Here is a 56,334-nt window from a genome sequence, read left to right on the forward strand (position 1 = left end):
GCCGTAGTTGCTGTAGGCCGGCGCGGGGGTCGTAAGCGTCACCGCGATGTCGGGCAAGCCGGTGACGTCGAGCGTGCAGGATTGGTCTTGCTCGTTGAGCAAGGCGATGCCGGTCAGGCAGGTGCCGCTGGTGACGAAGGTATTGGCGGCGATGCCGCCCGGCCGCTGGCTGATCGCTGCGCGGTAGTTGCTGCCGGGCAGCACGTAGATCTCGCTCGCGGTCTGCACGGTGCTGAGGTTGGCGGCGGCATTGGCATGCGGGGTGCGCCCGGCGCCGGTGGTTCCGGCGCCGTTGTCGAGCAAGGTCGCGCCCTGGGTCAGGTTGACCAGCCAACCGCTGCCGCCGCGGGTCTGGTTCCAGGCGAAATCGGTGAAGCTCAGGATCGCCGAGTGGCGTGCCTGCAGCAGGGTGCCGCAATACACGTTGATGCCGTCGTAGCCTTCGCCGCCGGCCTGCATGTACAGGCCCGAGACCAGCGTGGTCGAAGTGTTGCTGCAGAACGGCCCGCGCGCGACGTGGGCGGGTTGGCCGGCCATGGTCTCGCGCACGCCGACTTCGACGCTGGTCGAGGCGCCGGTGGTCATGCGGACCCAGGAATTGGCGTCGAGCGTGAGCGGGCGGCAGACCAGGTTCAACGAAGAGGACCACGGCGGATATTGGCCGTTCGACCATTCGCGGTCCCAGCCGCCCAACTGGTGTACCAGCTGATTGGCCGGACAGTAGTTGGTGACCTCGGTGCCGGGCTCGGCATAGGTGCCCGACAGTACGTCCGGGGTGCCGTTCGGATTGCGGTTGACCACGTTGACGGTAACGCCATTAGTGGTGATGCCGCCGCAGTACAGGCCCACGCGATTGGTCATGCCGCGGGTCGAGCTGATTCCGGCGCTCATCGACTTGTCGCGGTGATAGCCGCCGCGGACGATCGTGCCCGCCTGGCACTGCAGGGCGCCCGAGCCGACGTCGCCTTTATTGGTACCGATGGTGCCGGTCGGAGAGGCTCCGGCCTGGACGCCGATGCCGGCCTGGGCATGCGCGGTGCCGACCCCGGCTGTCGAGAGGGCGAACAGGCATAGGGGGGCCAAAAATTTTGCCAACATTCGTAGACGATCCTTGCGAGGCTTCGGGCGCCTGTTCGAGCTGGGGCGCCGCCAATGTGATGCAGGTCGCAAAAAATGTGCCATCCATCACAGTTTTTCAGGAAATCGCTTTCATGTCGGGCCATGGGAGCGGACCGCTGACCGTGCAAGCCCCCTTATTGCGAGCTCGCAAACCTGCCGCTGATGGTCAGTTTCTGACCCTGAGTAAGGTTGAGAGCCCCGAAGGCCCGTGGCGAACCGCACGGGTCTTGCTCGATCGGGGGCTGCCGAAACCCGGCCTGTACGGCGCGAGTACGGCCGACGGCATTCGGTGCCGAGGTCGGCGGCAGCGAACGAAGGGGGCCAGGACAAGGGCGCGATCCTTGCAGCGCGGATGTGCGCGATTTGACACCCGCGCGGTTCGCACACTACGGTGCGCGTCCCCGTATCACCGCTATTCGGCGGGCCCAGAGGGACAACATGTCTGAGAGTGTAGCCACCCGCTAAACCCTTCGCTTCGCGAAGGTGGGTAGACGCGTCGAGTTCGTTCGCCATTCGCGCAAAGCGAATGCGCGCCGCCGCGTCCGTTTCGGCTGCAACCGACATCAGACATGACTATTTCGCAAAGAATGCGGCGCGCGCTGTGCGCGTCCGCTCAAGGTGGAGCCATCCGCCATCGCCGCGCCGTCGGCGCGGACTTCATCGCCATCGCCATCGTTTGCCGCGACGCCTCCTGCGCCCGCCCGCCATGCTGCAGGACTTCGGTCTTGCCTGCGCGGCCGTGCTCGAAACCCTGCAACGGGTTGCCGTCATCGCTCAGCATTCCTTGGCGACGGATAGCGCCCCCGCGACACGAGCGTCGGAGGCCGACATGTTGAGCCTGTTGATGTTCAGTCGGGTCTGTCGCCACGAGCCCGCGTGCGGGCAGGAGAACACCATGCAAATCGAACTGGAAAATGCCGGGCATCATGCCGGTGTAGACGCCGTCACCCGCGCGGCCTTCGCCGGCCACGACGAAGCCGAACTGATCGAACGCCTGCGCGCGGACGGATTGGTCCGGCTGTCCCTGGTCGCCATCGGCGGCGAGCGAGTAGTGGGGCATGTGATGTTCACCACCCTGCATGTCGTCGTCGACGGATGCCTCGTCGATGCGTTGTGCCTCGCCCCGGTATCGGTGCTGCCGCAATACCAGCGGCGTGGAGTGGGCTCGATGCTGATCCGCGAGGGGCTCGCGCGTTCGAAAGCGCTGGGGTGCGAAGCCGTCGTAGTACTCGGCCATGCCGCTTACTACCCGCGCTTCGGTTTCTCCGCGGCCCTGGCGAGCAAACTCGCGGCGCCGTTCGCGGGCGAGTCGTTCATGGCACTCGAATTGGTCGAGGGCGCTCTGAGCGGCGAAGCGGGCGAAGTGGTGTATCCGCCTGCGTTCGGCATCGACGGCGGCCATTGATCGCGTCGCCATAAAGACGAAGCCCACCGCATGCGGTGGGCTTCGTCGTGTCGCGGATCAACGCGGTGTCGATGCGCCGAGCGCATCGACTCAGGGCTCCCAACCGCAGGTGCTCTTGGCATAGGTGAAGTAGCGGGTGCGTTCGCCCCACTGGAAGGGCTCGCCGCAATGGCCGTAGCCCATGCCGCCGACTTCGACCGTGCGGGTCGCGTCGGAGTAGTAGGTGAAGACATAACCTTCGCCGGGGCCGGGATAGGGCAGTGCGGCGGCGGCCAGCGACACGACCATACCGGCCGCGAGCAGGAACAACGACAGCTTCTTCTTCAGCGGTTTGCTGGTTGCGGACATCGGAGTTCTCCTTGAGGCCCGTGCGCGGCGCGCAGCGGATCCAGCCCGCTCGCGGCGGGCTGGATCGGTCTGTGATTCGCGCAGTGAGCGGCCGAGGCGGCCGGTCAGGGCAGCGGGTGGCAGGTGGTCTTGTAGTAGGTCGAGTACGAGGTCATGCGGCCCCACTGGAAGGGCTCGCCGCAGTAACCATAGGAACGACCGCCGACTTCGACCGTGCGCGATGCGTCGGAGTAGAACGTGAAGGTGTAGCTCTCGCCCGGACCGGCGTGCGGCAGGGCCATTGCGGCCAGCGAGACGAGCATGCCGGCGGCGAGCAGGAACAGCGATTTCTTCTTGAGCTGCTTCTTCGACTGGAACATCAGGACTCTCCCTTGTGCCTGTGGGCTCCGGATAAGCCGGAGTCCCCCGGTTCTACACGAAACCGGCGCATCGCCGCGACGCAGGCCACGGCTGCGAAGTCGGAATCGTGACGGGCTTCCTGATGCGGGTCAGGCTTCGGGCACGTAGCCGTCCGGCTTGGCCGCGCCGCCGCCGAACAGGAATTTCTCCATTTCGCCTTCGAGGAAGGCGCGGTGCTTGGGGTCGAGCGGCGACAGCCGGTTCTCGTTGATCAGCATGGTCTGGTGCGCAAGCCATGCGGCCCAGGCCGGCTTGCCGACATGAGCGAACACGCGCTTGCCCAACTCGCCGGGCCAGGGCACGAAATCCAGGCCTTCGGCCTCGCGTTGTTCGTACTCGCAGAAAACGGTGCGGCTCATGGGGAAAGTCCTGGACGGTAGTGGAATGTGGGGGAGCGCCGCTGCGGTCGCCCGCATCGGCGCGGCGTTACAGCGATTCGATCAGTTTGCGGATCGGCGCCGGAATGCCGAGGACGGCGAGTTCGGCGCGTTCGAACCAGCGCAGGTCGTCATTGTCGCGCACGCCGTTGCGCAAGGCGACCGGGCGCCAGCGCCGCGGCTGCAGTTCGAGTTTGTAATGACTGAAGGCGTGCGCGATCGGCGCCAGTTCCTCGCCGTCGGCGAACTCGCCGCTGACGTGCGCGGCGAACCATTGCGCCGCGCCGTCCTCGTCGTCGCTTTGCGGCAAGGTCCACAACGACGCCCAGATGCCCGCCGGCGGACGGCGTTGCAACAGCACCCGGTTTTTGCGGTCGAGCAGCCACAGCACCTGTGCGTGGCGTTGCGGCGCGACCTTGCCGGGCTTCGGCGTCGGCAGTTCGGCGACTCGGCCTTCGATGCGCGCGACGCAATCGTGTTGCAGCGGACACAGGATGCAGGACGGGTCGCTGCGCGTGCACAGGGTCGCGCCCAGGTCCATCTGCGCCTGGGTGTAGTCGGTCATGCGCGCATGCGGCAGATGCGATTCGGCCAGCGCCCACAACTGGCGTTCGATCGCCGGCAGGCCCGGATAACCGGCGATGCCGTGATAACGGCTCAACACGCGTTTGACGTTGCCGTCGAGGATGGCGTGGCGGTCGTCCCAGGCTTGCGAAAGAATCGCCGCGGCGGTGCTGCGGCCGATGCCGGGCAGCGCGGTGAGGGCATCGATATCGCGCGGCAGGTCGCCGCCGTGGCGTTCGACGCAAAGCTTGGCGGTCGCATGCAGATTGCGCGCGCGAGCGTAATAGCCCAGACCCGACCACAGGCCGAGCACGGTATCCAGCGAGGCTGCGGCCAGCGCAGGCAAGGTCGGCAGGGTGTCGACGAAACGCTCGAAGAACGGCGCCGCGGTCTTGACCTGGGTCTGTTGCAGCATGATCTCCGACAGCCACACCCGGTACGGCGTGCGCGGATGCTGCCAAGGCAGGTCGTGGCGGCCGCTGACGTCGAACCAGGCCAACAGGCGGTTGGCGTAGGCGTCGTCGCCGGCGTCGGCGCTGTTGCTGGCTGCGGCCACCGCTGCGGTCTTGCCCGTGCGTGGTTTCGTTGCGCGCTGCTTCATGCAGGTAACTTCATGCAGATGACTTCATACGGGTGACTTCATTCGAGCGGGCGAGTCGCGGCCGGCTTCGGCGCGGGTTGGGATGGCGCTGCCGTCGGCGGAGCGGCGGCTGGCGTCGTCGTCGCGTCGTCGTCTTGTTCGATTTCGATCTCGACCCCTTCGAGCGTGGCGCCGGACACTTCGATCCGCGGTGTGCTCAAGCGGCCGCTCAACGGCGGCAGCAGCGAGCCTTGTGCGCTCGCGTCGACCCAGGCCAATACCGCCGGCAGGCGGAAGCGGCCATCGAAGCGAGTCTGGTCGCGTTGCAGGCGCAGCGCGCTGTCGCCGGAAAAATCGGCCGGGCCGTCGTAGTCGAGCACGAACGGCAACGGCGATTTCGACTGCCCCAACGGTGGCGGCAGCGCAGGCCAGGCTTCGGGCCATTGCGCCAGTACGCCGTCGAGATGCAGTCGCGTGCCATCGCCGAAGGCGAAGCGCCCGCTGGCGTCGAGCTGCGGGATCGCATCTTTGCCGCGCAAGGCGGCGCCGAGCGGCGCCAGGGACAGGGCGGCATCGCGATAGCGCAGCGGCCCGGCCAGGCCGAACACGAACGGCAGATCGGTGTCGCCGGCGCGGTAGCGCGCGTGGGCGCCCAGGCGCAGACGATCGAGGCCGAGGCCGTCGTCGCCCGAATGCAACAGGGCGCCGAGGCGGATCCGCATCGGCAGGGCCCAATCCTTGGCCTGCACGCTGACGCCGCCGGACAAGCCGAGGCCACGCGCCAGCGCGGGACGTTGCAGCGTCGCGGCGAGATCGAACGGAACCTGCACGCCATCGCTGAGCACGCGTCCGCCGATGCGCGCCCGCAGCAGCCGCTGCGGATGCAATTCGGGCGAGGACAGCGAGATCTGCTCGATCGACCAACCCACGCCTACGACGCGGCCGCGCACGATGCGCAGGCCGTCGCTCAGGCTCGGCATACGCAAGGGTTCGGTCGAAGGCGGGCGTGTCGCCAGCCAGCGTTGCAATGCGGCGATATCGAGTTGCGGGGCATCGAGTTCGACCCGTTCCACGTCGAGCACGGCGCCGGCGGCGCGGATCGTGCGCCACGGCAGGGCGAGATAGACGCGTTCGGCGCGCAGCAGCGGCGCGGCCGCACCGGGTTGGCGTACGACCAGGTCGCGCACCACCAGCATCGGCGTGCCGCGCAAGCGGTATTCGCTGGCGCCGCTGGCGCTGAGCTCAAGCCCCAGCGGCTTGCCGACCTGGCTCAGCAAGATGCCGCTGACCTGGCTGGGCTGCGACACCCAGCGTAGGGCGAGCGCGGCGACCAACAGCACGATCGCGACGATCGCGATCCGCTTGCGCGAACGGCGCGCCGGGGCGGCCGTGGTCGTCGCGGGCATGGCGAGGCCGTGCCTCAGCCGCCCAGTGCTTCAGGCAACAGGGCGTCGACGAAGGCCTCGGCATCGAACACGCGCAGATCCTCGGGGCGTTCGCCGATGCCTGCGAAACGGATCGGAATGCCGAACTCGCGGGCGAGCGCGAACACCACGCCGCCCTTGGCGGTGCCGTCGAGCTTGGTCACCACCAGGCCGGTGACACCGACCGCGGCGTGGAACTGGCGCAACTGCGACAGCGCGTTCTGGCCGGTGGTGCCGTCGATGACCATCAGCACTTCGTGCGGCGCGGTGGTGTCGACCTTGGCCAGCACGCGGCGGATCTTGCCGAGTTCGGCCATCAGCCCCTGTTGCGTGTGCAGGCGGCCGGCGGTGTCGGCGATCAGCACCTGGGTACCGCGCGCCTTGGCCGCCTGCAAGGCGTCGAACGCGACCGAGGCGGCATCGGCGTTCTGGCCCTGGGCGACCACCGGCACGCCGTTGCGTTCGCCCCAGGCCTGCAACTGCGCGACCGCGGCGGCGCGGAAGGTGTCGCCGGCGGCGAGCATCAGCGGGCGGTTCTCGTCGCGGAAACGCTTGGCCAACTTGCCGATGGTGGTGGTCTTGCCGACGCCGTTGACGCCGACCGTCAGCACCACGAAAGGCTTGGCCTGGGTATCGATGACCAGCGGCTTGGCGACCGGCTGCAGCATCGCGATCAGGTCCGTGCGCAAAGCCGCGAGCAGGGCGTTGGCGTCGGCGAACTCGCGCGACTTCATGCGCTTGCGCAGGCTTTCGACCAACTGGGTGGTGGCGGTGACGCCGACGTCGGCGGTGATCAGCGCGGTTTCGATCTCGTCGAGCAGGTCGTCGTCCAGGCGCGGGTTGCGCGAGAACAGGCCGCCGAAGCTGCGCGCGAACACGCTGCCGCGCAAACGCTCGCGCCAGCCGGACTTGCCCGCGGCGGCGGCGGGCTTGTCGATGTAGTCGGCCGGGGCGGATTCGCCAGGTACCGAGATGACCGTGGTGGATGCGGTTACCGGTGTTGCCGCGGGCGCCACGGGCAAGGGCGGCTCGACTTCGAGCGCGGCGGCCAGCACTTCGGCCGGCACCGGCGGCTCGACGGCAACTGGTTCGACGGGAGCCGGCTTGACGGAAGCCGGCGCGACGGCAGGCGGTGCGGCGGCAGGCGGCTGCGGCGCAGGCGGCTCGACCGCGGCCGGCGTCGCTGCGGGCGCTTCGGCCGGCGGTGCGGCCGGCTCGGGCCGCGCGTTGGGAAACGCGGCGGCCAGCTCTTCGGTGGTGAAACGGCGCTCGGAAGACGAGCTTCCGCCGGCGGTTTCGGGTTTCTTGCGGCGAAAAAAACTGACCATTCGGGAGGCTGGGGGCGAGAAGGCGCGAGGATGCGCGAGAATGTGCACATGCTAGCACCGGCCTCCAGGCGCCCCCGATGAAGACTCCACAGCGCGGCCCGCGTCCCGTTTCCGCCGCCTCGCGCAGCGCCGCCCCGACCGGCAAGGTCCGCATCATCGGCGGGCGTTGGCGCGGCACCCGCCTGGCCGTGGCCGATGCGCCGGGCCTGCGCCCGACCTCCGACCGCGTGCGCGAGACCTTGTTCAACTGGCTGATGCCGGTGCTGCCGGGCGCGCGCGTACTCGACCTGTTCGCCGGCAGCGGCGCGCTCGGCCTGGAAGCGCTGTCGCGCGGCGCCGCCTCGGCGGTACTGGTCGAACGCGACCCCGCGCTGGCCGCCGAGCTGCGCGCGCTGACCGCCCGCCTGCAAGGCGGCGAGGCGGCCACCGTCGCGCAGGCCGATGCCCTGGCCTGGCTCGCAGCGCAGCCGCGGGTGGGCGAGGGCGCGCCGGGCTTCGACCTGGCCTTCGTCGACCCGCCGTTCGCGGCCGGTTTGTGGAACACGGTCTGGCCGGTCTTGTTGCCGACGCTGGCGCCTTCGGCCTGGCTGTACGTCGAATCGCCGGCCGATGCGGCGATCGACCTGCCCGGCGACTGGCTGCCGCATCGCGAAGGCGCCACCCGCGAGGTCCGTTACGCCGTGTACCGCCGCCTGGCGTCCTGACCGGGCCCGGCGGGCGGCTGCTACACTGCGCCGCATCCGGCGGGGCGGCCTTCCCGCTCCCCGTCATTCCAGCAGCGAACGACCATCGAATGAGCTCGGCCCGCAACCGAATCGCCGTCTATCCCGGCACGTTCGACCCGATCACCAACGGTCACATCGACCTGGTAGACCGCGCCGCCCCATTGTTCGAACGCATGATCATCGGCGTGGCCGAGAGCCCGGGCAAAGGGCCGGCGCTGCCGCTCAAGACCCGGGTCGAGCTGGCCCGCAAGGCGGTCGCCCACCAGCCCAACGTCGAAGTGCGCGGTTTCGACTCGCTGCTGGCGCATTTCGTCGCCCAGGTCGGCGGCGGCGTGCTGCTGCGCGGGCTGCGCGCGGTGTCCGACTTCGAATACGAATTCCAGCTGGCGAGCATGAACCGACACTTGATCCCGGAGGTCGAGACTCTGTTCCTGACCCCGGCCGAGCAGTACGGCTTCATCTCGTCCTCGCTGGTGCGCGAAATCGCCCGCCTCGGCGGCGACGTTTCCGGCTTCGTGCCGCCGGCCGTGGTCGACGCGCTGCAGGCCGAGTGGCAACGCAACAAACACTGACCACCAAACAAACATCCAAGGGGCAAACGATGAAAACTTCCTCCCGCCTGCTGCTGATCGCCTGCCTGGCGCTGCCGTTCGTGGCCGCGTGCCAGAAAGAGGAGAAGAAGGAAGCCGCGGCCGAGACCGCCGCGCTGCCGGCGCCGAAGACCAGCGACGAAAACGCCTGGAACGCCTACCTGACCGACGTCGTCCAGCGCAATCTCGACGGCGTTAGCGGCAGTACCTACGTCTACGTGCTGCCGGCGCCGGAAGCGCCGACCTTCCAGGGCGACTACGAGCGCATGCTCGAAAAGGCGCAGACCGACCTGTCGCGCGGCATCCTCGAAGGCAACCTGGTGGCGTTCGGTTCGCCGAACTCGGCCAAGACCGCCGATCTGGTCGTCGCTTCGTTCGCCAAGGTCGAGCCGACCACGATGAAGGGCGTCAAGTTCATCTTCATCGGCGACGCCGCCGACAACGAACGCGTCAAGACCGCGGTGGCGGCATCGTCGGTCAACTACGTGTTCGTCGAAGCCAAGTGATCCACCCGCCCGGCCGCTGAGTCGGCCGGGGCGTTCCGGACCGCCCAGCGCGGCCGGAGCCATCGATTCGAGCCGCGCAAGCGGCTCGAATCGTTTGTGGGCGGGGAAATCCGGTCTGGCCCGATCGGCCCGGGCAGTCGGGCCGGGTAGGGCGGCAGGCCGCGGCACATTCGCGGCCATGTCCGCGACACGCAGCGTCCCGGCGCTCGGCTATGCCGGCGGACGCTCAAGCCCTACACTGCGAGCTCCATGCCGGCAATGCGACCCCGCGGCTCGCCGGCGACCAGTGCCCATGTCGCTCAAGATCAACGAACTCTGCGTCAACTGCGACGTCTGCGAGCCAGCCTGCCCGAACCAGGCCATCTCCCAGGGCGAAACGATCTATGTGATCGATCCGGCGCGTTGCACCGAATGCGTCGGGCACTATGACGAACCACAATGCGTGGTCGTTTGTCCGGTCGAATGCATCGACCCGGACCCCAACCACGTCGAAACCGAGCCGCAATTGCTGGACAAGCTGCGGCGTCTACAGCAGGAGTGAACACGATGCGCAAGGCGTTGCGGCTGCGGGCCGGTCTGAAGTCTCCCCTCTGCTTGATGGCCACCCTGCTGCTGATCGCCTCGCCCGCGTTGTGCGCCGACGGCGGCGCCCGCGCGCCCGCGCGCGCCGCCGCGACGGCCAGCGCGGCCGCGCATCCGCCCGGCACCGCGATCGCCAGCGCGCATTCGCTGTCGACCCAGGCCGGCCTGGAAATCGTTCGTGCCGGCGGCAATGCCTTCGACGCCGCGATCGCGGTGTCCTCGACCCTGTCGGTGGTCGAGCCGATCAGCTCGGGCATCGGCGGCGGCGGTTTCTTCCTGTTGCACGACGCCAAGCGCAATCGCGACATTTTCGTCGACGCGCGCGAGACCGCGCCGGCCGCGTCCACGCCGGCGGCTTATCTGGACGACAAGGGCGAACTCAACCGCGACCGCGCCACCAACGGCCCCTGGTCGGCCGGCATTCCCGGGCTGCCGGCGGCGCTGGTGCACCTGGCGCAAAACTACGGAAAGCTGCCGCTGAAGACTTCGCTGGCGCCGGCGATCCGCATCGCGCGCGAGGGCTTCGAGGTCTACCCGCGCCTGGAAAAGGGCTACGGCAGCCGCCGTGAAGTTATGGAGCGCTACCGCGGCACGCGCGAGGTGTTCCTCGCCGACGGTTCGCCGCCGAAAGCCGGCGAGACCCTCAAGCAGCCGGATCTGGCCCGCACCCTGGAGCTGCTGGCCGAAAAGGGCTTCGATGGTTTCTATCGCGGCGACGTCGCCGCCAAGCTGTTGGCCTCGGTCAAAGAAGAAGGCGGCCAATGGCGCGCCGAGGAACTGGCCGGTTACAAAGTGCGCGAGCGCGAGCCGCTGCGCTTGAAGTACCGCGGTTGGGACATCGTCACCGCGCCGCCGCCGTCCTCGGGTGGTGTGGCCTTGGCCGAGATTCTGCAGGTGCTGCAGGGCTGGGACCTGTCCAAGCTCGATCCCGCGCACCGCACCCACATCCTCGCCGAAGCCATGCGCCGCGCTTATCGCGACCGCACGATTTATCTGGGCGATCCGGATTTCGTGAAGATGCCGATCAAGCGCCTGACCAGCGCCGATTACGCCGCCGGCCTGCGCGCGACGATCCATCCCGAGAAGGCCACGCCGAGCGATCTGCTGTCGGGCCAGCCGGCGCCGCTGGAAGACGACGAGACCACCCATTTCTCGATCATCGACGGCGACGGCAACCGCGTCTCGGCGACCCAGACGGTGAACCTGCTGTACGGCTCGGGCCTGGTCGCGCCGGGCACCGGCGTGCTGCTCAACAACGAAATGGACGACTTCGCCTTGCGCCCGGCCACGCCGAACGCGTTCGGCGTCATGGGTTTCGAAGCCAACGCACCGGAACCCGGCAAGCGCATGCTCAGTTCGATGACGCCGAGTTTCCTGGAATCGTCCGATCGCGTGGTCGCGGTCGGCGCGCCCGGCGGCAGCCGCATCATCACCCAGGTGTTGCTGGCGATCCTCGCCTACGACGCCGGCCTGCAACCGCAGCAGGTCGCCGCGCAACCGCGCATCCATCACCAGTGGATGCCGGACGCGATCTCGGCCGAAGCCGGCGCGCTCGATGCCGGCACCGTCGCCAAGCTCCAGACCATGGGCCACAAGGTCAACGCCGGCGAATCGACCTGGGGCAACCTGCAGACGGTGATGTGGGACAAGCGCGCCAACACCTTGTCCGGCGGCACCGATCCGCGCAATCCGGTCGGCCAGGCCGAGGTGCAGCCGAACAAGCCCTGAGGCGGCGTCTGCGAAACCGCCGCCGCGATGGCGCGACGGCGGTGCGGTGCAGTAGATTTCGCGGCATGGACGGCGTCAGTACGAAGCGACAGGGGACAGGGCAGTGAGCGACGACAACGACAAGCGTTGGTATACCCGCGTGCCTGCGATCTCGATCGCGCTGGTCGCTTTCCTCGTGGCCCTGACCACCCTGATCAACAACGTGCGCGAGATCGGCGGGCTCAAGGACAAGCCGACGACACCGGCCGCGCCCTCGCAGCCGGTCGCGACCGCTCCGGTCAAGCCGGCCGCGCCGCAAGCGCCGGCCCGCTACACGGTGCTGCTGACCCTGGAGAAGATCGAAGTCGTCAACGACGGCACCAACGGCAGCACGGCCTGGTCGTTCGACGTCAGCGCCGGCGGCCAGGATCTGTTCGCGCTGCCGTCGCGCGATTACCTGGACAGCGAAGCCGAGCGCATCGTCGCGCCGCGTCCGACCGACCCCTCGATGGGGCGGGTGGTGCTGGTGGCCGGGCAGGAAATGCTGGTCAAGATCAACGGACGCTCGTCCGGGCTGATCAGCAAGGCCGCGGCCAGCGGCAGCGCCACCCTGCTGGCCGAGCGGCCCCTGGCGCCGGTGCGCGTGGTCGCAGGCGACGGCCGCGACGGCGAGTTCATTTTCCACTTCGCCACCGTCACCACGCCGCAATGACGGCCGCAGGCGCCGCGGCGGCGCCTGCCCATGATCGGCCGCTGCACAGCGTGAGCGGCGCCTGTCCACGATCCGCGGCTTCGCCGCATTCCGGCCCGATGCCTGCGTTTGCGCAGTAAAATCGAGCCATCCTTCGCCAGTGCCCGTAACGGGCGGTGCAGACATGAAGCTCTGGTCGATCCTCGGCAACTCGCAGAAACTCGATGGCGGCGCGATGTTCGGCAATGCGCCGCGCGCGATGTGGGCCAAGTGGTCGCCGCCCGACGAGCACAACCGCATCGCCCTGGCCTGCCGGGCCTTGCTGGCCAGTCCGCTCAACGGCAAGACCGTGCTGTTCGAGGCCGGCATCGGCGCCTTTTTCGAGCCCAAGCTGCGCGAACGCTACGGCGTGGTCGAGGACCGTCATGTCCTGCTCGAATCGTTGGCGCGCGCCGGTTTCGCGCCCGAGGACATCGACGTCGTGGTGCTGTCGCATCTGCATTTCGACCATGCCGGCGGCCTGCTGGCGCCGTGGGCCGAAGGCGAGGCGCCGCGCCTGCTGTTTCCGAACGCGTCCTATCTGGTCGGGCGCGAGCATTACGAACGCGCGCTTCACCCGCACGCGCGCGACCGCGCGAGTTTCATTCCCGAGTTGCCGGGGTTGCTCGAAGCCACCGGCAAGCTCGAGCTGGTCGAGGGCGCGCATTCCAGGCTGCTCGGCGACAGCGTGCGTTTCCACTACAGCGACGGCCACACGCCGGGGCTGATGCTGGCCGAGATCGTCGGCCCCGACAGTGTCGGCGGCGAACCGCACGGCGGCGTGGTGTTCTGCGCCGACCTGATTCCCGGACGGCCCTGGGTGCACGTGCCGATCACCATGGGCTACGACCGCAACGCCGAGCTGCTGATCGACGAGAAGAAGAGCTTCCTCAGCGACAAGCTCGCGCGCAACGTGCATTTGTTCTTTACCCACGACCCCGAATGCGCCTTGGCCCAGGTCGTGCGCGACGACAAGGGCAAGTTCGGCACCGCGCACGAAGTCGCCGAACTGCAGGCGCGGACGTTGGCCGCATGGGCTGCGTGAGCGGCCGCCGGCGCCGGGCGGCGCTGGCCGCGTACGCCATCGCCTTGCTGGCGATGTGCGTGTTCGCGGGCACGGCAGTCGCCCAAGCCGAAGACCCGGGCGAACCGCTCGGCGAGCCGCGCAGCGGCAAACGCCTGCTGGATCGCGACTTCGGCGTGGAAACGCGCGAGTTCGGCCTGGATCGTCGGGTCGAGATGTACCAGTGGCGTTCGGTCGGCGAGGGCTATGAGCGGGTCTGGAACGCGGCGCCGATCGATTCCTCGAAGTTCTCGGCCGGGCACGTCAATCCCTCGCGCCTGCCCCTGGAGAACAAGCGCTGGTGGGCGGACGCCGCGACCCTCGACGGCAAACCGATCCGCCCCGACGTGCTGCGCGCGGTCGGCGAGTGGCGTTTGTTCCGTCCGAATTTCAGCCGCCTGCCGGCGAACCTCGCCGCGACCTTTCAGCCGGAAGGCGACGGCCTCGGCAGTGCCGAGAACCCGCTCGACCCGCAGATCGGCGATCTGCGCGTGAGCTGGCGCGAGCTGCGGTTGCCGCCCTTGGAAGGCAAGCTGGAATTGCGCGAAGGCAGTTGGCGTTTGCGCCCCGAAGCCGCCGCGGCGGCCTTGAACGCCGCGCCCGCGCGCGAGCCGAATGCGGCGGCCTCGCTCGACCGCGACGACGGCCGCTGGTCGCCGGCCTGGTTCGCCACCGCGGTGGGGTTCGCCCTGATCTTGCTGTACCGGTTGCGCAAGCGGCGCCAGCGCAAGACGTCTTGAGGGCGCAGCGGCCTTCGCTGCAACGGGCGCTTACGCAGTGCGAGCAGTGCATCGACGGCGATACGCGCCGAGTTGCCCCGGCACGCGTGGCGGGGCGCGATCCCGCTTGCGACAACGCTCAAGCGTAATGCTTGGTCCCGAAGATCTTGTCGCCGGCATCGCCGAGGCCGGGCAGGATGTAGCCGACTTCGTTGAGGCGTTCGTCGACCGAAGCGGTGAAGACTTCGACGTCGGGATGGCGCGCTTCCAGCGCCTTCAGGCCTTCCGGTGCGGCGACCAGGAACAGACCCTTGATGCGCTTGCAGCCGGCGGCCTTGAGCAGGTCGACGGTCGCGATCAGGCTGCCGCCGGTGGCGAGCATCGGGTCGAGGATCAGCGCGGTGCGCTCGTCCATGCGGCCGGTGAGTTTTTCGTAGTAGCCGACCGGTTGCAGGGTCTGCTCGTCGCGCTGCAGGCCGACCACGCCGACCTTGGCCGCCGGGATCAGTTCCAGCACGCCCGGCAGCATGCCCAGGCCGGCGCGCAGGATCGGCACCAGGGTGACCTTGGCGCCCTTGATGCGGCGGGTGACGACCGGCCCGGCCCAGCCTTCGACCACGGCCTCCTCGGTTTCCAGGTCGGCGGTGGCTTCGTAGGTCAGGAGGGTCGCGACTTCCGAGGCCAGTTCGCGGAACGACTTGGTGCTGTTGTCGGCGCGGCGCATCAGGCCGAGCTTGTGCTGCACGAGCGGGTGGCGGACTTCGACGATTTTCATGAGCGGCCTTTATGCGGGTGTTTGCCGGGCGGTCTTGGCCGCAAGCATTGATGGTTGAAGGGCGGGGCGCAAGCGTGGCGCAGGCGGATGCAGGCGTTCGCGCTCACCGCGGTGAAGGAAATGGCGGCGACGCGGGCGTCAAGGTGGCGCTGCTTGCGCTGCGAGCGGGGCGAAGCGAGGTTCCGGCCGCTGGCTTCCGGCGGCCAGCGGGGAGAACTCAGTCTGCGACGGCGTAGAGGTTGTCGCCGTCGGCGATCACCTGGGCGACGAACAGCGAAAATCCGCGGATCTCGGCTGGGTCGGTGAACCGGGCCTCGAGCCGCTTCAGTTCGGCATGCAGATCCGCCAGTTCGCAGGACGAGATCTCGGCGTCGGCGAGGTAGTCGTGCAGCCTGCGCAGCAGCGGATACTCGTGGTGCGGCAGCGCCCGGGCCATCAACTGCTGGTGGAAGGGCAGGTCGATGGCGAACGATTTGCGCGAGGCGGGCGCCTCGCGTTCGTGCCGGGCCTGGATCAGGTCGAGCGCCATGACGGGGCGCAAGTCGGGCCGCGGCGTGGCCGCGGCCGACATGCGTTCGGCCTCAGGCCGTGCGTACGTACTGGATCTCGACGCCGTCGCTGTCGCCGATGGCCGCGCGCAGCACGGTGATCAGCGAGCCCGCATTGAGATGATCGATCTCGATCATGTCGACGGTGGCGTGGTCGATGAAGTAGTTCTGGTCCTTGCTGTCTTCTTCTTCCAGCGCCGCGACGAGGATCTGCAATTCCTCTTCGCTGATCTCGCCGATGTCGGCGCCGGTGTCCTTGTTCGACAAACGAATCATTCCGCGACCTCAGTTGGGATGGACCAAGCCTATCAGGCCGCGACAGCCTGGTGCGCGCGCGGGCCTTCGCGCAGGGCGCGGCCGACCATCGACACCAGCAGTTCGATCTCGTCGCTGCCGATGGTGAAGTTCGGGGTGAAGCGCAGCGAGTTGACGCCGCCATGGATCACGCCGATGCCGCGCTCGCGCAGCCATTCTTCGGTCGAACCGGCGCCATAGCACTTGAACTGCGGGGCGAGTTCGCACGAGAACAGCAGGCCGGTGCCCTGGACCTTGGTGATCAGGCCGCCGAGTTCGCTCTTGAGCTTCTCCAGCTTTTCGATCGCCTCGGCGCCGCGGTTGCGGATATTGGCCTGCAGTTCCGGGGTGACGTGTTCCATCACCGCGACGGCGACGTCGAGGGCGCGCGGGTTGCTGGTCATGGTGTTGCCGTACAGACCCTTGCGGTACAGCGAGGCGGCGCGTTCGCCGACCGCGAGCACCGACAGCGGGTACTGACCGGCGTTGAGCGCCTTGGAATAGGTTTCCATGTCCGGCGCTTCCAGGCCTTCGAAGCCCGGGTAGTCGACGATCGACAGCACGCCGTGGGCGCGCAGGCCGGCCTGGATCGAATCGACCAGCAGCAGCGAACCGTGGTTGCGGGTCAGCTCGCGGGCGGCGGCATAGAACGCCGGCGGCACGCCGCGGCCGGGGTCGCCTTCGCCCATGACCGGCTCCAGGAACATCGCCTCGACGAACCAGCCGTTGCTGTCGGCGTCGGCGAACACCTTCTTGAGCGCGTCGACGTCGTAGGGCTCGACGGTGATGACCGAGTCTTCGTTGCGGAAGCTGGCCAAGTGCTGGATGTAGGCCTTGCGTGAGGAATCCGAGTACAGCGCCGGGCGCTCGGTGCGGCCGTGGAAGCTGCCCTTGACCACGACGCGCTTGATCGCGCGGCCGGCGTGGCGCGCGCCCGGGTCGGTCATCAGCTTGCTGTTGACGTCGGCGATGCGCGCGGCCAGCGACACCGATTCGGAACCGGAGTTGAGGCAGAAGAAACGCTCGTACGGGCATTCGCCGCGGGTGGTGCCGATGGCCCCGCGCAGGGCGCGCTCGAAGCGCAGCTGCGACAGCGACGGGGTCATGATGTTGGCCATCACCTGCGGCTTGGCCATCGCCGCGATCACCGCCGAGGGGGTGTGGCCGAAGCCGAGCATGCCGTAGCCGCCGGAGTCGTGCAGCACCGCGCCCTTCAGGGTGATCACCCAGGGGCCGCGCGCGGTCAGGGCGACATAGGGATTGACGCCGTCGTCGGGATAGAAATTGACGTAGCCGGCCTGGACGGCCTGGATCTGCGCATCCTCGTCGAGGTCGAGCAGGTCGGCGTGCAGGTCGCGGATCAGGGCGTACTCGGCCGCGGCCGCGGCGATGGCTTCGCCGAGTTCGGGGTGGGTCACGGCGAAGCGGGCGACGGTGTCGTCGTCCAGGCCGACGGTGCGGCGTTTGCCGGCGTGAGCGCGCAGCGGCGCGAGTTGGCTGAGCAGGTTGTTCATCGTCAATCTCCACAGGCCGGCGATATGCGCGGCCTCTCCGGTTTTCGGCCGAGGCCGAAGGCTTCATCACATGGGAGACCGGTCCGCCTTCATGGCTGGACGCTCGCAGTTGCAGCGGCATTGCCGCCAAGCGCCATCTCTCACACCCATACAACGTAAGGAACAACGAAAGATCGCAGTCGCGGTGCGCGCAAGAATTTTGCGTGGCGCCGCCGCTTCTCGACGATTTTTCGTTTCAATTCAATAATTTATGCGAGTTTATCATGTCCAGGCGTTGCCGATAACCCCCATCGCCCGGCCGGGCCGGCGGGCGGGCGTGACGCTTGTCACCGGCGATGAATGATCTCGCCCACTGCCCCGGCGGGCGCCCGAGGACGACAGTGAGCGCACCTTCCGCAAGCCCGTGGAGCCAGCCGATGAGTGCGATCCATCCCTTCCACGGTGCCGTCGCCGCGACCGTGAAGAGGTCCGCGGGCAGCCCGGTTCCGGCCGCCGTCCAGGCCAGCCTGATGCTGGCCGGCGCGCGGGCCCGGCCTTGGCCGCGTTGCTTGCCCTTGTCGCGATCGCCGGCCGCCCTGGCCGCCGGCGCCGCCGCATCCTCCGATGACCGCGCCGCGGCCATCGCCACCGAATGGAGCAGAACATGAAGATGGAAAAACCGTCCGCGCCTACCCAAGCCGTCGGCCTGTTGCTCGGCGCCTTGCTGGGCTCGGGCGCAGCGGTCGCCGCCGATAGCGCGCACGCGCCGGCCGCGACCGCCACGAAGGCGGCATTGCCGGCTGCCTCGTTCGCGATCCGCCAGGTTCGCGTGTTCGACGGCGAGCGCGTGCTGCCCTCGGCGACGGTGCTGGTGCGCGACGGCCTGATCGCCGAGGTCGGCGCGGGCCTGGCGGTGCCGGCCGGTGTGCCGGTGGTCGACGGCAACGGCGCCACTGTGCTGCCCGGCCTGATCGATTCGCACGTCCACAGTTGGGGCGAAGCGCGCAGCGATGCACTGCGTTTCGGCGTGACCACCGAGTTGGACATGTTCAGCGACCACCGAGGCCTGGCGGCGGCGCGCGCCGAACGCGAAAGCCGCGGCAAGACCGGTAAGGCCGATTTGTGGTCGGCCGGAACCCTGGTCACCGCCAAGGGCGGACACGGCACCCAATACGGCATGCCGATCGCGACGCTGGACGATCCGGCGCAGGCGCAGGCCTTCGTCGATGCGCGCATCGCCGAGGGTTCGGATTACATCAAGCTGGTGCTGGAGCCCTTGCTCGACCCCAGCGGCAAGGCGCGCATGAATACCTTGTCGGAGGCCTCGTTGCGCGCTGCGATCAAGGCCGCGCACGCGCGCAAACGCTTGGCGGTGGTGCACGTGTCGCAGGCCTCCGATGCCGCCTTGGCGATCGATGCCGGCGCCGACGGCCTGGTCCACATCAACGGCGACCTGATCGACGATCCGAAGCTCGTCGCCGCGATCAAGCAACGCAACGCCTTCGTGGTGCCCACTCTGACGGTGATGTCGTCGGTCTACGGTATCGAGGGCTCCGCACGCAAGCGCGTCGCCGGCGATGCGCGCCTGACGCCGTACCTGCGGGCGCAGCAGAAAGACCAACTGGCGGCGAGCTTTCCCAGTGGTTTCTTGACCGAGGCGAAGTTCAAGAACTCCCTGGAGAACGTGCGCCGCCTGCACGAGGCCGGGGTGACTCTGCTCGCCGGCACCGACAGCGGCAATCCCGGCACCACCCACGGCGCCAGCGAACATGGCGAGCTCGAACTGCTGGTGCAGGCCGGCTTGAGCCCGGTGCAGGCCTTGACGGCGGCGACCGCCGCGCCGGCGCGCAGCTTCGGTCTTGACGACCGCGGCCGCATCGCCAGCGGCCTGCGCGCCGACCTGATCCTCGTCGACGGCGACCCGACCACCGACATCACCGCCACCCGTGCGATCCGTTCGATCTGGAAGAACGGCTATCCGGTCGACCGCGCGATCGATACCGCGCTGCCGACGCTCAAGCCGGGCAAGGTCGCCTTGTTCGACGGCGACAAGCCGAGCACGAGCTGGGTCGCCTCCGACGATCGTTATATCGGCGGCAAGTCGAAGTCGCGGCTGGAAGCGGTCGCCGACGGCGGCAAGGCGTCCACGCTCGCGGCCAGGGGCGACGTGGTCGCCAGCATCGCCCAGCCCTGGGGCGGGCTGATGTTCGTGCCGGGTCCGGTGCCGTTGGCGTCGGTCGATGCGCGCGCGGTCCGCGAGCTCAACCTGCGCGTGCGCGGCGACGGCCGCAAACTCACGGTGATGGTGTTCTCCGGCACCGACATGCTCCGTCCGCCGGGCATCCAACAGCTCGCGGTCGGTACGCAGTGGCAGGAGGTGCGGGTACCGCTGACGACGATGGCGGGCGTCGACCTGGCCAACCTGCGCGGCATCGTGCTGGGCGCCGGAGGCGAGCCGGGCCCGTTCGCGTTCGAGATCGAAGCGGTCGAACTCCGTTAAAGTCCGCTACGCCGATGCGGTCCGGACCGGCGCCGGACCGCATCGCCACCGAGGTCTTGCCGACCTGAAGGAGCTCGACCATGCGCTTGCCGCCGCCCACGATGGATGCCCAAGACAACCTGCTCGGTTGGCACCTGGCTTCGTTGCTGTATCTGAGTTTCGTGTTCATCCCGCTGTTCTTCTGGCCGCGGGTGCCGTGGTGGGTGGTGACCGCGGCGGTGACCTCGGTGCTGTTGTTCCTGCCGCTGTATTGGGCCTTCTACCGCAGCGGTTCCAAGCTGCGCCTGTGGTTGCTGCTCGCGGTGGCCTGCATCGGTTATGCGGTGATCCCGTTCGGCGGCGGGGGCGGCACTTACCTGATCTTCGCCTCCGGCATGATCGCCAGCCTGCTGCCGTTGGGGCGCGGCATCGCCTTGGCCGCCGTGCTGTTCGCGCTGCTCGGCGTCGAATTCATGCTGCTGGTGCCGAAGGAAGCGATGCCGCTGTCGACCTTCCTGATCAATCTGCTGGTCGGCGCGATCGTGTTCGCCGGCGTGGTCGCCGCGCGCAACCGCGAACGCCGCCATGCCGAGCTGCGCCTGACCCAGGACGAAGTCAAGCGCCTGGCCAGCCTGGCCGAACGCGAACGCATCGGCCGCGACCTGCACGATTTGCTCGGCCACACTTTGTCGGTGGTGGTGTTGAAATCGCAGCTCGCCGCGCGCCTGCTCGAACACGATACCGCCGCCGCGCACGCCCAGATCAACGAAGTCGAACGGGTCGCGCGCGAAGCCCTGACCCAGGTCCGCGAAGCCGTCGCCGGCATCCGCGCCAACGGCCTGCAGGCCGAACTCGCGGCGGCGCGGCTGGCCCTGCTGAGCGGCGAGATCAGCCTCGACCACAAGCTGGCGACCATCGACATCCCGCTCAACATCGAAGCTGCGCTGGCGCTGGCCTTGCGCGAATCGGTGACCAACGTGATGCGGCATGCGCGGGCGCGCCGGGTCGACGTCGAACTGACCCAGGACCCGCGCGGCGGCATCGTGCTGCGGATCGCCGACGACGGCCGCGGCGGCGTGTCCAGCGAGGGCCACGGCCTGACCGGCATGCGCGAACGCTTGCGCGCGGTCGGCGGCACCGTCGAAATCGAAAGCCCGAACGGCGCCGGCACGCGCCTGAGCCTGCTGGTGCCGCGCGAGGCGTTGGTCGTCGCCCGACGCCTGGCCGCGCCCGCGGCAAACTCCGCGCCGGCGGCGACGCCGGCCCTGCTCGAACGAGGTATCGCATGATCCGTCTGTTGCTCGCCGAAGATCAGGCCCTGGTGCGCGGCGCGCTGGCGGCGCTATTGAACCTGGAACCCGACATCGAGGTGGTCGCCGAAGCCGGCGACGGCGCGGCGGCCTGGGAAGCGGTCAAGCGCGTCCAGCCCGACCTGATCATGACCGACATCGAAATGCCGGGCATGACCGGCATCGACCTGGCCATGCGCGTGCGCGATTCCGGCATGTCGACCCGTGTCGTGATCGTCACCACCTTCGGCCGTGCCGGCTACCTGCGCCGGGCGATGGACGCCGGCGTGCGTGGCTACCTGCTCAAGGACGCCCCGGCCGGGCAACTGGCCGAAGCCCTGCGTCAGGTGCACCGCGGCGGCCGCGCGATCGACCCGCAACTCGCGGTTGCGGCCTGGAGCGACGAAGACCCGCTGACCGAGCGCGAGCGCCAGGTCCTGCGCCTGGCCGGCGAAGGCCTGTCGACCGCCGAGATCGGCGAGCGCCTGCACCTGAGCCAGGGCACCGTGCGCAATTACCTGTCCGAAGCCATCGGCAAGCTCGACAGCAGCAACCGCATCGAGGCCTATCGCCGCGCCCGGCAGAACGGCTGGTTGTAAGGCGCCCGACGCTAACGGGGCATAGATTCCGGCTGTCTGGAATCCGAAACCGGGGCGACTCCCGGCCCCAGGCCTGGCCGGTGCCCCGTTCCAAGTCCATGCGGTTTCTCCGCCCGAAGCCCGGGCCATTCCCCCATTTGGAGAGGGGGCGGGGGGATTTGCTCCCAGCTCGCCAGACCCCGCCAAGCCCGCTTTTGCCGATCCCGCCCCATACCCGGGATAATGGGCGCTCTCCGAAACCTTGCCTGGCCCCCTTGCCGCCAGGTTTCGTCCCGTCCGTCAGCCCAGCCGGTTTTCGCCGGCTTCGGTGGCTACGGCGCTTCGCGCTCAATTACTTCGGTTCCCTTTGAAGAAGAACGACTTCCACTACGAACTGCCGCCCGAGCTGATCGCCCAGGCGCCCTTGGCCGAGCGTTCCGCCAGCCGCCTGCTGGTGGTGCCGCCGGCGCCGGCGCCGCGCGAGGACCGCGTGTTCCGCGAGCTGCCGCAGTTGCTGCAGCCCGGCGACCTGCTGGTGTTCAACGACACCCGGGTGATCCCGGCGCGTCTGTTCGGCCAGAAGAGCACCGGTGGCCGGGTCGAGATCCTGATCGAGCGCCTGCTCGGCGGCATGGAGGCGCGCGCGCAGATCGGCGTCAGCAAGTCGCCGAAAGAAGGCGCGCGCATCGCCCTCGACGCCGGCGGCGAAGCCGAGGTGCTGGGCCGCGAAGGCGAGTTCTATCGCCTGCGCTTCCACGTGCCCGAGTCGCTCGAACAATGGCTGCTGCACGCCGGCCGCCTGCCGTTGCCGCCGTACATCCAGCGCGAGCCCGGCAGCGACGACCAGGAGCGCTACCAGACCGTGTTCGCGCGCGAAGTCGGTGCGGTCGCGGCGCCGACCGCGGGCCTGCATTTCGACGACGCCTTGCTGGCGCAACTGCGCGAGCGTGGCATCGAGTTCGGCCACGTCACCCTGCACGTCGGCGCCGGCACCTTCCAGCCGGTGCGCGCCGACAATCTCGACCAGCACGTCATGCACAGCGAGTGGCTCAACGTCGGCGCCGGCCTGGTCGAACAGATCCGCCGCACCCGCGCCGCCGGCGGCCGCGTGATTGCGGTCGGCACGACCGTGGTGCGCGCGCTGGAAAGCGCGATCCGCCACCACAGCGGCGTCGCAGGCGAGGAAAGCGAGCTGCAGCCGTTCGCCGGCGAAACGCGCTTGTTCATCCTGCCCGGTTACCGCATCCGCTCGGTCGACGGCCTGATCACCAATTTCCATCTGCCGGAGAGCACCTTGCTGATGCTGGTCTCGGCTTTCGCCGGCAAGGACGCGGTGTTCGCCGCTTACGAGCACGCGATCCGCGAGCGCTATCGCTTCTTCTCCTATGGGGACGCCATGCTGCTGTGGCCAACCGCAGCGACGTAGCCCCGCCGCCTCACCCCGAAGCCGAGACCCCACAGCCGTCCTTCCGGTCTCCGCGCACCGCCGAGCAAAGCGAAAGCCCCAGCTCGAATGCCCCAACTCAGCCCCCAACGCATCGCCCCATGCGTCCCACTAGATAAAGGAATACACGCATGAGCCGCATGTCCTTCCAATTGCTCGGTCAAGACGGCGCTGCGCGCCGAGGCCGCCTGACGTTCCCGCGCGGCACGGTGGAAACGCCGGCCTTCATGCCGGTGGGCACCTACGGTTCGGTCAAGGGCATCATGCCCGAGCACGTGCGCGACCTCGGGGCCGAGATCATCCTCGGCAACACCTTCCATCTGTACCTGCGGCCCGGCCTGGACGTGATCGGCGATCATGGCGGCCTGCACGGCTTCGCCCGCTGGAACGGCCCGATCCTGACCGACTCCGGCGGCTTCCAGGTGTTCTCGCTCGCGCACCGGCGCAAGATCACCGAGCAGGGCGTGACCTTCGCCTCGCCGGTCGATGGCAGCAAGGTCTTCCTCGGCCCGGAAGAGAGCATGAACATCCAGCGCGTGCTGGATTCGGACATCGTCATGATCTTCGACGAATGCACGCCGTATCCGGCCACCGTCGAGGTGGCGCGCAAGTCGATGGAGCTGAGCCTGCGCTGGGCCGAGCGCTCGAAGAAAGCCCATGAAGGCAACGATGCGGCCTTGTTCGGCATCGTCCAGGGCGGCGTCCATCACGAGCTGCGCACCCAGTCGGCGGCCGGCCTGAAGGGGCTGGGCTTCGACGGCTATGCGATCGGCGGTCTGGCCGTCGGCGAACCCGAGGCCGAGCGCAACGAAATGCTCGAACACACCTGCCCGCAGCTGCCCGAGGACCGTCCGCGCTATTTGATGGGCGTCGGCCGCCCCGAGGACCTGGTCGAATCGGTTGCGCGCGGCGTCGACATGTTCGATTGCGTGATGCCGACCCGCAACGCCCGCAACGGCCATTACTTCACCCCGAGCGGCACCGTGCGCGTGCGCAACGCCAAGTACGAGCGCGACCTGCGCCCGATCGAAGAGGGCTGCGACTGCTACGCCTGCAGCAACGGTTTCAGCCGCGCCTACCTGCGCCACCTGGACCGCTGCAACGAAATGCTCGGGCCGATGCTGGGCACCTTGCACAACCTGCGCTACTACCAGCGCCTGATGGCGCAGATGCGCGAGGCGATCGAGCAGGGAACCTTTACCGCCTTCCGGGAGTCTTTCTACGCCGCACGCGCCTAGGACGGCTTCGGGCTGCCGGCCGGCTCGGGGCTTGGACCGACCTGGCCTGGGCCATCCAAGCCCGACCTTCCAGGTCTGGACACGCCGCTCCAACCCGGTCGCCCGGCGCGTGAACAGGTGGGACCGGCTGCGAAGCGGACGGGGCAGGGCCCCGGAGGTTCCGTCACCTGCCGATAAAGCGTGCGCTGCGGCTCATTTGGGCCCCGGCCTTGACTCCAACCCAGCCGTGGCATAATCCCCGGCTATTTTTCGTTCCAGGACATTCCGATGAATCTGCTCGACCTCCTGATCGCCCCCGCTTACGCCCAGCCCGCTGGCGCGCCCGCCCCGGGCGGCTTTCTCGGCAGCGCCGGCGGCTTCGTCCTGCCGCTGATCCTGATCGGCGTCATGTACTTCCTGATCTTCCGTCCGCAGATGAAGCGCGCCAAGGAACACCGCGGCATGCTCGAGAAGCTGGCCAAGGGCGACGAAGTGCTGACCAACGGCGGCATCGCCGGCACCGTGACCGACATCGGCGAGAACTTCATCACCGTCGAAATCGCTGCCAACGTGCGCATCCGCGTGCAGAAGGGCGCGATCGCCAACGTGTTGCCCAAGGGCACCTTGAAGTCGGCCTGAGCCGACGCCACGCCTTTATTTACATAGACGCGGCGGCCGGGGAGGCTGCCGCAGGGGTTCTCGATGCTGACCTTCGCGCGCTGGAAATACTTCGCCATCCTGGTCGTACTGATCTTCAGCGTGATTTATGCGCTGCCGAACGCTTATCCGCAGGATCCGTCCGTACAGATCTCCGCGGCCCGGCCGACCGGCACCCAAGTCGATGCGACCTTGGCCAAGCGCGTCGAAGGCATCCTCGCCAAGGCGCAGATTTCCTCGAAGTCGATCCTGGTGGAGAACCAGGGCAACCTGATGGTGCGCCTGACCGACACGGACCTGCAGACCCGCGCCGCGGACCTGCTGCGTCCGCAGCTCGGCAGCGAATATGTGGTTGCCCTGAGCCTGGCCCCGACCGTGCCGGATTGGCTGCAGGCGTTCGGCGCCAAGCCGATGCCGCGCGGCCTGGACTTGCAGGGCGGCGTCCACTTCACCATGCAGGTCGACCAGGACGCCGCGCTCAACAAGCGCCTTGAGGCCTATGTCGAAGACGTGCGTTCGACCCTGCGCGACAGCAGCGTCTCCTACACCTCGGTGGTGCGTCGCGGCAACGAAGCCATCGTCGCCACGCTCGCCGCCGGCGCCAATGCCGACAAGGCGCAGAAGCAGTTGCGCACCGCCTTCCCGACCCTGACCCAGAGCCTCGACGGGCAGACCCTGACCCTGGAGATTCCGCAGTCGGAGCTGCAGCGCATCTCGCTCGACGCGATCGAGCAGAACCTGACCACCCTGCGCAACCGCATCAACGCCTTCGGCGTCGCCGAGCCGGTGATCCAGCGCCAGGGCACCGACCGCATCGTGATCCAGCTGCCGGGCCTGCAGGACACCGCCGAAGCCAAGCGCCGCATCGGCGCCACCGCGACCCTCGAGTTCCGCGCCGTGGTCGGCGACGAAGCCACCGCCGCGGCCGCCGTGCGCGACCGCAACGTGCCGCCGGACGCACGCATCTATTACAACGAAGCCAAGCAACCGCTGCTGCTGTCCAAGCGTCTGCTGGTTTCGGGCGACCAACTGGTCAACGCGATTCCGAGCAACGACCAGCAGGGCCAGCCGAGCGTCAGCATCACGCTCAACGCCATCGGCGGCCAGCGCATGCTCAACCACACCCTGGAAAACGTCGGCAAGCGTCTGGGCATCGTTTACGTCGAACAGATCCCGATCACCCAGATCGTCGACGGCAAGGAAGTGCGCACCACCCGTTCGGAAGAGCGCGTGATCAGCTCCTCGACCATCCAGGGCGTGTTCGGCAAGGACTTCCAGACCACCGGCCTGAGCCGCGAAGAAGCCAACAGCCTGGCCCGCGACCTCAAGTCCGGCGCCCTGGCCGCGCCGATGACCTTCGTCGAAGAGCGCGTGGTCGGCCCGAGCCTCGGCGCCGAGAACGTCAAGCGCGGCACCACCGCGGTGATGTTCTCCTTCATCTTCGCGCTGAGCTTCTTCCTGATCTATTACCGCATGTTCGGCCTGATCACCTGTCTGGCCCTGCTGCTGAATCTGCTGATGGTGGTCGCGGTGATGTCGCTGCCGATCGTCGGCGCGACCATGAGCCTGCCCGGCTTCGCCGGCCTGGCGCTGTCGGTCGGCATGTCGGTCGACGCCAACGTGCTCATCAACGAACGAATCCGAGAAGAGCTGCGGGCGGGTATGCCGCCGCAAACGGCGATCGCCACCGGTTACGACAAGGCCTCGGGCACGATCTTCGACTCCAACATGACCGCGTTGCTGGCGGGCCTGGCGCTGTTGATGTTCGGTACCGGCCCGCTCAAGGGCTTCGCGATCACCATGATCGTCGGCATCCTGACCTCGGTGTTCACTGCCGTGACCGTGTCGCGCGGCATCGCCACGCTGATCTACGGCAAGCGCCGCAAGCTCAAGTCCATCGCGATCTGACGGGAGAACCCAGACATGAAGATTTTCCCGCTGACCCTGCTGCCCAACGACGCCAACATCAACTTCATGAAGTTGCGTTGGGTGTCGATCGCGGTCGCCGCCCTGATCATGTTCGTCGCCATCGGCGCCATGTTCACCCGCAACTTCAACTTCGCCCTGGACTTCACCGGCGGCAACCTGGTCGAGGTGCACCTGGACAAGGCGATACCGCTGGACCAGGTGCGCGAGAAGCTGGCTGTCGACGGTTACGACAGCGCCCAGGTCCAGACCTACGGCTCGGGCACCGAGTTGCTGATCCGCCTGCAGCCGCGCGAAGGCGACGCTTCCGCATCGGCCACCGCGCACGCCGCCGCCGCGGTCATGAAGGCGGTGTCGGGCGAAGGCAACAATGCCAAGATCCTGCGCAACGAGTTCGTCGGCCCGCAGGTCGGCAAGGAACTGGCCCTCAACGGCCTGTACGCGCTGATCTTCGTGATCGTCGGCTTCCTGATCTACATCGCGTTCCGCTTCGAATGGAAGTTCGCGGTCGCCGCGATCATCACCACCCTGCACGACGTAATCGTGGTCGCCGGCTGGTTCGCCATCAGCGGCCACGAGTTCGACCTGACCGTGCTGGCCGGCATCCTGTCGGTGATGGGCTACTCGATCAACGACACCATCGTGGTGTTCGACCGCGTCCGCGAGAACTTCCGCTCGATGCGCGCCGACCCGGAGACGATCCTCAACAAGTCGATCAACCAGACTTTGTCGCGTACCGTCATCACCTCGTTCGTCGCCTTCCTGACCGTGGTCGCCCTGTACATCTACGGCGGCGGTTCGCTGCGCGGCATGGCCGAATCGCAGATGCTCGGCATCATCATCGGCACCCTGTCGTCGATCTTCGTCGCTTGCCCGCTGTTGACCCTAGGCATACTCAAGGTCAGCAAGCAGGACTTGCTGCCGAAGGCCAAGGACGAAGCGGCGCTGGCTCGCCGTCCGTAAGGGTTCGACAATCCGTTTGGAACGAAAAGGCCGCGCATTGCGCGGCCTTTTTGTTTGTATGCGCAACGCGGTACGGATTTTGTGCCGTACCAGTCGAAGCATTGAGAAGAGCAATCCCAAAGGCGTAGCCTGTAGCGCACCGCAAAGCGATCCCGAGCGAACTTTGACCGCCACCAACCAACAACAAATCAACGACTGGAACGGTCCGGTCGGCGCGCGCTGGCTGACTTATAACGATTGGCTCGACGAGCGCACCGCGGCTTATGGCCAGGCGGCTTTCGCCGCGGCGGCGCCGCAAGCCGGCGAGGCGGTGTTGGACATCGGTTGCGGGGCGGGGGCGACCTCGTTCGAGCTCGTGCGTGCGGTCGGGTCGGGCGGGCGAGTGGTCGGTGTCGACGTGTCCGAGCCCTTGGTCGGGCGGGCGCAGGAGCGCGCGCAGGCCTTGGGCCTGCCGGTCGAGTTCCGCCTCGCCGATGCCAGCCGGCCGTTGTTCGCGCCGCATAGTTTCGATCTGCTGTACTCGCGTTTCGGGGTGATGTTCTTCGACGATCCGGTGGCGGCGTTCGCGGAGTTGCGTAAGACGCTGAAGCCGGGTGGGCGGCTCGCGTTCGCCTGCTGGAAGGCGCCAGCGGAGAACGATTGGTATGTGCTGCCCTTGCAGGCGATCCGCGACATCGTCGGGCAGGATGCCGTCGACACCAACGCGCCGGGGCCGTTCGCGTTCAGCGATCCTCAGCGGGTCGCGCGCGTGCTCGGCGAGGCCGGTTTCGAGGCGGTGGAATGGCAGCCGTTCGAGGCGCCGTTCTACTACGGCCGCGGCGACACTCGCGAGGCGATGATCGAGGACGCGCTGTCGCAGGTGTTCCGGGTCGGTCCGGTCGCGCGTCTGTTGGCGGCGCAGAGTGACGAGGTGCGCGAGCGGGCGACGGTGGCGATCCGCGAGGCGCTGTCGGGCATCGCGACCGGGCAGGGCATCGCGGTCAGCGGCGCGACCTGGGTGGTGACGGCGCGCGCGCCTTGATCCGATGTTTGTATCGATGAAGATGCGGGCTCAGGCGTAAGTGAGCCTGTTTTCCGGCGAATGGAGTCTAGCCGAATGCGTTGGCCGATCATGCTGGCCGCGACCGCGGGACGCGCAGAGACTGCGCCGCCGAGGTCGTTGATGAAAGCGGTGATCTGTCGCAGGGTAGGAGCGACGCAAGTCGCGACCGCGCTGCTTCGGTCTCGTGGCGCATCCGGCCGTAGCCCCGCTGTAGGAGCGGCGCAAGCCGCGACCGCAACACCTCCAGATCAGCGCGTCGTTATCGCAAAGTCGCGGTCGCGGCTTGCGCCGCTCCTACCCGAAAGAGGAGTCGTTGCGGTTGCGGTAGCCGTAGAGAGCTTGGCGCAGCTCCGAACTCACGATGCAACCGCAGACCCGGAGGGCGGCGCACAGGACGTGCGCCGTTTTTCGATCGGACAAGGATGTCCTATCGAAAAATCCCGGCGCCAGCTGCGTACTCGCAGGGGAGCTTCGTCAAGGAAGGCCTCTCTTTGGTTAGCTTTGACCGAAGGGAATCCAGACGGACTTTTGGGCCAGCAAAAGAAAGTGACCGAAGGGAATCCAGACGGACTTTTGGGCCAGCAAAAGAAAGTAACCCGGCCGCTTTAGCGGACGGAAGCTTTGTTCTTGATGTTGCTTCGTCGCTCTGCGGCAAGAGTCGCAACAAGCGCGAACTGCGCGGTCGCGACTTGCGTCGCTCCTACCGGGGAGGGAGCATCGCCTTTTGATTCAGGCGGAGCCTTTGTAAGTTTACGGGCTGGCCTTCGACAGGCGCGCGCCCTCCGCGAGCCCACCCGACAACGAAAAACGCCGCGATCTCTCGCGGCGTTTTTCTTGTTGCGATGAGCAGGCGCGTCTCAGTCGAACGCGGCCGCGTAGCCGGTGTTGACGATGCGGTGCTGCAGCGCGTCGGCGATCTTGAGGTTGCCGGCGATGATCTGGCGCGGGGCGAGGCCGCGGTTGTCCATCGGCCCGGTCGAGCGGCCCTTGAAGTCGGAGATCTTGCCGCCGGCTTCGCGCACCATCAGGGCGCCCGCGGCGATGTCCCAGGGCTTCACGCCGGCTTCGAAATAAGCGTCGGCGCGGCCGCAGGCGACGTAGGCCAGGTCGAGCGCGGCCGAACCGGTGCGGCGCACGTCCTCGGCATCGACGAGCAGGTTGTCCAGGCACTTGAGGTGGGCGCTGGTGCGCGCGCGTTCGCGCGGCGGGAAGCCGGTGATCAGCATCGCGCCGTTGAGGTCCTTGCGCTCGGCGATGCGCACGCGCTTTTCGTTGAGCTGGGTGCCGCTGCCGCGGCTGGTGGTGAACAGATCGTTGCGCAGCGGGTCGAAGATCACGCCGTGGATCGGTTCGCCGTTTTCGCACAGGGCGATCGACACGCAGAAATGCGGGATGCCGTGCAGGTAGTTGCTGGTGCCGTCGAGCGGGTCGATGACCCAGGTGAAGCGGGCCTGGCCGATCGGGCCGCTTTCCTCGCCGAGGATGGCGTAGTCGGGGGTGGCGCGGCGGAATTCCTTGATGATTTCCGCTTCGGCGAGGTTGTCGACCTCGCTCGCGTAGTCCATGCGGTCCTTCTCGACGATGTTCAGCGCATCCAGCCGGTGCATGTGGCGGAGCAACACGTTACCGGCGGCGCGGGCGGCCTTGACCATGAGGGTGACGGCGGGTTTCTGCATGGCGTACGGCCTCGAGCGTGTGAGGTGGGGCAGGACTGACGGGGGTAAAGAGCGGACCGGCGCTTTGGCCGGGGCGGGGAGTTTACCATCTGCGCATGAACCCCGATCTCCGCAATGAAGCGGCGCCCCCCGAGGCGCCCGATCCGATCAATTCCCCGGCCGGCTCCCCCGGCCATCCGCAGCCGGACCCGGCCTGCGAGGGCCGCCCCGCAGCCACGGCGCCGGACCCGGCCGCCGCCCATACCCGTATCGTCCTGGTCGGCACCCAGCACCCCGGCAATATCGGCTCGGCGGCCCGGGCGATGAAGACCATGGGCCTGAGCCGGCTGATCCTGGTCGCGCCCGAGAAGGGCCTGGACCGCGACGCCTACGCGATGGCCGCCGGCGCCGACGACCTGCTTGAATCGGCGGTGATCGTGCCCGACCTGGCCACCGCCGTGGCCGACTGCCACCTGGTCCTGGGCTGCACCGCGCGCAGCCGCCGCATCGCCCTGGAAGAACTGGTGCCGCGCGACGCCGCGGCGCGGGTCGACACGCTGGCCCGCAGCGGCGGCGAAGTCGCGGTGGTGTTCGGCCGCGAGCGCACCGGCCTGGACAACGACGAGCTGCAGCTCTGCCACGCCGCCGTGCATATCCCCGCCAACCCGGACTACAGCTCCTTGAACCTCGGCGCCGCGGTGCAGGTGCTGAGCTACGAACTGCGCATGGCCGCCCTGGCCGCGGCCGAAGCCGGCGGCGGCGCGGAACGGCGCGACCCGCCGGCCTCGCACGCGCAACTGGAGGGCTTTTTCAGCCAGCTCGGCGAGGCTCTGGATGCGATCGATTTCCACAAGGGCCGGGCGCCCGAATCGGCCATGCGCAAGCTGCGCCGGCTGTTCCTGCGCGCCGACCTGGACGAGCGCGAAGTGCGCCTGCTGCGCGGCGTGCTGGCCGATGTCGAGCGCATGGCCATGCTGGCCGGGCAGCGCCGCTGAAGCCCGGTCGGGCCTGCCGGTGGCGGCATCCGTGACAGCGATTCGGCAGCACGGGCGAGGGGGCCATCGGCGGCCGGCGCGACGAGGTATCGGTCGGCCCCGGGTTTCGATTACGCTGCGCTGGCAATCCGACCAGGTGAAGGCTGTTGATCGCTAGTACGCGGTTTCTCGGTTTGCTGTTCGGGCTCGTCCTGGCCGGGGCGTTGGCTCCCGTGGCCGTGTCGTCGGCCCACGAGACCGAAAACGGGCACAAGGACGGGGCCGATGCCCACGTCCTGGTCCTGGGCCGCATCAGCGACGATCCCAAGGCCCACTACGAGCAACTCAAGCCCTTGCTGGACTACGTGATCCCGCGCATGGCCGACGTCGGCATCCGCGAGGGCCGCATCCTGATGGCCAAGGACGCCCAGCAGATGGGCAGCTACATGCGCCGCGGCCGGGTCGACTGGGTCACCGAGACCGCCGGCACCGCGGTCCTGCTGCACCAGCGCGCCGATGCGCGCCTGATGCTGTTGACCGAGCGCGACGGCGTCAGCCACTACCACAGCGTGTTCTTCGCCCGCCGCGACAGCGGCCTGCGCTCGCTCGACGACCTCAGCGGGCACAACGTCGCCTTCCAGCGCCCGTCCTCGACCAGCGCCTATTTCGTGCCGGCCGCGGCCCTGCTCGAACGCGGTTTGTCGCTGGAGATCCTGCTGTCGCCGACCGACCGCATCAACCGCGGCGCGGTCGGCTATCTGTTCGCGCGGTCCGAGCTCAACATCTCGACCTGGGTGCACAAGCGCCTGGTCGATGCCGGGGTGATGAGCAACCTGGACTGGGACAACCCGCGCCGCGTGCCCGATGCCTTCCGCCGCGACCTGGTCGTGATCGGCCGCAGCGAGGACTACCCGCGCGCGCTCGAACTGGTGCGCGGCGACTTGAACCCGAAGGTCGCCGCCCGCCTGCGCGAAGTGTTGCTGGAGGCCGCCGGCGATCCCGATGCCGGCGAGGCGTTGCTGCGCTTCTTCAAGACCACCCGCTTCATGCCGATCGACCCGGCCTCGCAGCGCGCGCTCGAACATATTTCCGACGGTGTCGCGCGCGTGCGCGCGGAGGTCGAATGAATCTGCGCGCCGGCTTGCAGGTCAAGTTCTTCGCCATCATGGCGGTGGCCTTCCTGGTCGTGGTGACCCTGATCCTGATGCTGCTCAATCGCCAGGAGCGCATGCAGAGCGAAGTCGTCGGCATCAGCCGCGAGGCGATGCGCGACACCATCGCCGAAAGCCTGAGCCGGCACGGCGAGGGCGAGGTGACCCAACTCGCCGGCTCGCTGACCAATCCGCTGTATTACTTCGACCTGGACGCCATCGGCGAGCTCGGGCGCGCGGCGATGATGAATCCCAGCGTGCGCTACGTCATCGTCTACGACAACGAAGGCAACATCGTCCACGACGGCAACGAAGAGATCCCCAGCTACGGTAAGCGCATGGACGATGCGATGGCGGCCAAGATCATCACCGCCCAGGCCTTGTCCACCCAGTGGAGCGAGACCACGCTCGACGTGTCCGCGCCGATCAAGGTCGGCCAGCAACGCCTCGGCGGGGTGCGCGTGGGCTACGACCTCAAGGCCATGCGCGCCTACCAGGACACCGCCCTGGACAAGGTGCGCCAGCGCCTGGAAGACCTCGGCCGCCGCCAGTTGTTCTGGGTCGGCGTGCTCAGCGTCGGCCTGCTCGCGCTCGGCGGCCTGATGCTGTGGCTGATCCAGCGTTGGCTGGTCAACCCGATCCGAGAACTCGCCGATGCCGCCCACATCATCGAGAACGGCCAGTTCGACAGCGCGCCGCCGGCCGCCCACAGCAACGACGAGGTCGGCGACCTGATGCAGGCCTTCGGCCGCATGAGCCAGAGCCTGGCCCGGCACGACCGCGACATCCGCCGCATGGCCTATACCGACGCCCTGACCGGCCTGGCCAACCGGCTCGCGTTCCGCGAAGTGTTGGACCAGCGCCTGCTGCACCTGCGCGGCGACAGCGGGCAATTGGGCTTGTTGTTCGCCGACATCGACGACTTCAAGCGCGTCAACGACACCCTCGGCCACGACGCCGGCGACGAGGTGCTGCTGCAGTTCGCCAACCGCATCCAGGAAACCGTGCAGCGCATCGGTGGCGAACGCGCCTTGCTGGCTCGCTTCGGCGGCGACGAGTTCGTGATCCTGGTCGAGGGCAGCCGCGAGCGCAACGGCGAGGCGCGCACAGTCGCGACCCATCTGGCCGAGGTGCTGGTCGGCGAACTCGGCCAGCCGATCGTGGTCCACGACCGCCAAGTGTTCCTTGGCACCTCGATCGGCGTGACCCTGTATCCCGAAGACGCGTCCGGCGCGACCGCGCTGATGAAGAACGGCGACATCGCCATGTACCAGGCCAAGGTCGCCGGCAAGAACTGCTACCGCTTCTACAGCCGGGCGATGGACCAGGCGGTCGAGCGCCGCGTGCACCTGGAGCACGAGCTGCGCGGCGCCTGGGATCGCGGCGAGTTGAGTCTGGTCTATCAGCCGGTATTCCGTCTCGCCGACGGCGCCATGGTCGGCGCCGAAGCCTTGCTGCGTTGGAAGCATCCCGAGCAAGGGTTGATCGCGCCATCGGTGTTCATCGATGTGGCCGAGCAGAGCGGGCTGATCGAAACCCTCGGCCCGCAGGTGCTGCGTGCGGCCTGCGAAGATGCGATCGCCTGGCATCGCGCGCGGCCCGGCGCCGAGCCGCTGTTCGTGTCGGTCAATGTCTCGCCGCGCCAGTTGCGCAGCGGCGACCTGCCGAACGTGGTCGCGGCCTGCCTGCAGGAAACCGGTTTGCCGGCCGCGCATCTGCATCTGGAGCTCACCGAGACGGCGGTGATCGGCGACGAGATCCATGCCAGCAGCCTGCTGGCGCGCTTGCGCGCCAGCGGGGTCAAGGTCTGGCTCGACGATTTCGGCACCGGCTTCTCCGGCCTGAGCCATCTGCGCCGGGTGCCGGTCGACGGGGTCAAGATCGACCGCAGTTTCATCGCCGACGTGTTGCGCGACCCGGACGACCTGGCGCTGACCACGGCGATCATCGCCATGGCGCATTCGTTAGGCATCACCGTGGTCGCCGAGGGCGTGGAGAAGGAGGGCCAGTACGCGGTGTTGCGCGAGCGCGGCTGCGATCTCGCCCAGGGCTATTGGCTCGGTCACCCGGTCAATACCGAGGAATTCCTGGCGCTGTTGATGAGCTGAGGCGGCGCGACCGGGGGCGTCGGTCATGACTCCCGTCCTCCAAAGCCAGGCAACCCAGGGCCGGGCGGTGCAAGCCGCGACCCCGGCGGCGCGGCGTTATCGATGAGCCGCGCTATGCCGCCCGACACCCATCGCGGCGCTTCGACGCAAGCTGCGCTTCAGCCGATCTTGTCTTGCGCCAGGGCGATCCACTCGGCCAGGGCCTGGGCCAGGCTGCCGGACAAAATGCCGAACACCGCCACCGCGATCGAGCCGGCGACCCAGGCCACGCCCATGAGCTTGCCGTCGCGTTCGAGCAGCGCGAACGCGAACAACAGCAGCAGGGCGCCGAACAGGAAGTTGGTCAGCGGGATCGGCAGCGACAGCAGGATGCCGAGCAGCACCAGCAGCAAGCCGGTGAAGGCGTTGGCGGCGCGATGATCGAGCATGGCCGGCGCGCGCGGGCTGACGATCCGCTCCAGGCGGCTCAGCCACGGCGCCAGCAGATTGCGGAACTTGCCCATCGCCTTGCGGTGCGGGCCGCGGCGGGCGATGAAGCCCGGCAGCCACGGCTTGCGCAGGCCGATCAGCAACTGCAGCCCGACCAGCACCACCAACGGCCCGCTGATCGCGCCGCCGACGCCCGGGATCGGGATGAAGGCGGGCAGGGTGGACACGAACAGCAGCATGCCGAAGGAACGGTTGCCGAGCCCGGCGATCACGTCGCCGAACTTGACCACTTCCTCCGGATCGCCGGCGACGATGGCATCGAGCAGCGCGCGCGTGCCGGCCTCGTGCGGCTTGTGACCGTGTCGCCGGTCCCGCGACGGCTGGTCGTCTTCGCCGTCGGGGCCGTTGTCAGCCGCTGCTGTCATCGTCGCTGGACTCCGGCGGTTTCGGCAGATGGCGGTGCAACAGCAGTTTGTCGATGCGCGGCCCGTCGAGGTCGATCACCTCGACCCGCCAACCCAGCCAGCTGAAGTGCTCGCCGACGTGCGGGATGCGGCCGAAGTGGGCGATCACCATGCCGGCGGCGGTGTGGAAATCGTGCTCGTCCTCGTCGGGCAGGCGCCCGCCGCCGATCACCTCGCGCAGCTCTTCCACCGGCAGGGCGCCGTCGATCAGGTAGGAGCCGTCCTCGCGTTGCACCACCGGGCCGGGCTGGTCGTCGGACTCGGCGGTCTGGATGCGGCCGATCACCGCGCCCATCAGGTCGTTGACCGTGACCAGGCCGGTGACGTCGCCGTATTCGTCGACCACCAGGGCCAGCGACTGCTGCTCCTCGCGGAAGATCTCCAGCAGCTTGAGAGCGTGGGTCGACTCGGACACGAACAAGGCTTCGGTCAGCTGGCCGAACAGGTCCGGCAGATTGCCGACGCCGAGATTGCGCAGCAGGGTCTTGGCTTCGAGCACGCCGAGCACGTCCTGGTCGCTGCCGCGGTAGACCGGGAAACGCGAGAACGGCGATTCGCGCATGGCCGCCAGGTTGTCCTCGATGCTCGCGCCGGCATCGAGCCAGGCGATGCGGGTGCGCGGCGTCATCAGGCTTTCGGCGGTGCGATCGCCGAGGCTGAGCACGCGATTCATCATCTTGCGCTCGTCGGCGTCGATCACGCCCTGCTCGTGGCTTTCGCTGACCAACAGGCGGATCTCTTCTTCGCTGATCTCGCTGCGGGCATCGTCCTTGATCCCGAGCAGGCGCAGCACCAGGCGGTTGATCGCGCCGAGCGCGCCGACCACCGGTTTGGCGAAACGGGCCAGGCCGGCCAGGACGATCGCCACCGAACTGGCGATCTTTTCCGGATTGGTCAGGGCCAGCCGCTTGGGGATCAGTTCGCCGAAGATCACGCTGGAAGCGGTGATCAGGGTGACCGCGGTGCCGATGCCGATGCTGCGCGCGTACTCGGCCGCGCCCGGCAGCACGCCGCTGAGCCAGCCGGCGATGGCCAGGCCGATCGACTCGCCGCCGAAGGTGCCGGTGAGCACGCCGATCGCGGTGATGCCGACCTGCACGGTCGAGAGCAGGTGGTCGGGGCGTTCGGCCAGCTGCAGGGCGACGCGGGCGCCGCGGCTGGGGTGCGCCGGGTCCTCGGCCATCTGCTTCAGGCGCAGCTTGCGCGAGGTCATCAGCGCCATCTCCGACATCGCGAAGAAGGCGTTGAGGACGATCAGGGCCATGACGATCAGTAGTTCCAGCATCGGCAATGCCTCCTGTGGCCGGTGGGTTCACGGAAGGAGCGCGCTGCGCGATGGGAGGGGGCCGTCGAGGCGCGGCCGGGCGGCGGTTTTGGGTCGTCGTCCATGGAAGAGGTTTGGGGGGAGCGTACTGTAAGGAACCGGGGGCCGATCTTAGCAGGCCTTCACGACCGCCCCTCGTGAAAGGCCGGGCGGGCGGGACGGCAGGGTCGGTGCGCGTTTCCAGGTCTTGGGGGCGCCCCGGGCGGCCGTCAAGGTGGGCGCGGCGGCGTCAAACCGTCATAATCGCGCCCGCAAACCCTTCGGCCCGGCGCGGCCGGCACGTATCGGCCCAGCCCAGAGGCACCCCAGCATGTTTTCCCTGCAGACCATTTTCGGCCAAGGCAACCAGTTCTATACCCTGCTGGAGGAGGCCGCCGTCGCCGCCCACGACAGCACCAAGGCCCTGCACGCCATGCTCAAGGAGTCCGACCGCCAGCCGGCGCTGGACGCGTTCAAGCTGGCCCGCCAGCGCGAGCGCGAGACCTCCGACAAGATCAGCCAGGAGCTGGTCGACAGCTTCATCACCCCGATCGAGCGCGAGGACATCGAATCGCTGAGCTCGGCGCTTTACAAGATCCCCAAGCAGGTCGAGAAGTTCGCCGACCGCTATTCGCTGGCGACCCGCCATCTGGAGCACATCGACTTCGCGCCGCGCGCGGCGATGCTCGAACAGGCCGCCGGGGTGGTGGTGAAGATGGTCCACCAGCTGCGCCAGCTCAAGCTGGAGCCGATGAAGGCCCTCAACGACCAGCTGCGTGCGCTCGAGAACGAGGCCGACCGGCTGATGCTCGAGCTGTACCGCGACATTTATTCCGGCCAGCTCGACAACCTGCAGATGTTCCTGCTCAAGGAGTTCTTCGAGATCCTGGAAAAGGCGATCGACCGCTGCCGCGAGGCCGGCGTGGTCGCCTACCAGATCGTCCTGAAAAACTCCTGAGGCGCGCGCGATGCTGACGCTCGTCCTGGTGGTGATAGTCGCGGCTCTGATCTTCGAGTACGTCAACGGCTTTCACGACACCGCCAATTCCATCGCCACCGTGGTCGCGACCAAGGTGCTGTCGCCGATGCAGGCGGTGATCCTGGCCGCGTCGACCAATCTGATCGGCGCCCTGTGGGGCACCGCGGTCGCCAAGACCATCGCCTCGGGCCTGATCGACGCCGGCGTGGTCGAGGTCGGCTCGCAGCTGATCCTGTGCGCGCTGCTCGGCGGCATCATCTGGAACCTGATCACCTGGTGGCTGGGCCTGCCGTCCTCGTCCTCGCACGCGCTGATCGGCGGGTTGTGCGGCGCGGCCATCGCGGCGGCCTCGAACAACTGGCACGCGGTGGTCTGGTCGCACCCGGCCGAACCGATCTGGAAAAGCGCCGGCGTGCTGTGGAAGGTGATCGTGCCGATGTTCACCTCGCCGGTGCTGGGCTTCACCGCCGGCTTCCTGGTGATGGGCGTGCTGTTCGCGATCATCTCGTTCATGGCGCGCAGCGGCGGCGTGCTGGCGCGGATCGCGCGGCCGCGCTGGGTCAACAGTTTCTTCGGCAAGGCGCAGTTGGTCAGCGCCGCCGGCATGGGCTTCGCCCACGGCATGAACGATGCGCAGAAGACCATGGGCATCATCGCCCTGGCGCTGATGAGCGCGCAGCAGGCCGGTACGCTCGACAATCTGCCGGCATGGCTGGCCTTCCTGCATCCCTCGCCGAATGCGATCGCCCATAACGACATCGACACCTGGATCAAGCTGACCTGCGCGGTGGTGATGGCCGCCGGTACCGCCGCCGGCGGCTGGCGCATCATCAAGACCCTCGGCCACAAGCTGGTCAAGCTGCACCCGATCCACGGCTTCGCCGCCGAGACCAGCGCCGCGTCGGTGATCATGTTCGCGTCCTCGCTGGGCATCCCGGTGTCGACCACCCACAACATCTCCGCCGCGATCATGGGCGTGGGCACGGCCAAGCGTTTCAACTCGATCAAGTGGACCGTGGTCGAGAAGATGATCTGGGCCTGGATCCTGACTATTCCGGCCGCCGGCGGCATCGCCTACGCGCTGTTCGAGGCGATGCGGTTCTTCGGTTGGATTTGAGTCGCGTTGGTCGCGCGATGCGGCAGGTCAGTGCATAACGAAAGGCCCGCAGCGATGCGGGCCTTTTTGTTGCGGGGTTTGTTTATTGCACCTCGGCGACGGCGTTGGCCCGAAGCCTCGAGCGCGATCCCCCGGAGGCCGGAGAGATCGGAAACCTCAAACGACGCCTTACAGCAGATCGCCGTCCGCCGACAGCACGCGCTCCATGCGGTCGCCCACGCCGCCGATCTCCATCACCAGGCGCTGCAGCTCGGCCGCGTCCAGGGTTTCGGCGGGGCGGTTCTCGCACAGTTGCAGATAGGGCACGCCGTCGAGGTCGCCGATGGCGAGGTAGCCGACGTGGCTTTCCCAGTTGAAGGCCAGCGCGCGGCGCGCGTCCAGACCGGTGGTCGGAGCGATCGCGGTGCTCACGCGCACGAACGGACGGCCGTCGTCGTCTTCCAGTTCGGACAGGAAGATCGCTTGGTGGCGCGTGCCCTGTTCGAGCGAGAGCTCGATGCAGATCACGTTTTCGTCGTGGACGGTGAGGTGGAACCCGGCTCGGGTCAGATGGGTACGGATCTGTTCGAAATGCATGGGCGACTCCTGCGCGTTGCAGGGCATATGCTACCGCGATGGACAGCGAAACTGCCGCAAAACGCATCCGGGCTGCGATCCGCGCCATCCCCAAGGGCGAAGTCGCCGGCTACGGCGAGGTCGCGCGCCGCGCCGGGCTGCCCGGACGGGCCCGTCTGGTGGCGCGCCTGCTCAGCGAGAACGACGACGCCAAGCTGCCCTGGCACCGGGTGCTGCGTTCGGACGGGCGTATCGCGCTGCCGGAAGGTTCGGCCGGTTATCGCGAGCAGTGCCAGCGCCTGCGCGCCGAAGGCGTGGCGGTGGTGAACGGGCGCGTGCGCGGCCAGCGTGCGGCGCCGACTCTGGATTCGCAGATCTGGGGCCCGACCGACTGAACGCAGCCTGCGCGCGGGCCGCGCCTCGACGCGATGCTCACGGTGCGACGCCGAGGCAGCGGCTACCATAGCGCCCGATTCGAGGAGCCGCGATGTTTTCCAGTATCCCGCCGGTCGTCAGGAAACTGCTGATCGCCAATGTCGTCGTATTCATCCTGCAAGCGCTGTTGAGCCAAGGCGATGCGACGCGCGGTTGGGTGCTGTGGTGCGAGTTGTGGCCGTGGTTGCCCGCGCATATCCCGGCTGCCGGCAACTTCATGCCGTGGCAGTTGCTGACATCGGGCTTCATGCACGGCGGCATCGGCCACCTCGTGTTCAATATGCTGGCGCTGGTGATGTTCGGCGCTTCGCTCGAATACGAATGGGGCGCCAGACGTTTTGCGATCTATTACTTCACCTGCCTGATCGGTTCGGCGTTGTTGCAGTTGCTGATCGCCTCGATCGCCGCGCGCCAGGGCGACGTCTATGTGACCCTGGGCGCTTCGGGCGCGGTTTACGGCCTGCTGTTGGCCTACGGCATGCTGTTCCCGAACCGGCGAGTGACCTTGTTGCCGTTCCCGATCGTGCTCAAGGCGCGCACCCTGGTCATCATCTACGCGGTCGCCGCGGTGTTCTACGGCGTCTTCGCCCAGGGCACCGGCGTCGCTCATTTCGCCCACCTCGGCGGCATGCTGGTCGGTTGGCTGACCATTCTGTATTGGCGCAAGCGACCGCCGGGCAGCGGTCGCGGTGGCCCCCGCCGCGATCCGCGCGTGGAAGCGCTGCGCCAGCGCAGGCGGACCACCAAGCTGCGCGTGGTCAAGTAACGCCGAACAGCGCCGCTCAGAACCCCGGGCGCAGCTTGACCTGTTCGAGCTCGCGCTTGATCGAGCGCCAGAACAGGCTCGGCGCGATCCAGGTGTAGGCGCAAAACCCCAGCCACAGGTAGGACAGCGGTCCGGCCCAGTGCGACAGGCCATGCTCGGGCAGGGCGATCAGGGCGATGCGGTAGAGCAGGAAGATGCCGAGCAGCAGCACCACCGCGCGGGTACGCGAACCAGCGCTGATATAGCTTTGGAACCGCCACCACAGCCCGAGCAGCCAGCTGCGGCGCGCTTTCACCGCCGCCATCAAGGTCAGGGCCTCGCCGTCCATCGGGTCGATCTGCAGCGCCCAGGCGGCGTGGTCGCGGGCGCTGTCGGTACGACCGGCGGCGAGTTCGCAATGGCCGAGCACGCACAAGGCCTCGACGTGTTCGGGATGCGCGGCCAGCACCTCGCGCGCCAGAGCCTCGGCCTTGCGGCGTTCGCCGCGGCGCAGTTCCAGCGAGGCCAGCAGGGCCTGGTAGTCGACATCGGCCGGCTCCAGCTCGCAGGCGCGGCGCGCTTCTTCCAGGGCCTGCGCATCGCGGCCCCAGGCGTTGTAGAGGCGGGCGAAGGCATCGGCGATCGAGGCCGAGTCCGGGTCGAGTTCGCGCGCCGAGTGCAGATGCGTTTCGGCGTCGCGGAAACGCCGCCCGGCGGTCGCCACGATCGCCGCGGCCAGGTGCGCGAACGGCGAATCGGGTTCGAGTTCGAGCGCGCGCGCGGCTTCCAGCGCGGCCGCATGCAGGCGCTTGCGCTTGACCAGGCACAGGGCCAGGAAGGCGTGCGCGCCGGCCTGCTCGGGGTCTTCGCCGAGCAGACGCAGCAACACGGCGATGGCTTCGTCGATCTGGCCGTGGGCGTAGTAACGCTCGGCCATCTGCAACCAGTAACCGTGGCTGGCGTCGTTCATTGCAGGATCACCGACAGCAAGGCGGGCAGTTGCACGGCGCCGAGCGCGCCGCGCCCGACCACGGCCAGCAGGATCGTCAACGGCAGGCCGTTGCGCGCCTGGCCGCCGTAGTACTCCCAGATCTCGAAGCAGCGTTGCTGCATCAGGTACACGGCATAGGCCATGCCGAGCTTGAGCAACAGGATGCTCAGAAACGCGTAGCGCAACTGCGCGCCCTGCAGCCAACCGTTCTGCTCGCACAGCAGCAGAGCGAACAGCAGCAGCGGGCTGCCGACCGCGCTCAGGCCGATGCACAGCCATTCGCGCCAGCGCGTCGGGCTGCCGATCGCCAGCGAATTGAAGCCGAACCAGAGCAGGCCGAAGCCGCTGCCGGCCAGCATCACGCTGAGCAAGGGCCAGACCGGATCGACCGCGTAACGCGACAGGCCGGACGGCAAGGGCTCGTCGGGCAAACGATAGACCGAGGCCGCCATCAGCCGCCTCCGTGGCGCTTGAGGAACTCCAGCACCTCGTCGTACTGGCCGCCCTGATTGGCGTAACGGGCGTGATTGCGCGCCGTGGTCAGCCACTCCAGAGTGGTCGAACGGGTGTCCTTGAGAGCCGCGCGCAGGTGGCTCATGGTCAGCGGCATTTCCCTGCCCTGGTCGATCGAGGCCTCGATGGCCTCGTCGATCGCGGTCTCGACCAGGTTGCGCAGGTCGGCGCCGGAATAACCCGAGCTCAAGCGCGCGATCTCGGCGCCGTCGATGTCGTCGCCGAGCGGGCGCTCGCGCAGCAACAGCTCGAGGATGGCGCGCCGCGCCGGCTCGTCCGGCGGCGGCACGAACAGCACCCGGTCGAAGCGGCCGGGGCGGCGGAACGCGGCGTCGACCGCCCACGGCACGTTGGTCGCGCCGAGGATCAGCACGCCCTGGTTGTTCTGGCCGAAGCCGTCGAGTTCGGTCAGGAACTGGCTGACCAGCTTGGCCGAGGTGGCCTCGCGCGAGTACTGGCGCTTGCCGCCGATGGCCTCGATCTCGTCGAAGAACACCACCGCCGGGGCGGTGCGCCGCGCGGTCTCGAAGATCGCATGCAGCTTGCGCTCGGACTCGCCGATATACATGTCGAGCACGTCGGTAATGGCCACGTTGTAGAAACGCGCGCCGCACTCGCCGGCGGTGGCGCGGGCGAGCAGGGTCTTGCCGCAGCCGGGCGGCCCGTACAGCAGGATGCCGCCGCCGGAGCGGCGCTTGAAGCGCTCGAACAGCGAGGGCTTGAGGAAGGGGGTGATGATGCGGCGGCGGATCTGGTGCTTGACCTCGTCCAGGCCGCCGACGTCGGCGAAACCGATTCGCGCCTCCGGCGGCTGCAACAGCCGCGATACGTCGTCGGCATCGGTGTCGTCGTTGGCGATGCTGGTCTGCAGGCTGCCCGATTGCATGCGCCGCGCATTGGCCAGCGAGATCACCTTGCCGGCCAGCTCGGTCGCCAGGGCGGCGTCTTCGAGCGCCGGGTTGAGGGCGATGGCCTGCTGGTACAGGCTGCGCGCGTCTTCGCGGCGGCCTTCGCCGAGCAGCAGGCGCGAACGCGCGAACAGCGAGGCCGCCGAATTCTCCGGCGCGATCCGCACCACGCGTTCATCGTGGCGGTGCTCCAGCAGCAAACGCAGAGCGGCGTCGCGCTGGGTCGGGTCGGCCAGCAGGGCGTCGCCGCCGAGTTCGATCGCACGGATCAATGCGTCCGGGTCGGATTCGTTCAGGCAGGCGTTCACGACCAGCATGCCGAGCGCCGGGTTGTGCGGGCTGGCGGCCAGCGCGGCGAGCAGATCGTCGAGGGAGGTATCGGGCATGACGGCATCCTGGCCGGGTGTGGCGGCGTATAGCGTAAAGAAAAACCGCGCAGGATAGGTCCGCGATCGCAACCGTACCGTGGCGCCGGTTGCGGTTCGACGAGCGCTGCGCCTACAGTGCGAACTGTGGCGCAGGTCCGTTTCCGGGCCGCGAACCACGCCCCGTCAGCAAGCCCGCCGCCGCAGGACCGCGCGCCGCCCGCGCGCCGTCCGCCGATGGCGACGCCAAGGATCCAGGCCGTCCGTCGATGACTTTTTCGCCCGAACCTTCCGCCGCAGAGCAGGCCGCGGCCCGCGTCCGCGATGCCGTGCATTCCGCCACCACCGGCCTGGTCGAGCGCGAGCAACTCGCCGAGCTGATCGTGCTCGCCGCGGTCGCCCAGGAACACCTGTTGATCATCGGCCCGCCCGGCACCGCCAAGAGCGCGGTGGTGCGGCGCGTCGCGGCCGCGCTCGGCGGCCGTTACTTCGAGTACCTGCTCGGGCGCTTCACCGAGCCGGCCGAATTGTTCGGCCCGGTCGACCTGCGCCGGCTGCGCGAGGGCGTGGTCGAGACCGACGTCACCGGCATGCTGCCCGAAGCCGAGGTTGCCTTCCTCGACGAGGTCTTCCTCGGTTCGACCGCGATCCTCAACACCTTGCTCGGCGTGCTCAACGAGCGCCGCTTCCGTCGCGGCCACACCCAGATCGATTGCCCGCTGCGGGTCTGCGTGGGCGCGGCCAATGCCTTGCCCGACGACGAATCGCTGGCCGCGTTCGCCGACCGTTTCCTGCTGCACCTGTTCGTCGAGCCGGTGCCGGACCATCAACTCGAAGCCCTGCTCGAAGGCGGTTGGCAGTCCGAGCGCGCCGCGGTCGAGCACCGCACCGAACTGGCCGATATCGATTTGCTGAGCCGACGCGTGCCGCAGGTAAGCATGGGCCCTGCGCGCGGCCTGCTGGCCGATGCGATCCGCAGATTGCGCAGTGCCGGTCTGAGCCTGTCGGACCGGCGCATCGTCAAGGTCCAGCGCCTGATCGCCGCAGCGACCGTGCTCGCCGGCCGCGACACCGCGACCGCCGCCGACCTGTGGCCGCTGTTCTATGTGATGCCGACCCGCGAGGCGCAGGCGGCGGCCCAGGACGCCTTGCGCGATTCGCTGTCGGCGGCGGCCAACCCGACACTGCGCGCCGCGGTCGAACATGCGGTGTTGCAGCCGGTGTCGCGCGCCGCGCGCCTGATCGAAGCCGCGCGCAGTTGCCTGCACGGCGCGGCCGACGCACCGGCCGCGACGACGATAGCGGAAGCCCTGCTGCGCGAGATCGACGCCAACTTCGACCCGCATTCGATTCCGCCCGAACTCGCCGCCGAGCGCGCGCGGCTGGTCGAACGGGTCGCCGCGCCGACATGAAGTGGCGCTGGCGCGCAGAGGCCGACCCGCCCGCGCCGCAAGGCGCGATCGGGATCGGCGCGGCGGCGCAGGGCCTGCTCGATGCGCTCGCGCGCTTCGACGCGCGCACGCGCGAAGCCCTGATGCTGACCGCGAACGCCGATGCCGCCATCGTCACCGGTGCCGGCGAAGCGCTGCCGTGGAGCGACGGCGTGGCCTATATCGCGCCGCGCCAGGAAGCGCCAGCGCTGTGGCTGCCGACCACGCAGCGCCCGGACCTGCCGCTGGACTTGCTGCTGCGCGCGATCGCGCGTCGGCATCGGCAGTCGCCGCTGCTGCTGTGGCCCGAGCCGATGCAGATCGTGCCCTTGCACCGGGCGCTGCCGGCGAGCGACGCGTTGATCGCGCAGATCCGCGCGCACTGGCGGAGCTGAGCCGATGCGGGTACCCGAGGCGCTCAAACCCTGGCGGCCGTGGCTGGACTGGTTCGATGCCGAGATCGTCGACCTGCTCGGCGATCTGCTGCTGCGCCTGCACCCGATGCTCGGTGCGTTCCGGATGCGCGCCCAGCGCGGCGCGGCCGAGCCAGAGGGCATCGACGATCTGCGCCGGCGCGGCCATTACGAGCGCCTGTTGCTCAGCGAGTGGGCGCTGGCCGACGAGGTGCCGGAAGAATTCGACCGCCGCGCCGCCGGCGGCGAGCATCTGTTCCTGTCGCCGAAACTCGTCGCGCGCGAAGCCGATGCGCTGACCGTGGCGGTGTTCGACACCGGCCCGGGCCAGCTCGGCGCGGCGCGCCTGGTGCACGTGGCGATGTGGATCCTGCTGGCCGAACGCGCGCAGGCGGCGAAGGCGCGCTTCGCCTGGGGCGTGCTCGGTGCGCCCGGCGTGCTGCATCCGGCCGACGCGCCCGAACGTCTCAAGCAATTGCTGCAGGCGCGCAGCCTGACACCGGGCGGCCCCGCTTCCGACAGCGCGGGCAACGCACAGGCCGCGCGCGACCATCACGAACGCGAGTGGCGGCGTGCGCTCGACGAAGCCGATCCGAGCCCGGGCGAGCGCTGGTCGATCGGCGCGCATGCGGCCGGCTATGGTCTGGGCCATCGCGTTGACGTTGCGCGTGCCGGCGAGCAACAGCTCGCAGTGACCATCGCCTCGCGCCAGGCGCGGCGCGAACTGCGCCTGGCCTTGCCGTCGCCCGAGCGTTCCAGCGCCTTGCTGCGCGGCGAATTCGAGCGCGTCGAGGTCTTGCGTCTGACCGAAGTCGCTACCGGCGCGCGCGGCCAGGGCAAGTTGTCGCTGAAGCAGCCACCGTTGATCTCCTGGGGCGGCCGCCACATCGCCGTGCCGCTCGCCGGCGAGAGCGCCGCCCATGTCTATCGTTTGCCCTCCAGCGCCGTGGCGCGCTTGGCGCCGCCGAAAACCACGCGCTGGGGCAAAGGCAAATCGCTGCTCGCCGCGACCCTGACCGAGCGCCATTTCGCCGGGCTGATTCCGCTGTCGCAAGGGTTGGAGGGCTGGCAACTCGAGGGCATGGGCCGGCTGCCGTTGCCGCCGCAGGGCGATCTCGATGTCACTACCGGCACGGCGCGCCTGCTACCTTGCGTGTTTTTCAATCGCGGTGCGGGTTATCGGCGCCTGTTGCTGCTTACGAGCCAGCGCAAACTGCTGTCGTGGACGTCGCAGGGATCCGAGCCGAGCGCGTACGAGGTCGTGGGCGAGCAGGTGCTGGCGATCGCGCGTACCAGTGCCACGCAGGCGGTGTACTTGCGCTGCCACGATGGCCGCCTGCATCTGCACTCGAGTCTTCACGCCGAAGCTCTGGATTGCATCGCCTTCCAGGGCCAAGCCCGTAGCGCTTTTCTGAGCGGCCGCTGTTCTCTCGACAGTTGGCAGGGCGGCTGTTGCGTCGAGCAGATCGTCGGCGGTCACGGCGGCGAACGCTCCAGCATCTGGCGGGTGTTCATGCGCACCGCCGAGCGCCCGGCGACCGAGTACGAAATCGTGCTGCCGGCCGACTGGAAAGTGGTCGGGCTAAGCCAACCCGACGGCGACGACATGGGTTTGATCGCCTTGCGTCCGGACCGCAAGGCGCTGCTGCGCATCGGCGCGCAAGAACGTTCGGTGCTGTACGAATCGCCGAGTCCGATCAGTACGGTCAGCGTCGCCGTCGACGCCGACCTGATCGCCTTGGTCGACCTGCAAGGCCGTTTGGTGGTGTTGCGCGACGGCGCGCGAAAGATGCTCGTCTACACAGGGGGAGACGATGGCTGAAACGAACGATAAGGCGGAGGCGCAGGCCGATGCGACGGTCCGCTATCCGGTCTGGCGCGGCTGGCAACCCGTCGCCGGATTGTGGTTCGGCGCCGACTGGCTGGCGCCGGAACGGCGCGCCGAACGCATTCTGCAAGCGTGGACGATGGGCTGTCGCGCCTGGCGTTTCGACGACGGCGACGTGCTCTGCTTCGAGCAGGCGCGGCCGATGCAATGCAGCGAAGCGGCCGGCGTGCCTTTGTGCCGCATCGGTGCGCACGGGCTGTACGCGGGGCCGTTGACCGCCGACGAACTCGCCGCGCTGGCGCCGGCCGACGTGCAACTGGTGGTCGGCGGGCGCTTGCAGCCGCTGCACTTCGCCCAGGCGCAGGCGCTGGACCCTTCGCTGGTCATCGACATCGACGACTACGCCCTGCACGACACCTACGATGGCCGCTTCAGTCTGCGCGCGCCGCGCCACGACCGGCTCGCCGGCAAGCGCGTGCGCGAAGTGCTGGGCGACAGTGTTCCGCCGCCGAGCAAGGAGCAGGCCGAATTCCTGCGCCGTGCACACGGCGGTGTGGGCACCGAGGCGCCGCCGAGCTTGCGCGAACGCGTCACCGGCACCCGCGACGGCATGGCCGATTGGCTGTTGCGGCGTTTTCCGGGCTTGTCGGGCGAGCCGGGGCAGGCGCGCAGCGGCCACGCCACGCAGACGCGCAACGGTGGCGCCGGCACCTTGCGCGCACGCGCCGCGCCGCGCGCGCCGCAGGCCTGGCGTTCGGCCCTGGTGCGTTTCGCAATGGCGAGCCGCGCCTCGAAACTGATCGGCATGCGCCAGGGGGCCTACCTGCGCCGGATGATGGCGCAGTTCGAAAAAGGCGATCTCGGCGAGGCGTTGCGTAATGCCTTGCCGATCGACGGCCGCGGCGATTCGCTGGGCCAGGCTTTCGGTACACCGGGCCGGCGTGGCGACCTCAGTCTCGGCGGCGATCGTCATGCATCGACCGACATCAATCTCGGCGACTACGAGCGCGAGCACCTGCGCAAACTCTATCGCCAGGCTTTCGACAAACTCGACCGCCAGGGCCAGGTCGACGAAGCCGTGTTCGTGCTCGCCGAGTTGCTCAACGCGCGCCAGGAAGCGCTGGATTATCTGGTGCGCCACCAGCGCCATGCGCAGGCGGCCGAGCTTGCGCTGAGCTGGGACATGCCGGCGGAAACCATCATCCGTTTGCTGATGCTGTCCGGCGACAGCGAGCGCGCGATCCTGGTCGCGCGTCGCGACAATGCCTTCGCCGCGGCGATCGCGATGTTGGAAAAAGACCACCCCGAGCACGCAGGCAGGCTGCGCCGCGAATGGGGCCAGGCGCTGGTCGAGCGGGGGCAGTGGTTGGCCGCGGTCGATGCGGTCTGGCCGGAGCCGGAACTGCGCGAGCAGGCCGGACGCTGGCTGCTCGCAGCCGAGGCTGCAGGCGACGAATTGTCGGCGCGCGCTTTGGTGCAGCGCGCGACTCTGTTGCCCGACACGATCGAACACTATGCCGAGCGCATCGCGGTCCTGGCCGATCCGGCGTCGCCTGCGTTGCCGCGCGCGGCCCTGGCCGAAGCGCTGCTCGCCGCCAAGGGCAACGGCAAGGCCTTGCGCATGCTCGCCACCCACGTGTTGCCGGCGCTCGCAGCCGATCGCGCTGCATGCGCGAACGATCTCGACCGCCAGCAATTGGAGCGCCTGCTGAAATTGTCCGGCGACCCCTGGCTGCGCGCCGATCTGCCGGCCTGGGGCGTGCCGGCGGTAGCCGGGCGCAAGCTGTGGGAGAGCCAGGGCGAGCAACGCTGGCAGGCGCCCGCGGCCGGGTTGCATGCCGCGCACGATGTCGTCGCGATCGGCGAGGGCCGCTATCTCGCCGCGCTCGGCGAAGCCGGCGTCGCGGTCATCGACCGTCACGGCCGCAGTGTCCGTCGTTATGCGGTGCCGGCCTACAAGTTGGCGATCGCCGACAGCCTGCAGGTGGCCTTGGCGATCGCGCCGCGCGAGGCGGTGTCGCGCATCGCACGGCTGGATCTGGCCCATCACGAGATCGCCGATCTCGGGGTGATGCCGATCCAGTTCGCCGCCGACCGTTACGACGGCATCGCCTGGTCGCTGGTGTCGAACGACCGCCTGCTGGTGGTCGACGCGGCGCGGCCGTCGCTCGATGTGTTGTGGAGCGTCAGCGAGCCCAACAGCCGGGTGATCGCGGCGGAGTATTTCGCCGCCGACGAGTTGTTCCTGATCCAGGACGCGCGCGGCGCGAGTTGCTGGCATTACCGCTTGCCGCGGCGCGCCCTGCGTTCGCGCGACGCCGTACCCGAGAGCCTGGAACAACGCTTGCGCCTGCACCCCATCACCGGCGCGCAATTGCTCGATGTGTCGGCCGACGACGACGGCATGTTGTTGGCGTACTCGTGGTCGAACTATCGGCGCAGCGTGCAGTTGTCCGCGCATGCACTCGGCAAGCTGCGCGACTGCAGCATCAAGTCGCTCGCCAACGGCTTCCTGGTCGGCCTGTACGGCGAGGAGGCGATGCGCTTCCACTTGGTCCGCTTCAACGACGCGGCCTCGCTGGCGGCGATCGATTGGCCGTACGGCGCGGCGGTGTCGGTGCGCGAGCAGGACGGCCGCCTGCTGATGTACGACGACCAGGGCCGGGTGTTGGACATCGACACCCAGCGCAGCCAGGTGCATGGGCTGTCCTTGCTCTGAGGTTGTGCGGAGACGGCAGACAACGAAAAAGCCCGGCTTGCGCCGGGCTTTTCCTTATCGCTCATCGCGGTTCGCCGCGTGCCGCCTCGATCAGGGGAATACCTTGATCTGTTGCTCGGGCTTGCGCTGCATCGCGGTGCCGGCCTTGCAGCCGAAGGTCTCGCCGAACGCGGCCAGGTTCGACAGCGGCACGTTGGTGCGCCACTGGCCGGGGGCATGGATGCCGGCGGCCGAACGCTGCGCGGCGACTTCCGGGCTCAGTTGCTGCGCCCACAGGCCGGCCCAGGCGCGGAAGAAGGCCTGGTTGGCGTCCTTGCTCGCCGCCGGCGACGCGGCGCGGAACGCCGACCACGCCAGTTCGACGCCGGCCTGGTCGGCGATGGCGACTTCGCGGACCTGGTTGCCGTTGACCTTGACCCCGTTGAGGCCCGGATAGGGCTCGGCGCTGTACTGCGCGGCGACGCGGCTGGCGAGCGCGTCCCAGGCCGAGACTTCGGCCGGGGTCCACCAGTCGCGCACTTCCTGCTTGGCGTTGACGTAGCGGCCGCGGCTGTCGAAGCCGTGGGTCAGTTCGGCGCCGACCAGGGCGCCGTAGGAGCCGTACTGCGCGGCCTCGGGCTTGCTCAGGTCGAGCACCGGCGCCTGCAGCATCGCCGCGGTCACGATCAGGCGGTTCTGGGCGATGTCGTAGGCCAGCGACGGCTCCTGCGGCAGCACGTCCCAGCGACGGTCGGCGTTGCCGCGGCCGATCCGCTTCATTTCCTCGCGGTGGCGCCAGGTCGAGGCGATCAGCATGTTGCTGCCGAAGCTGCCGCGGCCCATCGGTTGAACGGTGTAGTCGAGATCGCGCTTGGGCGTGCCGACTTCGATCTTGAGCTTGCCGAGCTTGGCGCGCGCTTCGTGCTTGACCGCCTCGCTGAAACGGGTGTCGGCGTCGATGGCCTTGCCCACGGCATCGCGCAACTGGCTGGCGATCTGTTCGGCGCGCGCGTCGGTCGCGGCCGGCAGGTAACGCGCGGCGTACTCGTGGCCGACCATCGGGCCGGCGGCGAGGGTGATCGCGTCGAGCACGGCCTGCTGACGGGGCGCCGGCGCGGCGTGGCCGCGCAGCACGCGGCCGCGGAACTCGAACTCGGCGTCGCGGAACGGCTTGGCCAGGTAGGGCGCCATCGAATCGCCCACGCGCCAGCGCAGATAGGTCTTCCACTGGTCCGGCTTGAGGCTGCCGAGCAGCTTGTCGAGTTCGGCGAACAATTGCGGGTTCGCCAGCGAGACGCTGTCGTCGGTGACGCCCTGGGCCTTGAGGAAGGCGCCCAACTGCAGGTTCTTGTACTGCTTGGCCAGGGTCGCGACCGCGACCGGGGCGTAGTTCGCGCGCGGGTCGCGCAGGTCCGGCAGCGACTTGGAGGCGCGGGCGATGCGGGTTTCCAGATCGATCACGAACAGCGACTCGGCCGCCAGCTTGTCCTTCGACGTGCCGGTCAGAGTCAGGATCTTCTGCACGTAGTTGTTGTAGTGGCCGAGCAACTGACGGGTATCGGCGTCGCTGCGGGTGTAATAGGCCGGGTCGGGCAGGCCGAGGCCGCCCTGGCTGAAGTAGCCGATGTGGCGTTCCAAGTCCTGCAGGTCGATGTCGGCGCCGAAGTTGAAGGCGACCGGGATGCCGACCTGGTGCAGCGCGGCGATCGAGGCCGGGATTTCCTTGGCTTTCTTGATCGCGTTGATGCGGCCCAGCAGCGGGGCGATCGGCTGCGAACCGTCGCGCTCGACCGCGGCTTCGTCCAGGCCGCTGGCCCAGAAGTCGCCGAGCAGCTTCTGCACGTTGCCCTGCGGCGCGGTCATGGCGCTGTTGAGCAGTTCCAGTTGCTGCTTGCGGGCATTGGCGGCCAGGGTTTCCAGCGAGGACACCGAACCGGCGCCGGACAAGGGGTTGCTGCGCAGCCAGTCGCCGTTGGCACTGGCATAGAAGTCGCTGCAGGCCGATGCGGCGGCGGGCGCCTTGGGCTTGGCGGCGGCCTTCTTCTTGGCGGCATCGGCGGTCGGCGAGGCCAGGCCGGCAATCAGGCTGAGGGCGAGGGCGCAGGCAAGCGGGCGTAGGGTCGACATCGCGTATTCCATCCTGGGGATGCGGGAGTTTAACAACTGCGCCGGCGACGGCGATGAACGGGTTTGGCGGTTGGGGGATGGAGGGTGCGAGGCCGTCATCCCAACCCGTGCCCCGGCCCGAACGCCTGGCGTTCGCGAACGCGCGAGCCAATGGCTCGCAAGCGGCGTTCGCTCACCCCAAGAAAAAAGGCCCGGGAAGCCCGGGCCTTTCGTTCCACACCTTGGCGGCGGCGCGACCCTCAGGCCGCGCCGCGGTCGATCACCAGATCACCACCTGCTTGTCGCCCTCGCGGACCATCGGCTGGCCCGGCTTGCACGAGAACGCGGCGGCGAAGGCCGGCAGGTTCGACGGCGCGCCGATCGCGCGGAAGTTGGCCAGGGCGTGCTCGTCGGTCTGCAGACGCACCTTCATCTCTTCGGCGGTGAAGTTGCGGCGCCACACCGTCGCCCAGTTGAGGAAGAAGCGCTGGTCGCGGGTGAAGCCGTCGGTCTTCGGGTCCGGGGTGTCGCCGGCGGCCTTCTTCATCGCGTCGTAGGCCGTGGCCAGGCCGCCGAGGTCGGCGATGTTCTCGCCGAGGGTGTGCTTGCCGTTGACGTGCTGGCCCGGGGCGGCTTCATAGGCGTTGAACTGCTGGATCAGCTTGTCGGTCAGGCCCGAGAAGGCCGTGGCGTCGCTCGGCGCCCACCACACTTCCATGTTGCCGGTCGGCCCGAAGCGCGAACCCTGGTCGTCGTAGCCGTGGGTCATTTCGTGGCCGATCACCGCGCCGATGCCGCCGTAGTTGGTGGCGTCGTCGGCCTTCGGATCGAAGAACGGCGGCTGCAGGATCGCGGCCGGGAACACGATCTCGTTCTGCAGCGGGTTGTAGTAGGCGTTGACCATCTGCGGCGGCATGCCCCATTCGGTCTTGTCGACCGGCTTGCCGATCTTGCCCAGGTTCCACTTGTAGTTGAACTCGTTGGCCGCCTTGACGTTGGCGTAGTAGCTGTCGCGGCTGGTCGCCAGGCCGTTCCAGTCGCGCCACTTGTCCGGGTAGCCGATCTTGGGCGTGAAGCTGGCCCACTTCTCGATCGCCTTCTTCTTGGTGTCGGCGCTCATCCAGGCCAGGTTCTCGATGCGCACCTTGAGGGCTTCGCTGAGGTTCTTGACCAGAGTCTGCATGCGCTCCTTGGATTCCGGAGTGAAGGCGACCTTGACGTACATCTGGCCCAGCGCTTCGCCGGCCTGGCCTTCGATGGTATCGAGCACGCGCTTGCCGCGTTCCTTCAGTTCCTTCTGGCCGCGCAGGGTCTTGCTGTAGAAGTTGAAGTTCTCTTCGACGAAAGCGTCCGACAGGTACGGCGAGGCACCGTCGATGGCATGGAAGCGCAGATAGGCCTTCCACTGGTCGGCCGGGACGTCGCCGATCATCTTGCTGACTTCCTGGTGGAAGGCCGGCACGGCGAGCGAGAACATCTTCGGCAGGGCCACGCCCTGCGACTCGAAGAACTTGGTCCAGGAGAAATTCGGCGTCAGCTTGTCGGCGTCGGCCGGGCTGACCGGGTTGTAGTACAGCGAGACGTCGCGCGACAGGGCTTCGCGCGACTTCGAGGCCTTGGCCAGGCGGGTCTCGAACGAGATCACGTCCTTGGCCTGCTTGGCGGCGTCGGCTGCCGGCGTGCCGCCGAGCTCGAGCACCTTGGCGATGTGGGCCTCGTACGCGGCGAGCTTGTCCTTGTGCTTGGCGTCGGAGTAGTACGGCGTGTCCGGCAGGCCCAGGCCGCCTTGCGAGGCATAGGCGATGTTGTTGGCCGAATCCTTGAAGTCGGCTTCGGCGCCGAAACCGAACAGCGGGTTGTCGCCGGTGGCGGCGGTCGTGCGCAGGTAGTCGGCGATCTTCTCCGCGCTGTCGAGCGCGTCGATCTTGGCCAGGTCGCCCTTCAGCGGTTCCAGGCCCTGGGCGTTGATCTTGGCCGCGTCCATGCCGGTCGACCACAGGTCGCCGACGATTTTCTCCACGCCGGTGGCCTTGCTGTCCGCCGCCGCTTGTTCGGCGATCTGGCGCTGCACCGCGGTGGAACGCTCATCGAGCATCTCGAACGCGCCCCACGAGGTGCGGTCGCCCGGGATGGCGTTGGCGGCGAGCCACTTGCCGTTGACGTATCCGCCGAAGTCGGTGCAGGCGTCCTTGGTGGTATCCAGGTCGGCGACGACGAAGCGGTTGACCGGCGGCAGCTTGCTCTCGTCGAGCTTCAGCGCACTGGTTTCGGCGGGCTTGTCGGCGGCGGCCGGCGCGGCCGGGGCAGGGGTTTCCTGCTTGCCGCAGGCGGCCACGACCGTGGCGATGGCGAGGGACAACAGCAGGACTTGCGGTTTTTTGAAGGTCACAGCGGGCTCCAGCCGGAGAGGCGTTGGCGAAATACGAATCGGGAGTGTGGCGGATTTCGGACCGGCGCTGCTCGGCCTTTCCCGGATCACGGGCGGACGATAGTCCCGTTCCCGGGCCGGGAAGGGTGTCGAAGGTCATGTGGGGTGGCGCGAATTCGTTCAGTTTTGCCCGGTTTGTGCGGCCACTGCGCCGATTCCAGCGGTTCGCGCCGGACCCACCGCGCTGCGCCGACACTCGGCCGGGCGCGGCGCTCGCCGGAAGGCACACATTGCTCGCCGGGACCTTCCCAGGGGCCATGCTAGCGTTCGCCTTTGTCGATAGATGCGGAGTGCATTGCATGCGAGTCCATTTCCACGGTGCGGCCGGCGAAGTCACCGGTTCCCTGCACGAGGTCGAGGCCGGCGGCCATCGCATCTTGCTCGATTGCGGCATGATCCAGGGCAGCCCCGAAGCCGAACAGCGCAACTTCGATCCCTTCGCGTTCGACGTCGCCGCGCTGGATGCGTTGGTGATCAGCCACGCCCACATCGACCACATCGGCCGGGTGCCGTTGCTGGTGCGGCGCGGTTTCCGCGGGCCGATCTATGCCCAGGCCGCGACCGCCGACTTGATGCGCATCATGCTGCTGGACTCGGCGTCGATCGCCGAAAGCGAAGCCGAGCGCAGCAACCGCCGGCGCTCGCAAGGCCAGCCCGAAGCGCTGCCGCTGTACACGCGCGAAGACGTCGAGGCGACCATGCAGCGGGTCGAGCCACTGCCTTACGACAGCCCGCGCACGATCCTGCCGGGCGTCGAAATCGAGTTCCGCGAGGCCGGCCACATCCTCGGCTCGTCCGCGGTGGAATTGCGCGCCGAAGGCAGAACGCTGGTGTTTTCCGGCGACATCGGGCCGAAGGGCACGCCTATCCTGCGCGACCCGGCGCCGATCGCGCAGGCCGACCTGGTGCTGATGGAATCGACTTACGGCGACCGTCTGCACAAGGACCGCGCCGAAACCATCCTCGAACTCGGCCGCATTCTCGAACGGGCCTGGAACGACGGCGGCAACGTGCTGATCCCGGCGTTCGCGGTCGGCCGCAGCCAGGAACTGTTGTACTGGTTCGCCAAGTACTGGGACGAGTGGAACCTGTCGCGCTGGCAGATCTTTCTCGACAGCCCGATGGCGGCCAAGGTGGTCGCGGTCTACGACCGTCATGCCGACCTGTTCGACGAAGACGCACTGCAAGTGTGGAAGGAAAAACCCAACCCCTTCCAACTCCCGAACCTGCGCCTGACCGCGAGCGCCGAAGAATCGATGGCGATCAACCGCATCGAGCGCGGCGCCATCGTCATCGCCGGTTCCGGCATGGCCAACGCCGGCCGCATCCTGCACCACTTCAAGCACAACCTCGGCAAGCCGCAGACCCATGTGGTGTTCGTCGGCTACCAGGCCGAAGGCACGATCGGGCGGCGCCTGGTCGACGGCGCGCAATGGGTGCGCATCCACGGCAAGGATGTCCGCGCCAACGCCCAGCGCCACACCATCGGCGGGCTGTCGGCGCACACCGACCAGAAGGGCCTGATCGAGTGGTACGGCCAGATCGCCGGTCATCCGCAGCTGGCCCTGGTCCATGGCGAAGACAAGGCGCGCGAAGCGCTGGCCGGGGAGATCGGCGAGCGCTACGGCATCGAGGTCAAGCTGACGCGGCCGGGGATGACGCTGGAGGTCTGATCGTCGCTGTGGCATGGCCGGCCGGCTGCGACTGGTCTGCCAGGCCGCAACTTCCGCGGCGCCCTATTCAGTTCGTTCAGGCGACGCCTGGGCCGACTCGCGAATCTGCCTAGCGCCCCTGGCTTGCGCTTTGACATGCAGCCTGCATGCGCTTAGTTTCCACTGGGTTGTGCTTGATGTTCCATTAGGACGTGC

Annotated in this window: 51 protein-coding genes; 31 read left to right on the forward strand and 20 right to left on the reverse strand. The window is 68.3% G+C overall.

The features are described 5' to 3' along the window. The coding region (locus tag EX88_RS23850; RefSeq protein ID WP_152566302.1) for a hypothetical protein at positions 1-1,098 on the reverse strand (1,098 nt) is incomplete at its 3' end. A 727-nt stretch (positions 1,099-1,825) separates the two neighbouring features. Between EX88_RS23850 and EX88_RS0115590 the strand changes: the two genes are divergently transcribed. Continuing rightward, entirely contained in the window at positions 1,826-2,524 is a 699-nt protein-coding gene (locus EX88_RS0115590) for a GNAT family N-acetyltransferase (protein ID WP_200875856.1), read from the forward strand. Positions 2,525-2,614: 90 nt separating this feature from the next. Here the strand turns inward: EX88_RS0115590 and EX88_RS0115595 are convergent, their stop codons facing one another. From EX88_RS0115595 to ftsY, 6 genes are all read right to left on the reverse strand, one after another. Beyond that, the gene (locus EX88_RS0115595) at positions 2,615-2,872 is read right to left on the reverse strand and encodes a DUF6289 family protein (protein WP_031372919.1); all 258 of its coding nucleotides are present in this window, start codon (positions 2,870-2,872) and stop codon (positions 2,615-2,617) included. A 104-nt stretch (positions 2,873-2,976) separates the two neighbouring features. Further along, positions 2,977-3,231, reverse strand: a complete 255-nt coding sequence (locus tag EX88_RS0115600) for a hypothetical protein (protein WP_031372920.1) — start codon at positions 3,229-3,231, stop codon at positions 2,977-2,979. 129 nt (positions 3,232-3,360) lie between these two features. After that, positions 3,361-3,630 (reverse strand): oxidative damage protection protein, encoded by a 270-nt coding sequence (locus EX88_RS0115605; RefSeq protein WP_031372921.1) that lies wholly within the window; start codon positions 3,628-3,630, stop codon positions 3,361-3,363. Between the two features lie 67 nt (positions 3,631-3,697). Continuing rightward, complete coding sequence (gene mutY, locus EX88_RS0115610) at positions 3,698-4,813, reverse strand: A/G-specific adenine glycosylase (protein WP_081931064.1); 1,116 nt, start codon at positions 4,811-4,813, stop codon at positions 3,698-3,700. Between the two features lie 38 nt (positions 4,814-4,851). Next, complete coding sequence (locus tag EX88_RS0115615) at positions 4,852-6,198, reverse strand: hypothetical protein (RefSeq protein ID WP_031372923.1); 1,347 nt, start codon at positions 6,196-6,198, stop codon at positions 4,852-4,854. A 14-nt stretch (positions 6,199-6,212) separates the two neighbouring features. Beyond that, positions 6,213-7,544 carry a signal recognition particle-docking protein FtsY gene (gene ftsY / locus EX88_RS0115620; protein WP_031372924.1) on the reverse strand — a complete coding sequence of 444 codons (1,332 nt, stop codon included), beginning with the start codon at positions 7,542-7,544 and terminating at the stop codon, positions 6,213-6,215. A gap of 77 nt (positions 7,545-7,621) precedes the next feature. Here ftsY and rsmD point away from each other — a divergent pair, with 77 nt between their 5' ends. From rsmD to EX88_RS24645, 8 genes are all read left to right on the forward strand, one after another. After that, on the forward strand, positions 7,622-8,248 hold the full coding sequence (gene rsmD, locus EX88_RS0115625; RefSeq protein ID WP_051885174.1) for a 16S rRNA (guanine(966)-N(2))-methyltransferase RsmD: 627 nt from the start codon (positions 7,622-7,624) through the stop codon (positions 8,246-8,248). Between the two features lie 89 nt (positions 8,249-8,337). Then, positions 8,338-8,841 (forward strand): pantetheine-phosphate adenylyltransferase, encoded by a 504-nt coding sequence (gene coaD, locus EX88_RS0115630; protein ID WP_031372926.1) that lies wholly within the window; start codon positions 8,338-8,340, stop codon positions 8,839-8,841. A 29-nt stretch (positions 8,842-8,870) separates the two neighbouring features. Next, a complete protein-coding gene (locus EX88_RS0115635; protein ID WP_031372927.1) occupies positions 8,871-9,365 on the forward strand; it encodes a hypothetical protein in 495 nt (164 codons plus the stop codon). Positions 9,366-9,657: 292 nt separating this feature from the next. Next, a complete protein-coding gene (locus tag EX88_RS0115640; protein WP_031372928.1) occupies positions 9,658-9,906 on the forward strand; it encodes a YfhL family 4Fe-4S dicluster ferredoxin in 249 nt (82 codons plus the stop codon). A 56-nt stretch (positions 9,907-9,962) separates the two neighbouring features. After that, positions 9,963-11,675 carry a gamma-glutamyltransferase gene (ggt, locus tag EX88_RS0115645; RefSeq protein WP_036149127.1) on the forward strand — a complete coding sequence of 571 codons (1,713 nt, stop codon included), beginning with the start codon at positions 9,963-9,965 and terminating at the stop codon, positions 11,673-11,675. Between the two features lie 103 nt (positions 11,676-11,778). After that, positions 11,779-12,366, forward strand: coding sequence for a hypothetical protein (locus tag EX88_RS0115650; RefSeq protein ID WP_031372930.1), 588 nt, complete (start codon positions 11,779-11,781; stop codon positions 12,364-12,366). A gap of 163 nt (positions 12,367-12,529) precedes the next feature. Continuing rightward, complete coding sequence (locus tag EX88_RS0115655) at positions 12,530-13,429, forward strand: MBL fold metallo-hydrolase (protein ID WP_031372931.1); 900 nt, start codon at positions 12,530-12,532, stop codon at positions 13,427-13,429. Next, a complete protein-coding gene (locus tag EX88_RS24645; RefSeq protein ID WP_161786133.1) occupies positions 13,426-14,187 on the forward strand; it encodes a TMEM43 family protein in 762 nt (253 codons plus the stop codon). The genes EX88_RS0115655 and EX88_RS24645 overlap by 4 nt, the downstream gene beginning before the upstream one ends. 118 nt (positions 14,188-14,305) lie before the next feature. Here the strand turns inward: EX88_RS24645 and upp are convergent, their stop codons facing one another. The 4 genes from upp to EX88_RS0115680 all read right to left on the reverse strand — a co-directional run bounded on the left by upp (position 14,306) and on the right by EX88_RS0115680 (position 17,297). After that, on the reverse strand, positions 14,306-14,941 hold the full coding sequence (gene upp / locus EX88_RS0115665; RefSeq protein WP_031372933.1) for a uracil phosphoribosyltransferase: 636 nt from the start codon (positions 14,939-14,941) through the stop codon (positions 14,306-14,308). Positions 14,942-15,158: 217 nt separating this feature from the next. Next, entirely contained in the window at positions 15,159-15,512 is a 354-nt protein-coding gene (locus tag EX88_RS0115670; protein WP_031372934.1) for a hypothetical protein, read from the reverse strand. A gap of 10 nt (positions 15,513-15,522) precedes the next feature. Then, positions 15,523-15,765, reverse strand: coding sequence for a hypothetical protein (locus EX88_RS0115675; RefSeq protein ID WP_031372935.1), 243 nt, complete (start codon positions 15,763-15,765; stop codon positions 15,523-15,525). 32 nt (positions 15,766-15,797) lie between these two features. After that, positions 15,798-17,297 (reverse strand): aminotransferase class III-fold pyridoxal phosphate-dependent enzyme, encoded by a 1,500-nt coding sequence (locus EX88_RS0115680; protein ID WP_031372936.1) that lies wholly within the window; start codon positions 17,295-17,297, stop codon positions 15,798-15,800. Between the two features lie 416 nt (positions 17,298-17,713). Here EX88_RS0115680 and EX88_RS26560 point away from each other — a divergent pair, with 416 nt between their 5' ends. The 10 genes from EX88_RS26560 (at position 17,714) to EX88_RS0115730 (ending at position 28,850) form a co-directional block, all read left to right on the forward strand. After that, positions 17,714-17,944, forward strand: a complete 231-nt coding sequence (locus EX88_RS26560; protein WP_161786134.1) for a hypothetical protein — start codon at positions 17,714-17,716, stop codon at positions 17,942-17,944. Beyond that, positions 17,941-19,776, forward strand: a complete 1,836-nt coding sequence (locus EX88_RS0115690) for a CIA30 family protein (protein WP_161786135.1) — start codon at positions 17,941-17,943, stop codon at positions 19,774-19,776. The genes EX88_RS26560 and EX88_RS0115690 overlap by 4 nt, the downstream gene beginning before the upstream one ends. 80 nt (positions 19,777-19,856) lie before the next feature. Continuing rightward, positions 19,857-21,044 (forward strand): sensor histidine kinase, encoded by a 1,188-nt coding sequence (locus EX88_RS0115695; protein ID WP_081931068.1) that lies wholly within the window; start codon positions 19,857-19,859, stop codon positions 21,042-21,044. Next, positions 21,041-21,643 carry a response regulator transcription factor gene (locus EX88_RS0115700; RefSeq protein ID WP_031372940.1) on the forward strand — a complete coding sequence of 201 codons (603 nt, stop codon included), beginning with the start codon at positions 21,041-21,043 and terminating at the stop codon, positions 21,641-21,643. Before EX88_RS0115695 ends, EX88_RS0115700 begins: the two co-directional genes overlap by 4 nt. A 346-nt stretch (positions 21,644-21,989) precedes the next feature. Next, positions 21,990-23,048 (forward strand): tRNA preQ1(34) S-adenosylmethionine ribosyltransferase-isomerase QueA, encoded by a 1,059-nt coding sequence (queA, locus tag EX88_RS0115705; RefSeq protein ID WP_031372941.1) that lies wholly within the window; start codon positions 21,990-21,992, stop codon positions 23,046-23,048. Between the two features lie 149 nt (positions 23,049-23,197). After that, positions 23,198-24,304, forward strand: a complete 1,107-nt coding sequence (tgt, locus tag EX88_RS0115710) for a tRNA guanosine(34) transglycosylase Tgt (protein ID WP_031372942.1) — start codon at positions 23,198-23,200, stop codon at positions 24,302-24,304. Positions 24,305-24,571: 267 nt separating this feature from the next. Continuing rightward, positions 24,572-24,922, forward strand: a complete 351-nt coding sequence (yajC, locus tag EX88_RS0115715; RefSeq protein WP_031372943.1) for a preprotein translocase subunit YajC — start codon at positions 24,572-24,574, stop codon at positions 24,920-24,922. Positions 24,923-24,985: 63 nt separating this feature from the next. Then, positions 24,986-26,848, forward strand: coding sequence for a protein translocase subunit SecD (secD, locus tag EX88_RS0115720; protein WP_031372944.1), 1,863 nt, complete (start codon positions 24,986-24,988; stop codon positions 26,846-26,848). 15 nt (positions 26,849-26,863) lie between these two features. After that, positions 26,864-27,829: a protein translocase subunit SecF gene (secF, locus tag EX88_RS0115725; protein WP_031372945.1), complete on the forward strand. Its 966-nt coding sequence runs from the start codon at positions 26,864-26,866 to the stop codon at positions 27,827-27,829. Positions 27,830-27,992: 163 nt separating this feature from the next. Further along, positions 27,993-28,850, forward strand: a complete 858-nt coding sequence (locus tag EX88_RS0115730; protein ID WP_031372946.1) for a class I SAM-dependent methyltransferase — start codon at positions 27,993-27,995, stop codon at positions 28,848-28,850. 878 nt (positions 28,851-29,728) lie between these two features. Here EX88_RS0115730 and EX88_RS0115735 read toward each other — a convergent pair. Next, the gene (locus EX88_RS0115735; protein WP_031372947.1) at positions 29,729-30,547 is read right to left on the reverse strand and encodes an inositol monophosphatase family protein; all 819 of its coding nucleotides are present in this window, start codon (positions 30,545-30,547) and stop codon (positions 29,729-29,731) included. 95 nt (positions 30,548-30,642) lie between these two features. Here EX88_RS0115735 and EX88_RS0115740 point away from each other — a divergent pair, with 95 nt between their 5' ends. The 3 genes from EX88_RS0115740 (at position 30,643) to EX88_RS0115750 (ending at position 34,759) form a co-directional block, all read left to right on the forward strand. Then, on the forward strand, positions 30,643-31,521 hold the full coding sequence (locus EX88_RS0115740; RefSeq protein WP_081931073.1) for an RNA methyltransferase: 879 nt from the start codon (positions 30,643-30,645) through the stop codon (positions 31,519-31,521). A 212-nt stretch (positions 31,522-31,733) separates the two neighbouring features. Further along, entirely contained in the window at positions 31,734-32,627 is an 894-nt protein-coding gene (locus tag EX88_RS0115745; RefSeq protein WP_223621137.1) for a phosphate/phosphite/phosphonate ABC transporter substrate-binding protein, read from the forward strand. Next, positions 32,624-34,759, forward strand: a complete 2,136-nt coding sequence (locus EX88_RS0115750; protein WP_031372950.1) for a putative bifunctional diguanylate cyclase/phosphodiesterase — start codon at positions 32,624-32,626, stop codon at positions 34,757-34,759. Before EX88_RS0115745 ends, EX88_RS0115750 begins: the two co-directional genes overlap by 4 nt. Positions 34,760-34,917: 158 nt before the next feature. Here the strand turns inward: EX88_RS0115750 and EX88_RS0115755 are convergent, their stop codons facing one another. Both EX88_RS0115755 and EX88_RS0115760 read right to left on the reverse strand, forming a co-directional pair. Next, a complete protein-coding gene (locus tag EX88_RS0115755; RefSeq protein ID WP_031372951.1) occupies positions 34,918-35,613 on the reverse strand; it encodes an exopolysaccharide biosynthesis protein in 696 nt (231 codons plus the stop codon). Beyond that, positions 35,597-36,937 (reverse strand): hemolysin family protein, encoded by a 1,341-nt coding sequence (locus EX88_RS0115760; RefSeq protein ID WP_051885177.1) that lies wholly within the window; start codon positions 36,935-36,937, stop codon positions 35,597-35,599. Before EX88_RS0115760 ends, EX88_RS0115755 begins: the two co-directional genes overlap by 17 nt. A gap of 349 nt (positions 36,938-37,286) precedes the next feature. Between EX88_RS0115760 and EX88_RS0115765 the strand changes: the two genes are divergently transcribed. Together EX88_RS0115765 and EX88_RS0115770 are read left to right on the forward strand one after the other, a co-directional pair. Then, entirely contained in the window at positions 37,287-37,913 is a 627-nt protein-coding gene (locus EX88_RS0115765; protein WP_031372953.1) for a DUF47 domain-containing protein, read from the forward strand. A gap of 10 nt (positions 37,914-37,923) precedes the next feature. Beyond that, on the forward strand, positions 37,924-39,051 hold the full coding sequence (locus EX88_RS0115770; protein ID WP_031372954.1) for an inorganic phosphate transporter: 1,128 nt from the start codon (positions 37,924-37,926) through the stop codon (positions 39,049-39,051). 168 nt (positions 39,052-39,219) lie between these two features. On the opposite strand, the gene EX88_RS0115775 is transcribed toward EX88_RS0115770, so the two are convergent. Continuing rightward, a complete protein-coding gene (locus EX88_RS0115775) occupies positions 39,220-39,627 on the reverse strand; it encodes a hypothetical protein (RefSeq protein ID WP_031372955.1) in 408 nt (135 codons plus the stop codon). A gap of 38 nt (positions 39,628-39,665) precedes the next feature. Here EX88_RS0115775 and EX88_RS0115780 point away from each other — a divergent pair, with 38 nt between their 5' ends. Next, on the forward strand, positions 39,666-40,001 hold the full coding sequence (locus tag EX88_RS0115780; protein ID WP_051885178.1) for an MGMT family protein: 336 nt from the start codon (positions 39,666-39,668) through the stop codon (positions 39,999-40,001). Positions 40,002-40,093: 92 nt separating this feature from the next. Further along, the gene (locus tag EX88_RS0115785; protein ID WP_036149125.1) at positions 40,094-40,807 is read left to right on the forward strand and encodes a rhomboid family intramembrane serine protease; all 714 of its coding nucleotides are present in this window, start codon (positions 40,094-40,096) and stop codon (positions 40,805-40,807) included. 16 nt (positions 40,808-40,823) lie between these two features. On the opposite strand, the gene EX88_RS0115790 is transcribed toward EX88_RS0115785, so the two are convergent. The 3 genes from EX88_RS0115790 to EX88_RS0115800 are packed head-to-tail and all read right to left on the reverse strand — an operon-like array spanning position 40,824 to position 43,584. Further along, positions 40,824-41,756 (reverse strand): tetratricopeptide repeat protein, encoded by a 933-nt coding sequence (locus tag EX88_RS0115790; RefSeq protein WP_031372958.1) that lies wholly within the window; start codon positions 41,754-41,756, stop codon positions 40,824-40,826. After that, on the reverse strand, positions 41,753-42,229 hold the full coding sequence (locus EX88_RS26565; protein ID WP_051885179.1) for a hypothetical protein: 477 nt from the start codon (positions 42,227-42,229) through the stop codon (positions 41,753-41,755). The genes EX88_RS0115790 and EX88_RS26565 overlap by 4 nt, the downstream gene beginning before the upstream one ends. After that, positions 42,229-43,584, reverse strand: coding sequence for an ATP-binding protein (locus EX88_RS0115800; protein WP_031372960.1), 1,356 nt, complete (start codon positions 43,582-43,584; stop codon positions 42,229-42,231). The genes EX88_RS26565 and EX88_RS0115800 overlap by 1 nt, the downstream gene beginning before the upstream one ends. Positions 43,585-43,832: 248 nt before the next feature. On the opposite strand from EX88_RS0115800, the gene EX88_RS0115805 reads away from it, so the two are divergent. From EX88_RS0115805 to EX88_RS0115820, 4 genes are read left to right on the forward strand one after another with little or no spacing between them, the layout of a single operon-like run. Beyond that, entirely contained in the window at positions 43,833-44,975 is a 1,143-nt protein-coding gene (locus tag EX88_RS0115805; RefSeq protein ID WP_031372961.1) for an AAA family ATPase, read from the forward strand. Further along, positions 44,972-45,388, forward strand: a complete 417-nt coding sequence (locus tag EX88_RS26095; RefSeq protein WP_031372962.1) for a hypothetical protein — start codon at positions 44,972-44,974, stop codon at positions 45,386-45,388. Before EX88_RS0115805 ends, EX88_RS26095 begins: the two co-directional genes overlap by 4 nt. 4 nt (positions 45,389-45,392) lie before the next feature. Continuing rightward, a complete protein-coding gene (locus EX88_RS0115815) occupies positions 45,393-47,228 on the forward strand; it encodes a hypothetical protein (protein WP_031372963.1) in 1,836 nt (611 codons plus the stop codon). Continuing rightward, positions 47,221-49,953, forward strand: coding sequence for a bpX6 domain-containing protein (locus EX88_RS0115820; protein ID WP_031372964.1), 2,733 nt, complete (start codon positions 47,221-47,223; stop codon positions 49,951-49,953). Before EX88_RS0115815 ends, EX88_RS0115820 begins: the two co-directional genes overlap by 8 nt. Before the next feature lie 90 nt (positions 49,954-50,043). Here EX88_RS0115820 and EX88_RS0115825 read toward each other — a convergent pair whose 3' ends face one another. Together EX88_RS0115825 and EX88_RS0115830 are read right to left on the reverse strand one after the other, a co-directional pair. Beyond that, on the reverse strand, positions 50,044-52,059 hold the full coding sequence (locus tag EX88_RS0115825) for a M13 family metallopeptidase (RefSeq protein WP_031372965.1): 2,016 nt from the start codon (positions 52,057-52,059) through the stop codon (positions 50,044-50,046). Between the two features lie 259 nt (positions 52,060-52,318). Next, positions 52,319-54,427, reverse strand: a complete 2,109-nt coding sequence (locus EX88_RS0115830) for a M13 family metallopeptidase (RefSeq protein WP_031372966.1) — start codon at positions 54,425-54,427, stop codon at positions 52,319-52,321. Between the two features lie 338 nt (positions 54,428-54,765). On the opposite strand from EX88_RS0115830, the gene EX88_RS0115835 reads away from it, so the two are divergent. Then, positions 54,766-56,139: an MBL fold metallo-hydrolase RNA specificity domain-containing protein gene (locus EX88_RS0115835; RefSeq protein WP_031372967.1), complete on the forward strand. Its 1,374-nt coding sequence runs from the start codon at positions 54,766-54,768 to the stop codon at positions 56,137-56,139. The last annotated feature ends 195 nt before the right edge of the window (positions 56,140-56,334 follow it).

Origin of the sequence: Lysobacter antibioticus, assembly GCF_000731095.1 — a bacterium.
Lineage (GTDB): Bacteria > Pseudomonadota > Gammaproteobacteria > Xanthomonadales > Xanthomonadaceae > Lysobacter > Lysobacter antibioticus_B.

What these genes read in the sequence shown, in the direction of transcription:
- EX88_RS0115775 (WP_031372955.1), bottom strand. Translation starts at nt 39,627, where the DNA reads ATGCATTTCGAACAGATCCGTACCCATCTGACCCGAGCCGGGTTCCAC.
- EX88_RS0115600 (WP_031372920.1), bottom strand. Translation starts at nt 3,231, where the DNA reads ATGTTCCAGTCGAAGAAGCAGCTCAAGAAGAAATCGCTGTTCCTGCTC.
- EX88_RS0115800 (WP_031372960.1), bottom strand. Translation starts at nt 43,584, where the DNA reads ATGCCCGATACCTCCCTCGACGATCTGCTCGCCGCGCTGGCCGCCAGC.
- EX88_RS0115670 (WP_031372934.1), bottom strand. Translation starts at nt 15,512, where the DNA reads ATGTCGGCCGCGGCCACGCCGCGGCCCGACTTGCGCCCCGTCATGGCG.
- EX88_RS0115755 (WP_031372951.1), bottom strand. Translation starts at nt 35,613, where the DNA reads ATGACAGCAGCGGCTGACAACGGCCCCGACGGCGAAGACGACCAGCCG.
- EX88_RS0115785 (WP_036149125.1), top strand. Translation starts at nt 40,094, where the DNA reads ATGTTTTCCAGTATCCCGCCGGTCGTCAGGAAACTGCTGATCGCCAAT.
- EX88_RS0115595 (WP_031372919.1), bottom strand. Translation starts at nt 2,872, where the DNA reads ATGTCCGCAACCAGCAAACCGCTGAAGAAGAAGCTGTCGTTGTTCCTG.
- EX88_RS0115690 (WP_161786135.1), top strand. Translation starts at nt 17,941, where the DNA reads ATGAAGATGGAAAAACCGTCCGCGCCTACCCAAGCCGTCGGCCTGTTG.
- secF (WP_031372945.1), top strand. Translation starts at nt 26,864, where the DNA reads ATGAAGATTTTCCCGCTGACCCTGCTGCCCAACGACGCCAACATCAAC.
- EX88_RS26565 (WP_051885179.1), bottom strand. Translation starts at nt 42,229, where the DNA reads ATGGCGGCCTCGGTCTATCGTTTGCCCGACGAGCCCTTGCCGTCCGGC.
- EX88_RS0115700 (WP_031372940.1), top strand. Translation starts at nt 21,041, where the DNA reads ATGATCCGTCTGTTGCTCGCCGAAGATCAGGCCCTGGTGCGCGGCGCG.
- EX88_RS0115655 (WP_031372931.1), top strand. Translation starts at nt 12,530, where the DNA reads ATGAAGCTCTGGTCGATCCTCGGCAACTCGCAGAAACTCGATGGCGGC.
- EX88_RS0115765 (WP_031372953.1), top strand. Translation starts at nt 37,287, where the DNA reads ATGTTTTCCCTGCAGACCATTTTCGGCCAAGGCAACCAGTTCTATACC.
- EX88_RS0115780 (WP_051885178.1), top strand. Translation starts at nt 39,666, where the DNA reads ATGGACAGCGAAACTGCCGCAAAACGCATCCGGGCTGCGATCCGCGCC.
- EX88_RS0115740 (WP_081931073.1), top strand. Translation starts at nt 30,643, where the DNA reads ATGAACCCCGATCTCCGCAATGAAGCGGCGCCCCCCGAGGCGCCCGAT.
- EX88_RS0115615 (WP_031372923.1), bottom strand. Translation starts at nt 6,198, where the DNA reads ATGCCCGCGACGACCACGGCCGCCCCGGCGCGCCGTTCGCGCAAGCGG.
- EX88_RS0115635 (WP_031372927.1), top strand. Translation starts at nt 8,871, where the DNA reads ATGAAAACTTCCTCCCGCCTGCTGCTGATCGCCTGCCTGGCGCTGCCG.
- EX88_RS0115815 (WP_031372963.1), top strand. Translation starts at nt 45,393, where the DNA reads ATGCGGGTACCCGAGGCGCTCAAACCCTGGCGGCCGTGGCTGGACTGG.
- EX88_RS0115640 (WP_031372928.1), top strand. Translation starts at nt 9,658, where the DNA reads ATGTCGCTCAAGATCAACGAACTCTGCGTCAACTGCGACGTCTGCGAG.
- ggt (WP_036149127.1), top strand. Translation starts at nt 9,963, where the DNA reads ATGGCCACCCTGCTGCTGATCGCCTCGCCCGCGTTGTGCGCCGACGGC.
- rsmD (WP_051885174.1), top strand. Translation starts at nt 7,622, where the DNA reads ATGAAGACTCCACAGCGCGGCCCGCGTCCCGTTTCCGCCGCCTCGCGC.
- EX88_RS0115825 (WP_031372965.1), bottom strand. Translation starts at nt 52,059, where the DNA reads ATGTCGACCCTACGCCCGCTTGCCTGCGCCCTCGCCCTCAGCCTGATT.
- EX88_RS26095 (WP_031372962.1), top strand. Translation starts at nt 44,972, where the DNA reads ATGAAGTGGCGCTGGCGCGCAGAGGCCGACCCGCCCGCGCCGCAAGGC.
- EX88_RS0115790 (WP_031372958.1), bottom strand. Translation starts at nt 41,756, where the DNA reads ATGAACGACGCCAGCCACGGTTACTGGTTGCAGATGGCCGAGCGTTAC.
- yajC (WP_031372943.1), top strand. Translation starts at nt 24,572, where the DNA reads ATGAATCTGCTCGACCTCCTGATCGCCCCCGCTTACGCCCAGCCCGCT.
- mutY (WP_081931064.1), bottom strand. Translation starts at nt 4,813, where the DNA reads ATGAAGCAGCGCGCAACGAAACCACGCACGGGCAAGACCGCAGCGGTG.
- secD (WP_031372944.1), top strand. Translation starts at nt 24,986, where the DNA reads ATGCTGACCTTCGCGCGCTGGAAATACTTCGCCATCCTGGTCGTACTG.
- EX88_RS0115770 (WP_031372954.1), top strand. Translation starts at nt 37,924, where the DNA reads ATGCTGACGCTCGTCCTGGTGGTGATAGTCGCGGCTCTGATCTTCGAG.
- ftsY (WP_031372924.1), bottom strand. Translation starts at nt 7,544, where the DNA reads ATGGTCAGTTTTTTTCGCCGCAAGAAACCCGAAACCGCCGGCGGAAGC.
- EX88_RS26560 (WP_161786134.1), top strand. Translation starts at nt 17,714, where the DNA reads ATGAGTGCGATCCATCCCTTCCACGGTGCCGTCGCCGCGACCGTGAAG.
- EX88_RS0115835 (WP_031372967.1), top strand. Translation starts at nt 54,766, where the DNA reads ATGCGAGTCCATTTCCACGGTGCGGCCGGCGAAGTCACCGGTTCCCTG.
- upp (WP_031372933.1), bottom strand. Translation starts at nt 14,941, where the DNA reads ATGAAAATCGTCGAAGTCCGCCACCCGCTCGTGCAGCACAAGCTCGGC.
- EX88_RS0115680 (WP_031372936.1), bottom strand. Translation starts at nt 17,297, where the DNA reads ATGAACAACCTGCTCAGCCAACTCGCGCCGCTGCGCGCTCACGCCGGC.
- EX88_RS0115735 (WP_031372947.1), bottom strand. Translation starts at nt 30,547, where the DNA reads ATGCAGAAACCCGCCGTCACCCTCATGGTCAAGGCCGCCCGCGCCGCC.
- coaD (WP_031372926.1), top strand. Translation starts at nt 8,338, where the DNA reads ATGAGCTCGGCCCGCAACCGAATCGCCGTCTATCCCGGCACGTTCGAC.
- EX88_RS0115760 (WP_051885177.1), bottom strand. Translation starts at nt 36,937, where the DNA reads ATGCTGGAACTACTGATCGTCATGGCCCTGATCGTCCTCAACGCCTTC.
- tgt (WP_031372942.1), top strand. Translation starts at nt 23,198, where the DNA reads ATGAGCCGCATGTCCTTCCAATTGCTCGGTCAAGACGGCGCTGCGCGC.
- EX88_RS0115695 (WP_081931068.1), top strand. Translation starts at nt 19,857, where the DNA reads ATGCGCTTGCCGCCGCCCACGATGGATGCCCAAGACAACCTGCTCGGT.
- EX88_RS0115605 (WP_031372921.1), bottom strand. Translation starts at nt 3,630, where the DNA reads ATGAGCCGCACCGTTTTCTGCGAGTACGAACAACGCGAGGCCGAAGGC.
- EX88_RS0115820 (WP_031372964.1), top strand. Translation starts at nt 47,221, where the DNA reads ATGGCTGAAACGAACGATAAGGCGGAGGCGCAGGCCGATGCGACGGTC.
- EX88_RS0115750 (WP_031372950.1), top strand. Translation starts at nt 32,624, where the DNA reads ATGAATCTGCGCGCCGGCTTGCAGGTCAAGTTCTTCGCCATCATGGCG.
- EX88_RS0115805 (WP_031372961.1), top strand. Translation starts at nt 43,833, where the DNA reads ATGACTTTTTCGCCCGAACCTTCCGCCGCAGAGCAGGCCGCGGCCCGC.
- EX88_RS0115675 (WP_031372935.1), bottom strand. Translation starts at nt 15,765, where the DNA reads ATGATTCGTTTGTCGAACAAGGACACCGGCGCCGACATCGGCGAGATC.
- EX88_RS0115590 (WP_200875856.1), top strand. Translation starts at nt 1,826, where the DNA reads ATGCTGCAGGACTTCGGTCTTGCCTGCGCGGCCGTGCTCGAAACCCTG.